Source organism: Mycolicibacterium hodleri, assembly GCF_025822245.1.
Classification (GTDB): Bacteria; Actinomycetota; Actinomycetes; order Mycobacteriales; family Mycobacteriaceae; genus Mycobacterium; species Mycobacterium hodleri.
Window position 1 is genome coordinate 1 of sequence record NZ_JACKTL010000008.1, and the last position, 56,244, is coordinate 56,244.

The window sequence follows — 56,244 nt, forward strand, 5'->3', positions numbered from 1 at the left end:
GGGTTCGAGGGGTTGATCCCACCGGAGATGGTCGCCGAGCTGGCGAAGGCCGCCCGGCTTCGCCCGTTGGTGCACCCGGTCGACGCTGCTCCGGAGTGCGGCTACGTGCCGTCGCGGGGGTTGGCGGACTACGTGCGGTGCCGGGACCTGACGTGCCGCTTCCCCGGCTGCAACGCCCCGGCCACCCGTGGCGACCTGGACCACACGATCCCCCATGGTCGCGGCGGGCCGACGCAGGCGTCGAACCTGAAGTGCCTGTGCCGTTTTCATCATCTCGTCAAGACGTTCTGGGGCTGGCGCGACGAGCAGCTCGTCGACGGCACGGTCATCTGGACCTCACCGGCCGGGGACCGGTACGTCACCCACCCCGGCAGCGCAGTCGTCTTTCCACGGTTGCGCGCGCCGACGGCCCCGATCGTCCTCGACGCCCGAGACCGTGTGCTGAACGGTTCCGACCGCACGGCGAAGATGCCGCGCCGCCGGCGCACCCGCGCACACCAGCGGGCCCATCACATCGCCGCCGAACGAGCCGCCAACCACCGCCAGCGCACCACTACACCAACACCCGCCGCCGAACACGCCCTCGACGGCGACCCGAGCCCACCACCCTTCTAAACGGGCCCAGACCGGTCGGGCTGGGATCTGATCACGTCGGCTGTGCCACGTGCACACTGACGACCGCAGCGTCGTCGAGGCCATCGCCGCCGACGCGAACCTGCCGCTGAACCGGCCTCGGTTGTCGCCGGTGCGCTTCCAGGCGCGACGACTGACCGTCGCGGCCCGCCGTATTCGCCTCTAGCGGCGGCTCAGGCGACCTGGCCCCGCACCACCGGCAGTCCGGGATTGGTCGCCGCCGACAGCGCCGACGGCGACGCTCCCGCGGCGATGAGGTGCGCGGCGAACGAGGCGATCATCGCGCCGTTGTCGGTGCACAACCTCGGCCGAGGCACCCGCAGCGTCAAACCCGCTGCCGCGCAACGTTCCTCGGCCAGTTCGCGCAGCCGGGAGTTGGCCGCCACGCCGCCGGCGATCAGCAGCGTCGACGTGCCGAGGGCTTCGGCCGCGCGCACGGCCTTCTTGGTGAGCACGTCGGCGACGGCCTCCTGGAACCCGGCGGCGACGTCGGCGGTCGCGGCGTCCGGATGCGACTCCACGTATCTCGCCACCGCCGTCTTGAGCCCCGAGAAGCTGAACGCGTACGGGTCGTCACGGGGACCCGTCATGCCCCGCGGAAAGACGATCGCGTGGCGGTCGCCCGTGCGGGCCAGCTCGTCGAGCACCCGGCCACCCGGGTAGCCCAGGCCCAACAGCCTGGCGATCTTGTCGTAGGCCTCGCCGGCGGCATCGTCCACGGTGCCGCCGATCTCCTCGATCGGCTCACCCAGCGACCGCACGTGCAACAGGTTGGTGTGTCCGCCGGAGACCAGCAGCCCGACGCTCTCGGGCAACGGCCCGTGATCGTAGACGTCGGCGGCGAGGTGTCCGCCGAGGTGGTTGACCGCGTAGAACGGAACCTCCCAGGCAGCCGAATACGCCTTGGCCGCAGCAACACCCACCAGCAGGGCGCCGGCAAGGCCGGGGCCGATCGTGGCGGCGACGGCGTCCGGCTTCGACACGCCGGCGGTCGCCAGGGCCCGGCGCATCGTGGGGCCGAGTGCCTCCAAATGTGCGCGTGACGCGATCTCGGGGACGACGCCGCCGAAGCGGGCGTGCTCGTCGACGCTGGAGGCGACTTCGTCGGCCAGCAGCGTCACGGTGCCGTCGTCGTCGAGTTGGCAGATGCCGACTCCCGTTTCGTCACAAGAGCTTTCGATGGCCAAGACGATCATGGTGCCCCTCCCCCGGCCGACTCCACGGCCGGTCGACGCATCGTGTACGCGTCGGCGCCACTGACCCGGTAGTACCTCTTGCGCAGCCCCACCACAGCGAAGCCGACGCTCTCGTACAGCCCGATCGCCGCGGCGTTGTCGGTCCGCACCTCGAGGAAGACCGTCCCGCCGTCGGCGATGGCGAGCAACTGGTCGAGGAGCAGGCGGCCGATGCCCTTGCCTTGGAAGCGGGAGTCGACGCCGATGGTGTGCACCTCGTACTCGAACGGTGGTCTGCGGCCCAGCCGGCTCACTCCCGCGTACCCGACCAGCTCGCCGTCCAGCCGCGCCGCCACGTAGTGGTTGTGGGCGGACTCCAGCTCCCGGATGAACGCCACCGCGGGCCACGGGTCGTCGCCGGGGAACAACTGGGCCTCCAGGTCGGCGCAGCGGTCGGCGTCGCCGATCGTCAGGGGGCCGTACTCCACGGTCACGGGCGCGCCTGCTGGGGCTTGGCGTCGGGACGCCGAAGGTACAACGGCACCAACGGTTCCGGTGGGTTCGCCCACTCGGCGACGCGCACCAGTCCCGACGCGGTCGGCACGCTGGGCGACAGTGGGGGCAGGCCGAAGAGTACGGCGTGCTCGGGCGATCCGGCGACCGCCGACGCGTCGGCGGGCACGTCGGCGGGTGCGTTCACCGCGGGGCCGTCGACGCGGACACCGTCGCGGTAGCGCGCCCAGTACACCTCTCGACGGCGGGCGTCGGTGACCACCAGTACGTCGCCGGCGGTGTCCACCCCGATGGCGTCGAGGCTGCAGACGCCGTACACCGGGATGTCGAGGGCGTGGCCGTAGGCCGCGGCGGTCGCCATGCCGACGCGCAGCCCGGTGAACGGACCGGGACCACAACCCACGACCACGGCGTCCAGGTCTGCCATCCCCAACCCGGCGTCGGCCAAGGCGCCCAGCACGTTTGGGGTCAGCTGTTCGGCGTGGGCGCGCGGGTCGACCGTCACCCGCTCGCCGAGGACCTCGACGCCCTCCGGCGTGCGGCGGACCACCCCCGCGGTGACGGCGGGAGTGGCGGTGTCGACGGCCAGGACGACGGTCATCTGCCCGCCCACTTCCAGGTCGCGATCCGGACGTCGGTGTCGCCGCCACGCTCGAGTCTGATGTCGAGATGCCGCTCGGACAACCGTTCCACCAAGCCCTCACCCCATTCGACCACCACGACGGCGTCGTCGAGATCGGTGTCCAGATCCAGGGAGTCGAGCTCGGCCAGCAGATCCGCGCCGGCATGGTCGAGCAACCGGTAGACGTCCACGTGCACCATCGCGGGAGCCCCGGCCCGCAGCGCCGGATGCACCCGCGCCAACACGAACGTCGGCGAGGTGACGGCGCCGTCGACGTCCATGGCTCGGGCAATCCCCTTGGCCAGCACGGTCTTTCCGGCACCGAGGGGACCCGACAGGACGACGACGTCGCCGGCGACGAGGTCGGCACCCAACCGGGCACCGAAGGCCAGGGTGTCCTCGGCGGTCGGCAACTCCGCGGTGCCCTCGAGCACCTCAGCCATGGGTGCGAACCCGTTCCCGCAACCGGCGCGTCAACGCGACGAGCTTGGACGGCGTCGCCCGCTCGACGAGACGCACCAACGCGTCGTCGACGATCTCGGGTTGCTCCAGCTGAACGAGATGCCCTGCGCCGCCGACGACGACGAGCTCGGACTTCGGCAGTTCGGCGGCCATGGCCTCGGAGTATTCGTGGGGGGTCAGCAGGTCGTGGTCGCCGCAGACGATCAGCGTCGGCACCTTGGCCAGCACGGGAAGCGCCGCGGTCTCGTCGTGCACCTCGAGTGCGTGCAGGAAGCCGACCAGGGTGGCGATGGGCGTGTCGTGCATCATCCGCTCGGAGAACGCGACGACGCTTCTGCTGACCTTCTCGTCGCCGTAGGACGCCGCCCGCAGCACCGGACCGATCACCGAGCTCGCCGCGCCGCGGGTGCGGTGCACGGTCTTCGGCGCGTACCGCACGGCGAAGCGAGCGGCCTCGAGGACGGGATTCTTCAGCACCTCGCCCAACGGTGACCGCGAAACCCCTTCGGCTGCCGTGGAAATCAGGGCGACGCCGACGACGCGGCTCGGGTAGCGCTGCGGATGCTGGCGGGCGTGGGACAACACCGTCATCCCGCCCATCGAGTGACCGACGAGGACCACCGGTCCGCGGGGAACCATCACCGACAACACGGTCTCGAGGTCCTGCCCCAACTGGGGAACGGTGTAGGAGTCGGGCGACGCCTCACCAGACTGGCCGTGCCCGCGCTGGTCGTAGAAGACCATCCGGACCTGCGATCCCCACTGTTCGGTCAGGCGGGCGCGCTGAAAGTAGAACGCCCCCATGCGCAGACTGAAGCCGTGGGCGAACACCACCGTCAGCGGTGCGTCCTCCGGGCCGACCTCCCGGACCGCGAGGGGGACGCCGTCCGACGTCGTCACCACGCATCCCCGGTCGGCGTCGAGGAGTTCGAAGTCCTCGTCCTGGTGGGGGTCGACGTCGGTGACGCGGCGCGTGAGGGAGCGCGCGACGGTGGCGCCCGCGAGTCCACCGACCGCGGAGAGGCCGGCAAGACCGGCCAGCCACTGCCCTCTTCGCTTGCGGCTCAACGGCTTCCGCCTGGCGAGTCGACGTAGACGCGGGAGACCCGACCGCGTGGGCTGGTGACGACCTCGTAGTTGATGGTGTCCAGCGTCGTCGCCCAGTCCTGCGTCGTGGGTTCGCCGAGGTCGCCGGGGCCGAAGAGGACGGCGTCGTCGCCCTCGCTCACGTCGACCGGTCCCGGTCCGAGGTCCACCACGAATTGGTCCATGCAGATGCGGCCGACGTTCGGCCGGAGTCGCCCGTTGATCAAGACGGACATCCGGCCGCTCAACCCGCGGAAGACGCCGTCGGCGTACCCCAGCGGGATGAGCGCAACGGTGGTGTCCGCCTTGGCGACCCACGTGTGACCGTAGGAGACCCCGTCGCCCGCCTTCAGCCGACGCACGTAGGCGACCGGGCACCTCAGCGTCATGGCGGGTCGCAGCCCCATGTCGCCCCTGGCGGGGATCGGCGTCTGCCCGTACACCGCGATGCCGGGCCGCACCAGGTCGAAGGCCAGGTCCGGCCGCGTCATGGCCGCCGGCGAATTGGACAGGTGGTGCACCTCGAACTCGACGCCGGCCTCGCGCGCCTGGGTTCGCATCTCCGTGAACCGCCGGGCCTGTCGGTCGTTGACGGGGCTCGTCGGATCGTCACCGCAGGCCAGGTGCGACATCAGACCGCGAAGCCTGATCGCCCCGTCGGAGACCGCGTGGCGCAGCGCCGTCAGCAGGGCCGGGAACTCGGCGGCTCCGACGCCGTTGCGGCTCAGACCGGTGTCGACCTTGACGGTGACGGTCGCCGGGCGGCCGGTCCGGCGGGCGGCGTCGAGGACCTCGTCGAGTTGCCGAGCCGACGACACGCCGATCTGCACGTCGGCGGCGAGCGCGGGCCCGAAGTCGGTGCCCGGCGCGTGCAGCCAGCACAGCACCGGGGCGGTCACGCCGTCCCGACGCAGGTCGAGCGCCTCACCGAGGGTCGCGACGCCGAGTTCCGAGGCGCCCGCCTCGAGGGCGGCCCGGCCGACGCGTGAGGCGCCGTGGCCATATCCGTCGGCCTTCACCACGGCCATCACCTCGGCCGACCCGGCGAGCTCGCGGAGCAGGGCCACGTTGTGCCGGATCGCGCCGAGATCGACCACCGCGGTCGGCGTGGCGGTCGAGGTCGGCAATTCGGTCGGATGCACGGTCATGTCGCCACGATTGTCTCAGAACGCCCGGGCAGCGTCGCCCGACACCGGCTCCCCGCCCTAGTGGGCGAAGGGTTGCACCCCGTCGAAGTGGCCGTCCGGCTTGAGCTCGTCGAGCGACTTGAGCACGGTCAGGGCGTCGTCCCGCAGCGCCCTCGCCAGGTCGGTGGAGAATCCCTCGCGGACCACGACCCGCAGCACGGTGACGTCGGTGGCGTCGGCCGGCATCGTGTAGGCGGGCACCTGCCAGCCGTAGGCCCGCAGCGCGTGCGAGACGTCGAACTCGGTGTAGCCGCGGGTGCCCTTGAGCTTGAAGCTCACCACCGGGATCGCCGAGCCGTCGGAGATCAGCTCGAAGTGCTCGCTGTCGCGCAGCTGATCGCCCAGCCACCGCGCCGTCTGCGACAGGCACGTCATGACTTGGCCGTAGCCGGCTCGGCCGAGGCGCAGGAAGTTGTAGTACTGGCCGATCACCTGGTTGCCGCCCTTGGAGAAGTTCAGCGTGAAGGTGGGCATGTCGCCACCGAGGTAGTTGACGCGGAACACCAGCTCCTCCGGGAGGTGGTCGGCGTTGCGCCAGACGACGAAACCGATGCCCGGGTAGGTCAGACCGTACTTGTGGCCGCTGACGTTGATCGACACCACGCGGGGCAGGCGGAAGTCCCAGATCACGTCCGGGTGCAGGAACGGCACCACGAAGCCGCCGCTGGCGGCGTCGACGTGCACCGGAACGTCCACTCCCCCTTGCGAAGCCAGCTCGTCGAGGGCCGCGCAGATCTCCGCGACCGGCTCGAGCTCTCCGGTGTAGGTGGTGCCGAGGATGGCGACGACGCCGATGGTGTCCTCGTTGACCGCGCCGAGCACCTGCTCCGGGGTGATGACGTAGCGCCCCTCCTCCATCGGGAGGTATACCGGCTCGACGTCGAAGTAGCGACAGAACTTCTCCCACACCACCTGCACGTTGGAACCCATCACCAGATTGGGCCTGCGGGTGCGCCAGCCGTTCTTCCCGTCCCCGACCTTCGCCCGCCAGCGCCAGCTCATCGCCAGCCCGGCCAGCATCACCGCTTCACTGGAGCCGACGGTGGAGACGCCGACGGCACTGTTCGGGTCGTCGTCGCGAAGGTTCTCGGCGTGGAAGAGGTCGGCGACCATGCACACGCAGCGCTGCTCGATGGCGGCGGTGGCCGGGTACTCGTCCTTGTCGATCATGTTCTTGTCGAACGTCTCGGCCATCAGCTTCTCGGCCTCGGGGTCCATCCACGTCGTCACGAAGGTCGCGAGGTTCAGTCGCGAACTCCCGTCGAGCATGAGCTCGTCGTGAATGAAGCGGTAGGCGGCCTGCGGGTCCATCGAATCCTCGGGCATGCGCAGCGTCGGCACCGGCGCCGTGGAGAGCCGGCCGGTGTAGGCCGGAGCGATCGAGGCCGACGGTGTGTGCCTGGATGACATCTGGTGTCCCTTCTAGAGATTGGCGATCGACGAACGGATGTGACCGAGGATTCCGGAGGCCGAGGTGGGTGCCGGCCGCGGTCCGGGGCTTTCGGCTGACAGCCCGGCGGCACGGGCGTGGACGAAGGCGGCCATCGCCGCGGCCTCGCCGCTGGGGAGCCCGGCGGCGAGCAGCGCGCCGATGACACCGGAGAGCACGTCCCCCGAGCCGGCGGTGGCCGCCCAGGACTGACCCGCGGGGTTGAGGTAGACCGGCCGGTTGCCCTGTTCGGCGACGACGGTGACGTTGCCCTTCAGCAGGACGGTGGCGCCGAACCGGTCGGCCAGTGCGCGCGTGGCGGCCACCCGGTCGTCGCCGGGTGGATGACCGGCCAGCCGGGCGAACTCGCCGGCGTGCGGCGTCAGCACCGTGGGTGCCGTGCGGCCGCGAAGCATCTCCGGATGTGCGGCCAGGACCGTAAGGGCGTCGGCGTCGACGACGACCGGCAGGTCCGTTCCGAGCGCGAACCGTAGGGCGCCCGCACCGGCGTCGTCGGTGCCGATCCCCGGTCCCACCACCCACGCCTGCACGCGGCCGGCGTCCTCGGCCGAGGACGTCGCGATTACCTCGGGCCAGTGCGAAACCACCTCGGCGTCGGCGGTTCCCGCGTAACGCACCATGCCGGAGGTGGCGGCGACGGCGGCCCCGGTGCAGAGGATCGCCGCGCCGGGGTAGGTGCTCGAGCCGGCCAGCACACCGGTGACGCCCTGGGTGTACTTGTCGTCACGCGGCCCCGGCACCGGCCAGCGGGCGGCGACGTCGGCGGCCTCCAGGCTGACCAGGTCGCCGTCGGGCAGGTCGAGGCCGATGTCGACCAACTCGACCCGGCCGCACTCCCCCAGTGCGTGTACGGGCTTGTAAGCGCCGAACGTCACGGTCAGCGCGGCGTGGACGTGGGGTCCGTCGGCCGCGCCGGTCGCCACGTCGACCCCGCTGGGTAGGTCGACGGCCACGACGGGGACGCCCGCGGCCTCGACGGCGGCGAAGACCGCCGCGGCATCGGGCCTCAGTGAACCGGTGGCGGAGATGCCGACCACCCCGTCGACCACCAGATCCGTTGCCGTCGGAAGGCTTTCGACCACACGTCCGCCGGCGCGCGTGAACGCCGCCAACCCCTGGCGGTGCACGCGTTGCGGGTTGAGCAGTATCGCCGAGGCGCCGACCCCGCGGCGCCTGAGGAACGTCGCCGCCCAGAGTGCGTCGCCGCCGTTGTCACCGGATCCGACGACGGCGCAGACCCGGCGTCCGGCGACCCCGCCGGTGCGCGAGCGCAATTCCGCGGCGACGGCGCCTGCGAGGCCGAACGCCGCCCGACGCATCAGGGCACCGTCGGGAAGGCTGGCCAACAGCGGTGCTTCTGCCTGACGAATGGCGTCCGCGCCGTAGTAGTGCCGCACCCGGCCCACGTTACGTCGTGGGCCACGTCGGCCAGCGGTCAACACGTCGACCGCGTGGACCCGCTCCTACTCCATGCCGGTGCGGCCAGGGGTCCAGAAGGGCTTGGTGACGATCTGGCGCCGATCCCAGCCGCGCTCGTCGGTCAAGATCCGGCGTAGGCGCTGGATGGTGCGGGCCTCACCGGCCAGGTACGCCACGCCCGGCTGGTCCGGCAGGTCGAGGGCGCGCAGCGCGTCGGTCAGCGCCGTGGAGTCGGCCGCCGAACCGGCCCGCTGAACGTGCGTCACCCCGTGGGCCAGGGGTAGCGGGGTGGCGCCCGGCTCGCCCTCGACGACGCCGTGGACCGCGGCCCCGGCGGGCAGTGAACGCAGCATCGCGGCGAACGCGACCGATGCCGTCTCCTCCCCGACGAAGAGGTGATGCGGCGCGTCCGGGCGCACTACGAAGTTGCCTTGCGGGCGGGTGAAGGTCACCTTGTCACCGACGGAAACGGTTGCCGCCCAACGCTTGGCCGGCGTCTCGGCCACACCGTGGTCGAACATCACCAGGTCGAGCGTGCCCGCGTCGGGGTCGGTCTGGTGGATCGAGTAGGTGCGCAGCGTGTCCCGCGGGCGGAGCCGCACCACCGATTCGCGAAACCCCGCCACCTGCAACCGGACGTGCTGACCGGGCGTCCAGGTCAGCCCCTTCAGGCGGGGCCCGCGCAGTTGGATGCGGCGCATGGTGGGAGTGGGTTGGTCCAGCGCGCTGACGGTGCCCGACAGGAACATCGCGTCGCGCACCGCGCTGAACAGCGGGATGGCGCTTACGAGCGTGGCCATCGACTCACGCCGTCCGCACGGAGAGTTCGTTGCCGCGACCCGGCTCGAACGGCAGCGGGACCGAACGGTAGCCGTTGCGGGGATCGCGGACGTAGTTCAGGTAGTCACCCGAGGCGTTCTCGCCGAGCACGAGGGCGCCGGGGCGCAGTCGGGGTTCGAGGAGTTGGAGTACCGGCAGATACAGGCTGAACGCACCGTCGAGCAGCACCAGGTCCACGTCGCCGACGTCGTCGCGCAGCGTCTCGAGGGCGTCTCCGACGCGGACGTCGACGATGTCGGCCAGTCCCGCGGCGGCCAGGTTCTCGGTGGCGCGCCGCGCCTTGGTCGGCTCCAGTTCGGTGCCGACGAGGCGCCCGCCTCCGTTGTCGCGCAGCGCCGCGGCGAGGTGGATGGTCGAGACGCCGAAGGACGTGCCGAACTCCACGACGTTCGTGGCCTGCCGGGCGCGCGCGCAGACGTAGAGGAACTGCCCGAATTCAGCGGACACGTTCAAGAAGTTGTCCGCGAAGTCGTGGTAGAGCCCGCGGTAGTCGGTCGCCTCCCGAGCCAACAACTCGGCGACGGGATCGCCGTCACCCCATTCGTCGGCGATCTGCGCCATCAACGCGCCGTCGGCCGTTGCGGCCTCGTCGAACAATCGGGTGAGTACACCGGCCACCGGGGCCGAATCGAGGGTGTCCATGCCATCGCCTCCTGAAGTTAGGTAACCCTTACTTGAGGGAGGCTACGCGGCCGGGCGGCCCAATCAAGGGCTACGTCTCCTTGCCCACGGCCCTGCCGTAGTGACGGCGCGCCTTCATCCGGTTGCCGCACTCACTCATCGAGCACCACCTGCCGGTGCCGCCGCGACTGCGGTCGAGAAGGAACAGGTGACACTCGCCGTTGGCACAGGGACGCAACCGGCCCGGCATGGCTGACTGCAGCTCACCCCAGGCGAGCACCAGCCGCGCCGGCCAGTCGGCCTCGAGGCGCCACGTCAGGACGTCGCCGACGATCTCCGGCGTTTGCGTGACGCCGCGCAGACGGGCGTCGAGCACGGCACCAGGGGCCTCGCCGCGGACCACGCGCTGCAGGTCGTCGCGCACACCTCGGACGTCGCGGACCCGCTGCCCGGCCGCCCCGTGGGCGCGCAGCCAGGCCGCGTCGAGCGTGTCGGTGGGTGTGCCGTCGACGACCGGCGTGGTGTTCAGCAGGTCGAGGAGCACCTCCGACCATTCGGATTTCATACTAACCACCATAGACCACTTGACAGGTTAGTCGACGGACTGTTCACTGCTAACCATCAAACGAATCCAAAGGGGTTAGTCATGACCACGCACCACCGCTACGCCGAGATCGCCGGCCGCCACACCTTCTACCGCGAAGCGGGGCGTAGGGACGCGCCAGCCGTCGTCCTGCTGCACGGCACCCCGGCCAGTTCGCACATGTACCGCAACCTCATCCCCGCACTGGCTGACCGCTACCACGTCATCGCTCCGGACTACCCGGGGTTCGGCCACTCCGAGCGCCCGGGCGTCGACCAGTTCGACTACACCTTCGACTCACTCGCCGACCACGTCGACGCACTCCTCGACCACCTCGGGCTGACCCGCTACGCGCTGTACGTCCAGGACTACGGCGCACCCGTGGGATGGCGCCTCGCGCTGCGACACCCGGAGCGGATCGCCGCGATCGTCACGCAGAACGGCAACGCCTACGTCGAGGGCTTCGTCGGCGACGCCATGGAGCCGCTGTTCGCCTACGGGCGGGACCGCTCCGAGGCCAACGCCGACGTGCTGCGCGGACTCATCAGCCCCGAGGGTCTGAAATGGCAATACACGCACGGCGTTCCGGATCCGACCGTCGTCGACCCGGATTCCTGGACCAACGCCCACACCGCGGTCGCCGACACCGAGGAGTCGGTGGCGATCCAACTGGAGCTGTTCGCCGACTACATCAGCAACGTCGAGCTCTATCCACAGGTGCACGAGTACTTCCGCACCTCGCAGGTGCCGCTGCTGGCGGTGTGGGGTCGCAACGACGAGATCTTCGGGCCGGCAGGCGCATTGGCCTTCACAGGCGATCTGCCGACGGCCGAGGTCAACCTGCTCGACGGCGGGCACTTCCTGCTGGAGAGCAAGCTCGACGCCGCAGTCGCGCTGATCCGCCCGTTCCTGGCGCAACACCTCGGCTGACGGCTTTTGCGCGTCACCGCAATTCGGAGGCCGCCACCCACTCCGTCGGTCGCAACAGCACGATCTCGGGGATGACGCAGGCCCGCGACAGCCGGGTGGTCAGTCGGACGGTCTCGGCCACGTCGCGTGGGGTGATCATCTCCACGGCGCCGCCCTCGCGGTAGTCGTCGGCCATTGGGGTGTCGGTCAGGCCCGGGCAGATTGCGGTGGCCTTGATGCCCTCCCCGGCGAGTTCGTCGTGCAGGGCTTCGGTGAACCCCACCACCGCGGCCTTGGACGCGGAGTAGGACGACAGCATGGCCTCGCCGCGCTTGCCCGCGTTGGAAGCGGTGTTGACCACCTGAGCCGAACCCCTTTCGCCAACCGCGTTGCGCAGCAAGGGAAGACACTTGGTGGTCAGCAGGATGACCGCCCGGGTGTTGACGGCGAACTGCTCGTCGACGAACTCCGCGGTGAGCTCGCCGACCGCCCTGGTGCCCGCCATGCCGGCATTGTTCACCAGCAGGTCCAGGGAGCCATGGGACTCGCCGACGAGGGCCACCTCGTCGAGGAAGCCCTCGTCGGCGAGTGACCCTGCCAGCCAACGCAAATCGGCACCGTTGGCCGGGGCCAGAAGATCGGCGGCGGTCCGCAACCTGTCGGGATCGCGACCGACCATCGTCACCGCGAACCCCTCCTCGAGGAGCACCTCGGTGATGGCTCGTCCGATGCCTCCGTAGGCGCCGGTGACGATGGCTGTGCGCGTTTCACTGGTCATCGTGCAGGCTTACCAGAGTGCTGCACGACTACTCGACGGTGACCGACTTGGCCAGGTTGCGCGGCTTGTCGACGTCGTAACCACGGGCTTGGGCCACCCCGGCGGCGAACACCTGGAGCGGGATGGTCGACAGCAGCGGCTGGAAGAGCGTCGACACCGCGGGCATCTCGATCAGGTGGTCGGCGTAGGGCCGGACCGTGTCGTCGCCCTCTTCGGCGATGACGATCGTGACCGCCCCACGAGCCTGGATCTCGCGAATGTTGCTCAGCAGCTTGCTGTGCAGCATCGCGGCGTTCTTCGGCGACGGCATCACGACGATGACGGGCAGGCCGTCCTCGATGAGCGCGATCGGCCCGTGTTTGAGCTCACCGGCCGCGAAGCCCTCGGCGTGCATGTACGCCAGCTCCTTGAGCTTCAACGCACCTTCCAGCGCGACCGGGTAGCCGACGTGACGGCCGAGGAACAGCACCGTCTGCGCCCTCGCGAACCGATGGGCCAGCGCGGTCACCGGCTCCATGCACGTCAGCACCCGGGCGATCAGATCGGGCATCGCCTCGAGCTCGGCGAACTCGCGCGCCACCTCGTCGGGGTACTTGGTGCCGCGGGCCTGGGCCAGCGCCAGCCCGACCAGATAGTTGGCGGCGACTTGGGCCAGGAACGTCTTGGTGGACGCGACGCCGATCTCCGGCCCGGCGCGCGTGTAGAGCACCGCGTCGCACTCCCGCGGGATCTGTGACCCGTTGGTGTTGCAGATGGCCAGCACCTTGGCCTTCTGTTCCTTGGCGTGCCGGACCGCCTCGAGCGTGTCGGCGGTCTCGCCGGACTGCGAGATGGCGATCACCAGGGTGCTGCGGTCGAGCACCGGGTCGCGGTAACGGAATTCACTGGCGAGCTCCACCTCGACGGGCAGCCGCGTCCAGTGCTCGATGGCGTACTTGGCCAGCAGCCCGGAGTGGTACGCCGTGCCGCAGGCGACGATGAACACCTTGTCGATCTCGCGGAGTTCCTGGTCGCTGAGGCGCTGCTCGTCGAGCACGATGCGCCCGCCGGCGAAGTGGCCGAGCAGGGTGTCGGCGACGGCGGCGGGTTGCTCGGCGATCTCCTTGAGCATGAAGTACTCGTAGCCGCCCTTTTCGGCGGCCGACAGGTCCCAGTCGATGTGGAACGGCCGGGCAGCGGCGTCGTCCCGGTTGCCGTGGAAGTCGTAGATCGCGTACCCGTCGGCGGTGATCACCACGGCCTGATCCTGGCCGAGTTCGACGGCGTCGCGGGTGTGCTCGATGAAGGCGGCGACGTCGGAGCCGAGGAACATCTCGCCGTCGCCGACGCCGATCACGAGCGGCGTGGAACGCCGCGCGGCGACGATGGTGCCCGGTTCGTCCGCGTTGGCGAACACCAGCGTGAAGTGGCCCTCCAGGCGCGGCAGCACGGCCATCACCGAGCCGACGAAGTCTCCCGCGGACGGGCCGTGGTGGTACTGCCAGGACACCAGGTGGACGGCGACCTCGGTGTCGGTGTCGCTGGCGAACTCGACGCCCTGGGCTTCCAGCTCGGAGCGCAGCGCCGTGAAGTTCTCGATGATGCCGTTGTGGACGACGGCGATCTTGCCGGCGGCGTCGCGGTGCGGGTGGGCGTTGCGGTCGGTCGGCCTGCCGTGGGTGGCCCACCGGGTGTGGCCCATGCCGGTGCTACCGGTCATGTCCTGCGCGTCGGCCTCCGCGAGAGCCGCCTCGAGGTTGGCCAACCGTCCGGCGCGCCGGCGCACGTCCATGCCGCCGTGCCCGTCGAGCAGGGCGACCCCCGAGGAGTCGTAACCCCGATACTCCATCCGACGCAGCGCGTCGACGACGATGTCTCGGGCAGGACGCTGTCCGACGTAGCCGACGATTCCGCACATGACTGTTCAGGGTAGTGCAAGCCGCGCCCCCGGCCCGGTGTGAGCTACGGTCATCGGGTGGCCAAGACGAAGAAGCTCTTCGCTGCGTTGACCCGTCGGGGACCGCATCGCGTACTACGTGGTGACCTGGCCTTTGCCGGCCTGCCCGGGCTCGTCTACACCCCCGAGAAGGGGATGAACCTGCCCGGCGTGGCCTTCGGGCACGACTGGCTGGTCTCCGCCGACCGGTACGCGGGAACACTGGAACACCTGGCGTCGTGGGGCATCGTCGCCGCCGCCCCGAGTACCGAGACCGGCTTCGCCCCCTCCGTGCTGAGCCTGGCGTTCGACCTGGGCACCACGCTGGACGTCATCTCCGGAGTGCGACTGGGCCCGGGCAAGATCAGCGTGCACCCCACCAAGCTGGGGGTCGCCGGTCACGGCTTCGGCGGATCGGCCGCCGTCTTCGCCGCCGCGGGGATGTCGGGCCGCGTGAAGGCCGCCGCCGCGGTGTTCCCCACCGTCACCAAACCGGCCACCACCCAGCCCGCGTCGTCGCTGAGGGTGCCCGGCCTCATCCTGTCCGACCCCGGGGACCCCATGTCACTGCGGTCCAACGCCGTCGAATTGGCCAGGGCGTGGAAGCCGGCGACCCTGCGGGAGGTCAAGAAGGTGACCGCCGGCGGCCTCGTCGAGGGGCGCCGCGTCGCCAGGGCGCTCGAGCTGCCGGGTGCCGACAAGGGCACGCAGAAGATCGTGCGGGCGCTCCTGACGGGCTACCTGCTGCACGAGCTGGCCGGCGACAAGACCTACCGGGACTTCGCCGATCCCGAGGTGGCGTTGCCCAAGGCCGACGTCCTCGATCCGTTCTCCGGCGACCCCGTCGAACTGGAGAACAAGGTGGTTGCGCTCCTCAAGCCGTAGGTGCGCCGACACTCGGCGTGATGACGCCGCCGTCGGCGTGTCGTCGCGACGACCGCAGTCTCGCGGGGCTCAACGACGGCGGACCGACTCGCCGTTTCCCTGCGCGGCGATGGCGGGCGATTCGTCGCCGCCGACCGCGCGGGCGCCCAACGCCGCGGCTGCCACGGCGACCAGTGGCAGCAGCAGGGCGAGGTTCAGCGTCACCAGTTCGGAGAGCCAGCCGATCAACGCGGGGCCGGCGAGCAAGGCGACGTAGCCGCAGCCCACCACCCGGGAGAAGTCGGTGCCGGTCGCACCCGCGACATTGCCCGCCGCGGTGAACACCTGCGGCAGGCTGCCGGACAGCCCGAGACCGAAGATCACCCAGCCGGCCATCGTCAACGGCAGCGCGGGCGACGCCACCACGATGCCCAGCCCGACGACGGCCAGACTGCCGTAGCGCAGCACCCAGACGGGCCCCTTCCTGGCACTGACCATGTCCGCGGTGAACCGTCCGACCGTCATTGCCGTGACGAATCCGCCGAACACGAGGGCACCCAACGAGTTCGAGACTCCGAGACGCTCTTGGGCGTGCAGGCTGCTCCAGTCCATCGCGCAGCCCTCGGCGAGCAGCAGGACGAACGCCAGTGCACCGAGCAGCACCAGGCGGCGGCGCTTGCTGAGGGGTTCGGAAGGCGCTCCCTCCGGCGGCGCACCGACCCCCGTCGTCGGATCGGCTCGCACACTCCGCAGGTTGGGCGCGGTCACCGCGACCAGCAGCAGGCACGAGCCGCACATCACGGCCGTCGTCGCCGGCATGCCCCACGCGGCGGCCAGGGCGGCGGCACCGATCAACGAGCCGATCACGCTGCCGACGGAGAAGATGGCGTGGAACGCGGACATGATCGGCTTGCCCGCCTGCTGCTCGACGGCGACCGCGCGTGCGTTCATCCCGACGTCGGTGATGCCCGTCGCGCCACCGAAGATCAGAAGGGCGCCACCCAACAGCGCGGGCGTCGGCGCGTTGAGGGGAAGGGCCAGCGTCGCGGCCATGGCCGCGGCGCCGACGAGTGCGATGCGCGCGCTGCCCCACCGGTTGATCAGCGGACCGCAGGCCTGCATTCCGATCAACGCTCCGGCGCCGTGCAAGAGCAGCAAGCTCCCCAGTGTCCCCACCGAGACCCCGGTGCGTTCTTGGACCGACGGGATGTGCACCGCCCACGTGGAGATGCACAGCCCGAAGACGGCGAAGACCAGGAACACCGCCGCGCGAGACCACTTGAGTGAATTCACGTGGCTGCCGTTACCCACTCGGCGTTGCGTTCTCCCTCGTGCACGTCGTCCATCATCGTCGTGCCGTAGGCCGCACCTCACACCCCGCCTTCCCAACCAACTGGTTGATCGTGCTATAACACCACCATGCGCACCGGCATCTTCATGAGCTACGCCAGCGGCTTCCGGGAGGCAGCCAATCAAGTCGTCGAACTCGAGAAGTGCGGAGTCGACGTTGCATTGGTCGCCGAGGCCTACTCCTACGACGCCATCAGCCAGCTGGGCTACCTCGCCGCCAAGACCTCCAGCATCGAGCTGGGCTCGGGCGTCGTCCCGATCTACACCCGCACGCCGACGCTGCTGGCGATGACCGCCGCCGGCGTGGACTACGTCTCCGACGGCCGCTTCCGGCTCGGCATCGGCACGTCCGGCCCGCAGGTGGTGGAGGGCTTCCACGGCGTCCCGTTCGACGCACCGCTTGGGCGCACCCGCGAGGTCGTCGAGATCTGCCGCCAGGTCTGGCGCCGCGACAAGGTCGAATTCGACGGCAAGTACTACCAGGTGCCATTGCCCGCCGAGCGGGGCACCGGTCTCGGCAAACCACTAAAGCTCATCAATCACCCTGTCCGCGAACGCATTCCGATCGCCATCGCGGCACTCGGCCCGCAGAACGTCAAGCTCACCGCCGAGATCGCCGAGGGCTGGCAGCCGATCTTCTACTACCCCGAGAAGGCCGACGACGTCTGGGGAGAGGCGCTGCGCGCCGGTGCCGCCAGGCGCGACCCCGCGCTGGGCCCCCTCGACGTCATGGTCTCGACCAGCCTGGCCATCGGCGACGACGTCGAGGACCGGCTCGCGTGGGCGAAACCCCAACTGGCGCTGTACATCGGCGGCATGGGTGCGCGCGGGAAGAACTTCTACCACAACCTGGCCACCCGGTACGGCTTCGGCGAGGTCGCCGACCGCATCCAAGACCTCTACCTGGCCGGCAAGAAGGAAGAGGCCGTCGCGGCGGTACCCGACGACCTGGTGCGCAACATATCCCTCGTCGGGCCAAGGGGTTTCGTCAAGGAGCGGCTGGCCGCCTACGCCGAGGCCGGCGTCACCACCATGCTGGTGCACCCACTCTCCGGCGACGACCGCGAAACGGTGAAGTTCTGCGAGGAACTCGTCGAGCTGGCGCACTGAGTCACACCAGCAGGGTGCCACCCTCGACCGTGAGCACCGTGCCGGTGCTGAACGTCTGCTCCATGCAGTAGACGTAGGCACGCGCGACGTCCGCCACCTCGCCGACGCGGCCGAGTGGAACCCGTTGCGCCTCTTGCTCGTACAGCGCCTGCCGGTCGTCCTCGGGCATGGCGTCCCAGAGCGGGGTGCGGATCAGTCCCGGTGCGACGGCGTTGACCCGGATCGGCGCGAACTCCACCGCGAGAGCGGCGGTCAACCCGTTCATCGCGCCGCACAGACTGGACGGGAGGGCACCGTAACCCGGGTCCCACGCCGCCGTACCACTGGTGAGCGTGATCGAGCCACCGGCGCGCAGCCGCGGACCGAACACTCGCGCCGCGCTCAGGGCACCGACGAAACGGGTCTGGAAGAACGCGTTGACGACCTCCGGCGTCAGCTCGGCCAGCGCCGTCATCTCCAGCGGCTCGCCGGCCGTGTAGACCAGATGGTCGACGTCGCCCACCTCGGCAGCGAGCCGGTCGAGCGCCCCGGGATCGGCGAGGTCGACGGTGGCGCCGCGAGCTCCGGCGGGCAGTTCGGCCAGGGCCCGGTCGACGCTGGTGCGGCGCCGGGACACGACGACCGGAGTGGCACCGCGGTCGGCCACCGCGCGTGCGACACCGAGTCCGATGCCCGAGGTGCCGCCGATGACGAGGACTGTCGCGTTCTTCAAGGTCATGGCTCCACGCTCCCCCGGCCGCCGCCGTCCGTCCAAGACCCTTTGCGTCGCCCGGCGATACCCTGGGGGTATGAGTAGCCCGGATCTCGACATGCGCAAGCTGCGCTACTTCGTCGCCGTCGCCGAGGAGTTGAACTTCGGCCGGGCCGCCAAGCTCCTTCACATCGCCCAGCCGGTGCTGTCGCGCCAGATCCGGGCGTTGGAGGACGAGCTCGGCGTCCGCCTGCTGGTCCGCGACACCCGTGGCGCCGCTCTCACCGACGCGGGGAGCCAGCTGCTGCAGGACGCGCGCTTCCTGCTCGCTGAGTCGAAGGCATTGCGAGAGAGACTTTTTCGGGTTAATACTCCCGCGCGAGTCGTGCGGGTGGGGGTGATGCCGGGGCTGTTGGCGACCGCCGCCGTGCGGACCTTCGAATCGGCGCACCCCGCATACCGCGCGGAGGTAGTCCCGATCGGTGCGACCGAACAACTCGAGGCGGTGCGCACCCGCACTCTCGACGTGGTCTACGCCCGCGAGCCCGTCGACCACCGCGGGCTCGGGACCGCGGCGCTCCTCGAGGAACCACGGGACGCGCTGCTGCCGGCCGACGACCCCCTGGCCCGTCGGCCGTCGGTGCGACTCGCCGAGCTGGCGTCGCACCACCCACTGCAGGACCCGGCCGTCGTGCCGGAGTGGTTCGCCGTCGCGACGCCCGAGCGACGGCGCGCCACCTTCCGCGCCGCGTCGAGCATGGAGGAGAAGCTCGAGCGGGTCGCCGCGCACGAGGGCTTCGCGATTCTGCCGCGGTCGGCGACGGCGTTCTACCGGCGGCCCGACGTGTGCGTCGTGCCGATCGAGGACATCCCGCCCGGTCGCGTCACCCTCATCTGGGATGCGGCCGTCGTCGACCCGGTCCGCGACGCCTTCGTCGCCGCCGCGCTGGACCGTCGCGACCAGACGGTCTGAGCGTCGCGCACCGGCGCCGGCACGAGCGAAGATGGTTTCGTGCCCAGCTCGTTTCCGCCCGCCTTGCCGACGGGCTCGTTCTCGACCTCGGACCACCCTCGCATCGCCGTCGGCGACGCGGTACTGAGACCGTGGATCCTCGACGACTCCGCCGCCCTGGTCGCGGCGTTCGACGACCCGGCGATCCGGCAGTGGCACGTCAGCCGCGCGGACACCGAAGACGAAGCACGCGAACTGATCACGCGCTGGCAGGGCGGCTGGGCCGCCGAGTCCGAGTTCAACTGGGCAATCGTCGGGGCGGATGACGCCCTGCTCGGCCGCATCGCCTTGAAGGGCGTCGACCTGTTCGACGCCACGGCCGAAGTCGCCTACTGGATGTGCCCCGCGTCGCGCGGACGCGGGCTGTGCCCGCGGGCCGTCGTCACGCTGTCGGAGTGGGCCTTCGCGGCCGGCTTTCATCGCCTCCAGTTGCAGCATTCGACCCGCAACCTGCCCTCCTGCCGGGTGGCGACCAAGGCCGGGTTCGCCGAGGAGGGCACCCGACGCGGTGCGGCCTTGCACTCCGACGGGTGGCACGACATGCACGCCCACGCCCGACTGAGCGGCGACGACGGCCGCTGACTGCGCTACTCCCCGACCTGGGGTAGCTCGTCGGCCGCGATCTCGCAGGGCGTCGGCCCGGTGTCCCCGGCGAGGGGTTGTGCGACGACGGCGGGCGGCGGCTCCACCGGTGGCTCGGGCGGCACGGTCGGCGCGGGTTCCGTTACCGGGGGCGGCTCGGCCGCCGCCTCGGCGACGTCGGCGGCGGGCTCCCCAAGTCCCTCGTCGGCCTCGGACACGGCGGGGTCCTCGCCCTCCTCGCCCTCGTCGTCTTCGGCCTTCGCGACCTCCTCGTCGTCGTCGTCCTCGTCGTCCTCCTCGTCCTCCGGCGGGTCGTCCAGTTCCTCGTCGGGATTGTCGGGATCGTCGAGGTCGACGGGCTCGTCGACGCCGGCGGAGTCGGCCAGCTCGCCGCCCGAGCCGACCAACCCGCCGATCAGGTCGGCCAGCTGCTGCCCAAATTCCCCAAACCCCCCGAGGCCGGACCCCGTCGATCCCATGGCACCCATCGGCGCCGTGCCCGCGCCGAACTCTCCTGCCGCCGGCGTCGTCGACGTCGGCGGCGGCGCTCCCACGGGTGCCGCGGGAGGCGGGATCGTCGCCGCCTCCGGACTGGACCACGGCGCGGCCGCCGCCGGTGCGGGGACCGATCCGACGGCGGCCGCGGGGACGGTCTGTACGGACGCGGGCTCCGGCACGGCCGCGGCCACCGGCGCGGGCGTCGGATCCTTCGTCGCGACGAGGTCGCCGCGCGGGCCGAGCACACCGGGCACGCCGAAAGCGGCGACCGGTGCGGTGATACGCGCGATCGCCGCGTCATAGGCGGCGTCGACCGCGGCGGCGGACTCGCGCATCGCCGTCACCCAGTCGGCTCCGACGATCGCGTCGACGAACGGCGTCACCTCCAGGTCGACCAACTCACTGGCGGCGGCGACGTCCCCGGCGCCGGTCGTCACCGTCTTGGCGGCGGCCAGCCAGTGGGCGCGCTGCTCGCCCACGAGGGCCTCGGTGGCCGCCACCTTCGCGTCGACGGCCTGCCACAGCGCGTCTCGCAGGGTGGCCACCGCGTCGGCGGCCGCCCGCACCGCCGAGCTGACGGCGGTCGCGGATTGGCAACTGCGCCAGAGGAATTCGCGAGCTGCCGTCGCACCCCGGCCCGACCAGGCGGCGTCCAGATCAGCCATCACGTCGGCCTGCATGCGGGCCGCGTCCTCGGCGGCCGACGCGGCGGCCGACAGCGCACCGTGGTCGGACTCCAACGCCCGCAGGTCCAGGCCGTCCTCACCGGAGTACCAGTCGCGCACCTGCGCGGGGTGCCCCGTCAGATCGGGGTGCTGATACCCGAGCCGACGACACGCCGCCACGTACTCCTCCACGTCGTCGACGGCAGGTCTGCCCTCGGCGAGTCGGCCCGCGACGTCGACGGTGTCGCCCACCGTCATCCCAGCCGCGCTGCGCCGCGCGCGTCGACCTCGACGTAGCGGTCGCCGGACGCCCGCAACGCGGCGGCGATCTCGCGCATCGCCCTGGCCCACGAGGACGTCTGGCCGACGACGTCGTCGACGGCCCGCCGCACGCCGTCGCCGCCGGCCACGTGATCACGACCGGCGACGGCACCGTCGAACACGAGGCGGTTCAGCCCACCGCGGGCCAACCCGTCGACGATGTCTGCGATCGCGTCGCACCGGCCGGCAGCGTCGAGAAGCGCCCCGACGTCGACGCGTGCGGACTGTATGTCTCCCATGCCCGAATACGACGCAGCGCGGGGCCGTCCGGTTCCCGTCGGTTCAGGCGAGATCCATGTCGAGCCCGGCCAGATGGCCGCGGGCGCGCGCCTGACCGACCGACCCGGCACCGGCGCCGTCGTGCAAGAGCCGCCAGCCGTCGCGGTCGTCGCGACCTTCCGGCAGGTCCAACCAACGCCTCAGGACCGCCAGGTCGCCGGTGGCGATCACAGCCGTTCGCAGACTGGTGCTCAGCTCCGTGCGCAGGCGCGCCACCGCTGGGGACATCGACTGCGGCAGCAGCGCGCCGGTGTAGACGTCCAGCGCGGCGGCGACCCGGCCGGACCGCAGCTCGTCGAAGACCTGGCTGACGTCGCTGACCACGGGCTCGAGCAGCCGGTACGGCCGCGACCCCACCACCACCGGCTTGATGACGCGTCGCAGGCGCGACATCTCGGCGCGGACCGTCACCACGTCGAGGTCCTTGTCGTCGAGCATCATCGCGAGGTGGTCGGCACTGAGACCCTCGGGATGCTGACTGAGCAGGACCAGGATGTCGGCGTGCCGCGGGGTCAAGCTCGACGACCGGCGGTTGCCCCGCTCGTCGGCGGCCTGCCACCGCGGGCGGCTGGCGCCGAGCACCCGCAGCCGGGCACCCACCGGATCCGCGGCCGGGGCCGCCGGCTTGGTGAGCCGCAGCAACGCCAGATGGTTCTCGACGGCGACGGCGGTGGCCCGCACCAGGGCCAGCGCTTGCGCCGAGGCAACCTCGACGCCACCGGTCAGGTCGATCGCGCCGAGGAGGTCGCCGGTGCCGGGGTCGTGGACGGGCGCCGCGGTGCAACTCCACCGCTGCGCCACCCGAGAGAAGTGTTCGGAGCTGCGGATCTGCATCTCCCGGTCGAGGGCGAGCGCGGTGCCCGGCGCGTTGGTCCCGACGCGGCGCTCGCTCCAGTCCGCGCCGGGAACGAAGTTCATCGACTCCGCCTTGCGGAGTGCCTCCGGGTCGCCCTCCACCCACAGCAACGTGCCGTCGGCGGCGGTGATGGCGACCACCACGCCCGAGTCCCTGGCGTCGTCGACGAGCAGCCGCCGGATCACGGGAAGGGCCGACGCCAGCGGATGCGCGTCACGCAACCGGGCGAGTCGCAGGGTCGCGTCGGACGACTCCGCGCCCTCGGTGTCGGGGTCGACGCCCTTGGCCAGGCTGCGGCGCCAACTCTCGGCGACGACGGGCCGGATGGCCGTGGAGTCGAGATAGGTCGAGTCGACTTCCCCCGCCACGAACAGATCGTGCACCGCGCGCAGGGCAGTCGGCGGCGGCCACGACGGCGTACGGCCGTCCAGCGCCTTCGACAGAACCACCCGTGACCACGCTCCTTGCACCGGCGAACACCACGGTCCGAGCCTCGAGGCCAGACCGCCCCCGCTCGTCACCACAGTAGTCCTCCGGCCCGGCTGCGTAGGGGATCTCCCGACAAACGTGCACGCGCCGCTCGTGTGAGCGGCCAGCGGCCTCGGGCCGCTTTCCACCGGGCCGCGACGGGGGTGGTTTATCATCGGTTTGCGCTTGGCGTACAGGAATCTGGTGGAAGCCCAGAACGGACGCGCCGCTGTGAACACGACTGGTGAAAGCCTGTGTGTGAGTCAGATGTTGGGCCAAGAGCATCCTGAATCGAACGGGGTCGCGAGACGCCCCGAAAGGAACCCAGATGACGACGATCCACCCGGGCCCGACCGCCCACCCACCGCTCGTGTCGGTTCCCGCGGCCTTCTGATGGATTTCTCCGCAGTGCCTGCGCCGGATGCCGACGCCGAGCATGCCGCCCGGTCCCGCCAGGACTCCCTGACCAAACCCCGCGGCGCGCTGGGACGACTGGAAGAGCTGTCGATCTGGGTGGCGGCCTGTCAAGGCACGTGTCCCCCACGACAGTTCACCCGCGCCCGCATCGTCGTCTTCGCCGGTGACCACGGCGTGGCCAAGTCCGGCGTCTCGGCCTACCCGCCCGAGGTGACCGCGCAGATGGTCGCCAACATCGACGCCGGCGGTGCCGCCGTCAACGTGCTCGCCGGCAACGCCGGGGCAACGGTCCGCGTCGTCGACGTCGCCGTGGACTGCGACGAGCCGTTGTCCGAACGGATCGGCGCCCACAAGGTGCGCCGCGGCAGCGGTGACATCGCGGTCGAGGACGCCATGACCGCCGAGGAGACGATCGCCGCGGTGACCGCCGGCCGGCGCATCGCCGACGAGGAGGTCGACGCCGGCGCGGACCTCCTGATCGCCGGCGACATGGGCATCGGAAACACCACCCCGGCGACGACGTTGATCGCCGCGCTGACGGGCAAGGAGCCGGTTGCCCTGGTCGGCAGGGGCACCGGCGTGGACGACGCCGGCTGGATGCGCAAGACCGCGGCGGTGCGCGACGCGCTGTACCGCACCCGGGGCGAAACAGCGGATCCCCTTGCGCTGCTTCGTATCTGCGGTGGCGCCGACCTGGCCGCCATGGCCGGCTTCTGCGCCCAGGCCGCCATTCGGCGTACCCCCGTGCTGCTGGACGGCGTCGTCGTGACGGCCGCCGCCCTGGTCGCCGAACGGCTGGCCCCCGGCGCGTCGACGTGGTGGCAGGCGGGTCACCGATCCACCGAACCGGCACACGCGGCCGCGCTCGCACATCTGGGCCTCGACCCCCTCGTCGACCTGGGCATGCGACTCGGCGAGGGTTCCGGCGCCGCGGTCGCGTTGCCACTGGTGCGAGCCGCCGTGGCCATCCTGTCGTCGATGGCGACCTTCGGCGAAGCCGACGTGTCGGATCGCGACGACACCGATGACCGGTCGGCGGCGACCCCTTGAGCGGCACGCACGGCAAGCTGTGGGCGGTCGGCATCGGCCCCGGCGACAGCGAGCTCGTCACGTTGAAGGCCGCCCGGGTCATCGGCTCCGCCGATGTGGTCGCCTTCCACTGCGCCCGCCACGGGCGCAGCGTGGCACTGTCGGTCGCCGAACCGTTTCTGCGCGATGGGCAGATTCACGAACGGCTGACCTACCCGGTCACCACCGAGACCACCGACCATCCGGCGGGCTACCGCGGCGCCCTCGACGACTTCTACACCAGTGCCAGCGAGGTGCTCGCGGACCACCTGCGAGCGGGCCGCAGTGTCGCCCTTCTCGCCGAGGGCGACCCGCTGTTCTACAGCTCGTACATGCACATGCACAAGCGCCTGGCCCACGAGTTCGACACCGAGATCATTCCCGGCGTGACGTCGGTCAGTGCGTCGGCCATGGCGGTCGGCACTCCCCTCGTCGAGGGCGAGGAGACGTTGACGGTGCTCCCCGGCACGATGTCGGCCGACGAACTGGTCCGCCGGCTCCGCGACGGCGACGCGGTCGCCATCATGAAGCTCGGCCGCACCTTCCCCAAGGTTCTCGCGGCGCTGGAAACGGCCGGCGTCGCAGACCGCGCCTGGTACGTGGAACGCGCGTCGACGTCGGCGCAACGCGTGATGCCGGTCCGGGACGTGGATCCCATTACCGTGCCGTACTTCTCGATGGTCATCGTCCCCGGTCCGCTGAACAACCCGGCGCCGGTTCCGAGCGGACCGACGATGGGTGAGGTGGTCGTCGTCGGACTCGGTCCCGGCGCAGACAGGTGGACCACCCCCGAGGTGCACGGCGAACTGGCCAGGGCGACCGACATCGTCGGCTACAAGACCTATCTGGCGCGCGTCTCACCGCGGCCCGGCCAGCGGTTGCACCCCAGCGACAACCGCGTCGAATCCGAACGTGCCTGCATGGCATTGGATCTGGCGAAGAACGGCGCCAGGGTCGTCGTCGTCAGTTCCGGTGATCCCGGCGTGTTCGCGATGGCCGCCGCCGTCGTCGAGGTCGCCACCGAACCCGCGTGGAGCGACGTTCCGGTGCGGGTGGTGCCCGGGATGACCGCCGCCAACGCCGTGGCGGCCGCCGTCGGCGCCCCGCTCGGCCACGACTACGCCGTGATCTCGCTGTCGGACCGGTTGAAGAGCTGGGACGTCATCGAGCGACGTCTGCACGCGGCCGTCGACGCCGACATGGTGATCGCGATCTACAACCCCGGCTCGGAGAGTCGGACGTGGCAGGTCAGCGCGCTGAAGGAGATTCTGACGCAACGCCTTCCGGGCGACCGCCCGATCGTCCTCGGTCGGGACGTCGGCGGTCCGGAGGAGAGCGTGGTGGTGACGACGGTGGCCGCCTTCGACCCCTCGGTCGTCGACATGCGGACCCTGCTGATCATCGGTTCCTCGACCACGACGGTGGCCGAGCGCGCGGCCGGCCGGGCCGTGTTCACCTCGCGACGGTACGAGACTCCACGAGGTTGAGCTCGGCGATTTCGATCAGGTTGCGCCAGAAGCTGTGGCGCTCCAGCCGGGTTTGGCCGATCACCATCGCGCGCCACTGCGCGAGCAGCGGTGTGAAGGACTGATTCTCGTCGAGCAGGGCGACCGTGTCGGAGACCAGGTCGCCGCCCACGGGCTCGGCCGGGTTCAGCGTCCGCCACAGCCGAGCGGTGATCCGCACGCGGCGGCGGTGGTCGACCAGTGCGGACAGCAGCCACCGAATCGCCCGCCGTTCTTCGTCGCCGATCCAGGTGGCGTCCCCGCAGCTGTTGAGGAAGGCCTGTTGGGCCTTGGTCGTCTCGTTGAGCTCGTTCAGGACACGGACCGCCTCGACCCGCATCTGGGGCGCGGGCACCCCATCGAAATTCACGAAAACCGTTCCGTGCGAAGCGGAATGCCCACCACGATGCGGGCGGCGTTGTGGCCGAGGATGCGGGCGGTCGCCGCACCCGCAGGGCCCGGCGAGGACAACTCGGGAAGGGGGTCGGTGAGCTTGTCGTGCTGGACGCACACCCGCCCGTCGGCGTCGATCCCCACTCCGACGGCCAGTGAGGACTGGCCGGCGGCCGTGCGGGCGAGTTCCGTCGCGTCCACGTCGTCGCCTGGGCGTTCGACCACCGACGGCACGCCCTCCTCCTCCATGCCGGCCAGCACCTCGTTCTCAACCCGTCCGGCCACACGACTGAGCACCAGAATGGCCGGTTTCTCCGGCTGACCGCCCTCACGCACGCGCACCGACCTCGGGTTCGGTGGCCGCGTCGCCGAGCGACGCCACGTACGACGCCACCAGACCGGAGGCGACCGCGTTGCGGGGTCCCTCCGTGCCGCGCACGTTTCCGGTGCCGCAGACGATTCCGAAGGGCGCGACGGCGCTGGCGATCAGCTCCGGAATCTCGAAGTCGAGGGCGCACCCACCGAGCAGCACGACGAAGCCGATCCGACGCAGGTCGCCGCCCGGGGCGATGCTGCGAAGCGCCCGAAGTGCGTTCACCACGAACACCCGTTCCTTGGCGGTGCGCCGCACGGTGCGGATCCGCTCGAGCGAATGGCGGGTGGGGATGGGGTTCATCCCGCCCTCGAACTCGCTCAGCGTGACGACGCGGGCGAAGGCGGTGGCGGGCAGCGGCTTCTCGAAGAACTGGACCGTGCCGTTCTCGAGCCGGACGTGAAAGAAGCTCTCCGCCTTGGCCAGCGGGCACCGTTTGATCTCCTCGGCCAGCTCGCGGTTCTCCAAGCCCAGCTCCGCGTCGATCAGCTTGGTGACGAGGTCACCGGCGCCTGCGAGGTGCGTGGCGTCGGTGTGGCCGTCGGTGCCGATCACCGCGGCGTCGGTCGACCCGCCACCGAGGTCCAGCACCACCAGCGGCTTGGCGGTCCCAGGCGTCGTCAGCGCGCCGAGCACCGCCATCTCGGCCTCCACGCCGCCGACGACGACGTCGACCCGCTCGGCCCCCGCGTGGCGCAGATGCTCGGCGACGGCGTCGGCGACGGCTTGCATCCCGCTCTCCTTGGTGCGGACCATCGCCGCGAGGGCGACGGCGTTCTCGAGTGCGACCTCACCGGCGACACCGCCCCGAACCTCCTGCGGCACCAGGGTGTCCACGGCCAGCAGGTCCTTGATCCGCACGTCGGCGAGGTCGTGGGAGGAGAGGTCGGCCATGCTCTGGCGGACGTTGGCGATCATGCCGCCGGTGTTGGTGCCCGCCTCCCCCACCACGTCGACCAGCGGGCTCACCCGCTCCACCTCCGCCATGATCTCGGCGGCGCCGCGCGAGACGTCGACGGTGGCGCGCTTCGTGCTGCCCTCGAGTTCGAGCGAACCCGCCGGGATGGTGCGGTCGGCGACGTCGCCCGAGGGCGTGCGCACCACCACCGCCGAGCGGTTGCCGGTGAGTGCCCGCGCGACCGGCGACACCACCTTGGTCTGATCGGAGTCAAGGTCGAATATCGTTGCGAGGCCATAGGCATTCGACAGGGTGCGGATCGACTGCCCGGGACCGGCCACCTCGACGGCGGCCGTCATCCCGCGCGGTACGGCGTCGATGCGCGACACCTCGTCGACGATCGGAATCTTCGCCTTCAGTCGATTGGCCACCAGGACGGCGTCGTCGTGACACAGGATCGCCCCGGTGATCTCGACGCCGCGGTCGCACGCCGCGTTGATCGCCCGGGCGGCGTCGTCGAAGTCGACGCCGCGTGGCACCAGCACGATGGACGGCGATCCCACCTCCACGTCGTCGAGCGCCGCGAAGTCGACGATGATGCCGACGCCGAGTCCCCGACCTCCCGGGGTCCGCGGGTCGTGACCGATCATCGTCGACTCGGTGATGATCGTCTCGGTGATGGTCTCCATCGCCAGGCCGCTGATCACCGGTGTCGCCTCGTTCAGCAGGATCAGGTCGAGATCCGCCAGGCGGACGCCCGCGCCGTCGAGAGCCCACGTCACGGCCTTCGCCACGCCGTCGACGTTCTTCGGGGTGCCCTTGACGCCCGTCGTGCGGGTCAAGGCTGCCCCGACGTAGGACACGGCGCCGTCGGCGCCGACGGTGGCGACGCTAGCCTCCGTGGTCGAGTTGCCGATGTCCACCCCGACGACCGTGCGGACCACTGGGGTCAACTCCCGATCAATCGACGGTCGCCGCGGCGAACTCCGGCATCACCTCGACCGGCTTGACGCCCTTGCGGACGAGCTCGGTCTCCTTGAGGTGAAGCAGTGCCGCCTTGGCCTGCCAGCGGGGACGGGCCATCTGGTCGTTGAGCGTCGGAACCGGTTGCGGCGACTCACCCTTGGCGTACTGGGCGGCGTTCGAGCCGATGTCGCGGTAGGTCTCCAACGTCAGCAGCGGGCACTGCGGGAACAGCTCCAGGCTGGACAACCGAGGCAGATCCCGCTGGTGGATCATCGACGTGCCACGCCCCAGGATGCCGATGCCGATGCCCGACCCCGACAGCTTCGCGGCCGTGTGAGCCATGTACGCGAGATCGGCGCTGTTCTGCACACGGATGATTCGGGCACTCGCCTCCTGCTCTTCGATGCCCGCCAGGATCTGGCGGATCACCTCCGAGTGGGGCAGGCCGACGATGGTCTGGGTGAACAGGCCGCCGAAGCCCGGCGAGATCGCGATCACCACCTCGTCGGACTTCCTGCCCCGCTCCGCGACGCCGATTTCCTTGAACGACAGCGCTCGTGGGGCGTCCTGATTGGTCGACACGGTTACTCCACCTCCAGCTCGGGGTTCGATGCGCTGGTGACGTGGCGCAAGCGTTTCATTTCCTCCCAGCGGGCACCGGACGGGCGATACCCCGTTCCGGGTCCGGCGTAGTCGTTGGCGTCGTTGACCGCGGAGAGCACCACCAGCGACGGTGTCATGATGGCCGAGGTCTGCAGGAGGTCACCCGAAATGCGTTGGCGGAGAATCACCAGCAGGTTCTCGGCCATGTCCGAGAAGCCCGTCGATTCCAACGCCTTCACCAAGTCCAGCCCGGTGATGTTGCGGTCCATCACCTGCTGGGCGCCCTTGAGGTCCTCGAGCACGTCGCGCGGGAGCAGTTCACGGCTGCCGTTGGCGTAGACCGCGGCGTCGATCTCGGCGTCGCTGATCGGCGGCAGGTCCAGGTAGCGGAACACCGCCTGCAGGGCCTTGCCCGCCCTGGTGCGGACCGCGAGGATGTCGGATTCCTTGACGTGACGCAGCCCACCGTCGATCTGTAGATCTCGCTGGATGGTGTTGAAGTCGTCGAAGTCGTCGCTGTCGAGGTTCGATCCCGCGAACATGTTGTCGTAGTTGGGCACTGCTGAATATCCGGAGCAGACGAAGTCGGTGCCCGGCATCATCTGCGGCATCAGCCGCGCGGTCCGGCGCATCGCCGAATGCGAGAACGACTGGTCGTTGCCGGAGGCGCATTCGAGGTCCACCGCCGAGGCGATGAGATTCTCCGCGGCTACCGCACGGATGCCGGCGGGCACCGCGCCCGGCACGCCGATGCACGAGATGGAGCCGTTCTGCAGACCCTGCACCCCGGCACCCTTGGCGATGAGAATGCAGCGAATCTCGAGGTACAGCATGGACTTTCCCTGCGCGTTGCCCATCTGCACCTCGGATCCGGTGCCGGAGGTGAAGCGCATCTTGATGCCGCGGGAGGCGTACGCCGCGGCGAGGAACGCCTTCGACCACGGGGTGTCGTCGCCGTCGACGAAGACCGGCTCGGTGCCGTAGACGGAGATGGTTTCGGCGTAACCGGTGATGCCCCGCATGCCGAGGTCCAGCTCGGTGGCCTCCTCCAGCGCGCACTGCGTCAGGGGTCCGCCCGGGTTGACCTGGCTGCCGATCTGCAGCGCCATGGCGACCAGCGGTGCATACCGCACGACGCCGAGAGTCGTTTCCACCTCGGAGAATCCGCGGATGGCGGCCTCGGCGGCCTCACATGCCACCTGAACCGGATTGTCCCGGGCGCTGGTGCAGTGCGCCTGGTTCGCCGGCGTGCGGCGTGCACGCATCTTCTGCATGCCCATCATGATTTCCACGATGTTCAGGTTCTTTGCCACCGCCAGCAGCTTGGCCGGGGTCAGCCCGCCGGTGACCGCGATGACCTCCTTGCGGGTGACCCCCGGGTCGACCAGCATCCGGGCGATCTCGTCGGCGGGAAGCGCCATCGACTGCTCGGTGGTCTCGACGTCGAGTGCCTTGTCGGCGATGAACTGGTCGATGAAGTCGAAGTCGGCGCGCTGCACGCCGTCCATCTCGACGATCACGCCGTTCTCGACCCGCACGCTCGGCTCGGGGTCGAAGGCGCTGTCCATGGCGACCATGCCCACCTCGGGCCACTCCTCGACGAAACCGTCCAGGTTGACCGGGCGGTCCTCGAGCAGCTCGGTCCGCGCGGAATGCCGCACGTCGCTTGCAGGTTGGCGAATTGCCTCAGCCGTCATCGTCGTCTCCTATTCGCTCGTCGCCAGGATGTCGCGCCGCTCGTAGACGTCGGCCGCCTCCCGCACCAGTTCCGCGAGGAAGGTCGCGGCGTACTGGCTCTCCAGCTCCTCGGCGATGGCCTGCAGTTCGTCCTTCGTCGACGCGTTGGGGCGCAGGGCGTTGTAGATCTGCAGCACGCGTTCGTCGCTGATCGCCGTCATCTCCGCCGCCCGGTGCAGGTTGGCGCCCAACTGCTTCCTACCGTCCTTCTCCGCGATCTGGGCCTGCAGGCGCAGCGTGTCCGGAGTAATCCGCAGGTCAGTGGCCTGGACGTCGCCCGAGACGACGGCGTCCATGGTGATGTCGTCGATGGATCGGCCGGTCGGGGTGAACAGCAGATCCCGTCGGTTGTCGCTCAGCGGATAGTCGACCGCGGGATCGAGGTTGGGTTGCGTCATGCAGTGCTCCATGAGGTCAGGGGCGCTCGGGTGATCTGAGCCGGTTGCCTGATGCCATTGTGGCTGCCGTCACGTTGCAGCAACGTTGCACTCGACCGACCCGCTAGCTTGGGGACGATGAACGGCACGTACGACGGCGCCGCGCTCCTGGCGGGAACGGCCGCACTCGGCGGCTACTTCGCCATCCCCGCGTTCGGGGACGACGAGGGCGCCGAGTTCGCGACGCTGCTGTCCGACGCGGACGTGGTGCGCGCGTTCGTGGAGCGCACCCGATCGGCGATCGCGGCGTCGACGGACAACGATCCGGCCGACGTTCCGCTGCGGATGGCCGCCTCCTCGTTTCAGTTGAACGTGGTGGCCCGACTCGTCTCCCCCGTCGTCGGCGCGGCCGCCCTCTACGGCGCGGTGCCCGTCCTCACCCCGACGTCGGTGCGGTGGACGACGACCGGTCACCACTCGCCTCGGCTCGGGACGGCCCACCCCGATTGGCTGCCCGCACCAACCCCGTCCCAGGCGGCCGACGTGATCTCGAAATCGTTGCTCACCAACGTCTTCGGCCCACTCGCCGAGATCCTCAGGGCGACGGCGTCGCTGTCGGACCGCGTCAGCCGGGGCAACGCCATCTCCGCCGCGAACGGCGCGGTGACGGTGATGGGACTGTCTCGGCCCGACCTGGCGCCGACGGGTCGGGCGTTGGTCCGAGCGTTGTTGGACACCGGGCCGCTGACGGACACCGGCCACTTCGTGGGCGGCCAGTTCGTCCGCCGGAGTTGCTGCCTGTTCTATCAAGCACCGGGGGCGGGGCTGTGCCAGGACTGCGTGCTCGATGCAACGCAACTGCAACGCACCAGGCGTTAGCATTCGCCCGCTGACCGGCAGGACGGAGTCAATGATGGGTTGGTCACAACCGCACTACGCACCGATTCACCCAGGCAAGCGGGGGCCGCAGATTGTCGCGGCACGCCACATTTCCTATGCGCGAACGGTTTTCGTGATGAACGACGAACTGCTCCTGCACGGCCTGGTGCATCTACTGGGAGAGGCCGACGGTATCCAGATCGTCGGCGATCTGCGGCACGACGACGACCTGGTCGACCGGCTACGGCTGGTGGCCCCGGAGTTGTTGGTCGTCGACGCCGACCACGGCCTGCAATTGGCGACGCTGCGGACGCAGCTCGACCCGGTGCCGAAGATCGTCGTGGTCATGGACGGCGAGGAGTCGCCGGGGCGCGCGCTGGAACTGATTCGCGCCGGGGCCGACGCCCTCGTCGACCGCAGGTCGCCGTCGACCGACCTGTTGAGCGCGGTCGCCCGGGTCCTCGACGGTCAGACCGCACTCGACCCGCACAGCGCCAATACCCTCGTCGACGAACTGCGTTCGCAAGCCATGACGACCGAATTCGACTACGCGGGTCTGCTCACGCGCCGCGAAAAGGAAGTGCTGGCACTGCTGACCGAGGGGTTGGACAACCGGGCGATCGCCACCGACCTGTTCATCTCCGAGGCCACCGTCAAGTTCCACCTCCACAACATCATGGACAAGTTCGGCGTGCACAAGCGCGCCGCGCTGGTGTCGGCGGCGTTGCGCGGTCGCGCACGGGGAGGCGTCGGTGGTCGGCCCGCAGCACGCATCCGCTGACCAGCCGTCGACCGTCCCGGTCGAGCTTCCCGTCCGTGGGATGCCGGTGACCGTCGTCGGCTCCGGGGGTCGGGCGATGACCGCCACCGGCACCCTGGTCGCGGCGGGCGCGGTCGTCACCGTGGTGTCCCCCGACCCTGCGCCGTACCTGTCCGACCTCGCCGACCGGGGGCTGATCACGGTCCACCGGCGAGAGCTCACCACCGCCGACGTCGACTCGGCGGCACTGTTGTTCGCCCACACCGGCGACGCCGACCTCGACGCCTCGATCGCCGCCGACGCGCACCGGCGAGGCGTATTCTGCGTCCTGGACCGCGCTCCACGTCCGACGCCCGCGGCCCGTCGCGTCGGCCGGGTCACCCTGGTCGGCGGCGGACCCGGCGACCCCGGACTGCTGACCGTCGCGGGCCGGGACGCGATCGCCAACGCCGACGTCGTCGTCACCGACCGACTCGCCCCCGTCTCGGTACTCGGCCACCTCGCACCGCACGCCGTCGTGGTGGACGCCGCCAAGATCCCTGGCGGGCGCCGCATGGAGCAGAGCGAGATCAACGCCCATCTGATCAGCCACGCACTGGCGGGCAGGACGGTCGTGAGGCTCAAGGGTGGTGACGGATTCGTGTTCGGCCGCGGCGGCGAGGAACTCGACGAATGCGTGAAGGCCGGCATCACCGTCGACGTGATTCCCGGCGTGAGTTCGGCGATCGCGGCCCCCGCCTCGGCGGGGATTCCCGTCACGCATCGCGGCCTGACCCAGGGCTTCACGGTGGTCTCCGGGCACGTCCCGCCCGATCATCCCGACTCGGCGGTGAACTACGCCGCGCTCGCGCGGACCAACACGACCATCGTCTTGATGATGGCCGTGGCCAACCTCGACGCCATCGCCCGCGCCCTCGTCGACGGGGGCATGAGTGCCACCACACCGGCGGCGGTGATCGCCGACGGCAGCCTCGCCAGCCAGCGGGAGGTCCGCGGCACGCTCGGCACCATCTCCGAGGCGGCCCGTCGCGCCGCCATCGGACCGCCGGCGACCACCGTCATCGGCGCGGTGGCGGGCTTCATCCCCGGCCGGGCGGCATCGCAACGCACCGCGGAACTCAACATCCGCTAGGACGATCGAACACGCTGCAGCGCAACGTGTTCGATCGCACCCGGGCACGGTTTACATCACCAGCAGGCCCAGTCCCGCGGCGAGCGCGGCGCCCAAGAGCGGGCCGAACACCGGCACCCACGAGTAGCTCCAGTCGGGGCCGGCCTTGCCCTTGATGGGCAGGAACCAGTACGCGATCCGCGGTCCCAGATCGCGAGCTGGGTTGATGGCGTAGCCCGTCGGGCCGCCGAGACCGAAACCGATGGTGATGACGACGAACGTGACGGCGCCGTAGCTCAACGCCCCGTTGGCTTGCGGGTTGGTCAGGATGAAGAAGACCAGCACGAAGGTCGCGATCACCTCGGTCGCGACGTTCCACGGCAAACCCTTCACGAACGGCGTCGTGCAGAAGATGCCGCGGGTGCCGGAGTTGTCGTCCATGTTGTCGAACTGCAGCTTGAAGGCAACCCAGCACAGAGACGCGCCGACGATGCCACCGAGCATCTGCGCCGCCCAGTAGACGGGCAGCGACGACCACGGGATGCCTCCCGAAATCGCCAGTGCCAGTGAGACTGCCGGATTGATGTGAGCGCCCGACGGGGCGGCGACACTGGCACCGGCGAAGACGCCGAACCCCCAGCCGAGCACGATGATGATCCAGTCACCGCCGGTGCCGTGGGAGTAGGAGTTCTTCAGCACCACTGCGGCCACCGAACCGTTGCCCAGGAGGCAGAGGATCGTGGTGCCCAAGAACTCCCAGATGAAGATGTCGATGTTCGACACTGACCACAACCTCTCTGAAGGACGGCGTGCACCCACCCTGTCCGACCAGTATTTTCACGAGCGCGCCGTGGGTGGCGGCTTTCGTTTCGTCCCGCCCAACTACTGACCCGACGGTGAGTCTTTGGATAGTCTTTTCGCGTCGGGACCATGGATCGGTCGCGAAACCCGACAATCGCTCATGACACGCCTGTACGGTCGGACGTGATTCCCGTCGTCCAAAAGCCTTGTAGCAACGCTCATTAGAAAGGTCACCCATGAGTGCCATCACCCTGTCCGCTGCCACCAAGGCCGTCGACGCCGCCGTCGCGAAGGCACGCGAGATCGGTCAGCCGATGAACATCGCCGTCGTCGACGACGGCGGGCACCTGGTGGCGTTCGCCCGCATGGATGGCGCCATCAAGGCCAGCGTGGACATCTCGATTCGCAAGGCGCGCACGTCCATTTTGATGAACGCGCCCACCAGCGCCCTCATGCCGCTGGTGCAGCCGGGTGCCGAGCTCTACGGGCTGGAGCAGCTCAGCGGCGGCATGGTCATCTTCGGGGGCGGCATTCTGCTCACCGAGGGTGACGTGGTGATCGGAGCGATCGGCGTCAGCGCAGGCAGCGTCGAGCAGGACGTGTCCGTCGCCGAAGCCGGCGTCGCCGCGCTCGCCTCATAAGGGCGGCGCGGCAACGCCTTCCGGCTAGGAGACGTCGACCCAGTCGAGGGTGCGCTGCACGGCCTTCTGCCAGCCCTCGTACCCCGTGGCGCGCTGGTCGTCGCTCCACGACGGCGTCCAGCGCTTGTCCTCCTGCCAGTTGGCCCGCAGGTCGTCGGGGTTGTCCCAGAACCCGACCGCCAGCCCGGCCGCGTAGGCGGCACCCAGCGCGGTGGTCTCCGCCACGACGGGCTTGACCACGTCGACGCCGAGCACGTCGGACTGGATCTGCATGCAGAGATCGTTGGCGGTGATGCCGCCGTCGACCTTCAGAACCTCAAGGTGCACACCGGAATCGGCCTCCATGGCGTCGACCACGTCGCGGCTCTGATAACAGATTGCCTCCAGGGTGGCCCGCGCGACGTGCGCGTTGGTGTTGAACCGCGACAGCCCGACGATCGCGCCGCGGGCGTCCGAGCGCCAGTACGGGGCGAACAGCCCGGAGAACGCGGGCACGAAGTACACCCCGCCGTTGTCCTCGACCTGCCGGGCCAGCGACTCGCTCTGGGCGGCACCGCTGATGATGCCGAGTTGGTCACGCAACCACTGCACGGCCGACCCCGTCACGGCGATCGAACCCTCCAGTGCGTACACGGGTTTCGCGTCGCCGAACTGGTAGCAGACGGTGGTCAGCAGCCCGTTCTCCGAGCGCACGATCTTCTCACCGGTGTTGAGCAGCAAGAAGTTACCGGTGCCGTAGGTGTTCTTGGCCTCACCGGGGGCCAGGCACACCTGCCCGACCATCGCGGCCTGCTGGTCGCCGAGGATGCCGGTCACCGGTACCTCGCCGCCCAGCGGACCGGTGTCGAGCGTGACGCCATAGGGCTCCGGGGAGGACGACGGCACGATCCGCGGCAGCATCTGCCGCGGGATGTCGAAGAACGACAGGAGCTCGTCGTCCCAGTCGAGGGTCTCCAGGTCCATCAGCATGGTCCGGCTGGCGTTGGTCACGTCGGTGACGTGCACGCCGCCGCGCGGACCGCCGGTCAGGTTCCACACCACCCAGCTGTCACTGGTGCCGAAGATGGCGTCGCCACGCTCCGCGGCCTCGCGGACGCCGTCGACGTTCTCCAGAATCCACTGCACCTTGCCTGCCGAGAAGTAGGTGGCGGGCGGCAATCCGGCCTTGCGCCTGATCACGTCGCCGCGCCCGTCTCGGTCCAGCGCGGTGGCGATCCGGTCGGTGCGGGTGTCCTGCCACACGATCGCGTTGTAGTACGGCCGGCCGGTCTTGCGGTCCCAGACCAGGGCCGTCTCGCGCTGGTTGGTGATGCCGAGCGCGGCGAGGTCGGTGGTCTGCAGCTTGGTCTTGTTGAGCACCGAGGACAGCACCGACGCGGTCCGCTCCCAGATCTCCACGGGATTGTGCTCGACCCAGCCGGCCTGGGGCAGGATCTGGTCGTGTTCGAGCTGGTGCCGGCCCACCTCGGCACCGTCGTGATCGAAGATCATGGCGCGGGTGCTGGTGGTGCCCTGGTCGATCGCAGCGACGAACTTGGTCAACGGTGCTCCTTTGCCTGCCGGCCAACCGCCGACGCACGTGTGTCTGTCGTCACATACGCTAGCCGTTCAGGGTTGCAGCATGGTTGCAATGCGCGATCTGGACCTCAGCGCTGCTGGCTCACCGAATCCGCCACCCGCGCGGCCAACAGGCGCGCGGTGTCCTCGTCGGCAGCCTCCACCATGACCCGGACGACTTGCTCGGTTCCGGAGGGGCGCAACAGGATTCGACCGGTGTCACCGAGTTCGGCTTCGGCCTCGGCCACCGCGGACCGCACCGACGGCGCCTCGGCGACGGTGGCCTTGTCGGCGACCTGGACGTTGATGAGGACCTGCGGCAGCGTGTGCATCGGCGCGGACAGTTCGGCCAGCGTCGAGCGGGTCTGCGCCATCCGCGCCATCAGGCGCAACCCGGTGGCGACCCCGTCACCCGTGGTGCCCAGCGCGGGCATCACGACGTGGCCGGACTGCTCGCCGCCGAGGGCGTAGCCGCCGGCGCGCAGTTCCTCGAGCACGTAGCGGTCGCCGACGGCGGTGGTGCGCACCTCGATGCCCTCCGCGCGCATCGCGATGTGCAGCCCGAGGTTGCTCATCACCGTGGCGACCAAGGTGTTCGACGTCAGCTCGCCGGCGTCGCGCATGGCCATCGCCAGGATCACCATGATGGCGTCCCCGTCGACCACCTCGCCCGAGGCGTCGACGGCAAGACACCTGTCGGCGTCCCCGTCGTGAGCCAGACCGAGGTCGGCGCCGTGGGCGCGAACCGCCCGCTGCAGCACGTCCATGTGCGTCGACCCGCAGCCCTCGTTGATGTTGAGCCCGTTGGGTTCTGCGTTGATGGCGATCACGGTGGCACCCGCGGCGCGGTAGGCCAGCGGGGCGGCAGCGGAGGCGGCGCCGTGGGCGCAGTCGACGACGACGGTGATGCCGTGCAGCGGGGTGGAGGCGGCCGTCGCGAGGTGCCGCAGATAGCGGTCCAGCGCGTCGTCGGCGTCGAGCACGCGACCGATGGCCGCGCCGACCGGGCGTTCGCCGGGTCCGGCGCCGAGGAGTTCTTCGATGCGGTCCTCGGCGTCGTCGTCGAGCTTGTGGCCGCCGGGGCCGAAGATCTTGATGCCGTTGTCGGGCATCGGGTTGTGCGACGCCGAGATCATCACGCCGAATTCGGCGCCGTAGACACCGGTCAGATGGGCGACGGCCGGGGTGGGCAGCACGCCGACCCGCAACACGTCGACGCCCTCGCTGGTGATCCCGGCGATGACGGCGGCTTCGAGCATCTCGCCACTGGCGCGCGGGTCGCGGCCGACGACGGCGACACGCCGCCGACTGCCGGAGGTGCCCAGTCGGCGAGCGGCGGCCGACCCCAGGGCCAGCGCCAACTCGGCGGTCAGATCGGTGTTCGCGACGCCGCGGACTCCGTCGGTGCCAAACAGGCGACCCATGCTCCTCCTAGAAAAACCGAGAGCGTGCGCGCCTTGGACAGACGCGCACGCTCGCGGGGTACACCGTGCTGAGGATCAGCGCTTCGAGTACTGAGGCGCCTTACGGGCCTTCTTGAGGCCGTACTTCTTGCGCTCGATCGCACGCGGGTCACGCGTGAGGAAGCCGGCCTTCTTCAGCGGCGGCCGGTCTTCGGGCTGGACGATGATGAGCGCACGGGCGATGGCCAGACGCAGGGCGCCGGCCTGTCCGGACGGTCCGCCACCGTCGAGGTGAGCGAAGACGTCGACGGTGTCGAGCCGGTCGACGAGCACCAGCGGCGCCTTGATGAGCTGCTGGTGCACCTTGTTCGGGAAGTACTCCTCCAGGCTGCGGCCGTCGAGGATGAACTTGCCGGTGCCGGGGGTCAGGCGAACCCGAACCACGGCCTCTTTGCGACGGCCGACGGTCTGCACCGGGCGGTCGAAGATCAAGGGCTCGCGGGCCGGGGCCTCGTCGGCGGCTTCGGGCTCGGCGGACTCGGAGACGTAGTTGCCTTCCGGCACCTCGTCGACCTCGGTCGGGTCGGTCACGTCTGTCGTTTCGGTCACTGGGCCACCTGCTTGATCTCGAACGGAACCGGCTGCTGCGCGATGTGCGGATGCTCGGCGCCCGCGTACACCTTCAGCTTCTTCTGAACCTGACGGCTCAGCTTGTTGTGCGGCAGCATCCCGACGATCGCGTTCTCCACGACCCGCTCCGGGTGCTTGGCCATCATTTCGCCGATCGTGCGCTTGCGCAGGCCGCCGGGGTAACCCGAGTGGCGGTAGGCGTACTTGTTGGCGAGCTTGTCGCCACTGATGGCGACCTTGTCTGCATTGATGACGATGACGAAGTCGCCACCGTCGACATTCGGCGTGAACGTCGGCTTGTGCTTGCCGCGCAGCAGTGTTGCCACTGCGACGGCGAGCCGGCCGAGGACCACGTCGGTGGCGTCGATGACGTACCACGTGCGCGTGGTGTCACCAGCCTTCGGCGTGTACGTAGGCACAGCGCTACCTTCTTCTCTCTCGGGTTTCCCGGGTGACCGGGGTGTCGGTCAGGCGCAGGGTGGGCGTCCTCGGCGACCGACGTAGACCCGAGGACCCGCAGAGTCTTGCGACTCACCGCGCGCCAACCGAGCAGCCTACCGGGGACCGTCGTCGCAGGTCAAAACGCCCGTTCGGGCCACCGCCGGCACGCGCCCGGATCACTCCCCCCATCGAGTGTGCGGCCAGATCGCGATTCGGCCGCGAAGGGCGATCTCACCGCACACTCGACGCACTCCCGGACTGACCCCGGACACGACTGTGCGGTCCCTTCCGGGCCTCTCCACCCGGTTGGGACCGCACAGGGTCTCGTGTGCCTGCGGCCTAGAAGCCCCAGGCTCCCGCCGCACGGCGGTCGGTGTCGGCGACGTCGTCGGAACCCTCGCGGACCGCGTTGCCGAGGGACACCAGCATGTCGTTCAGTGCGGCCGCCGACCGGTCCCATCTGGCCTGCTCGACGCGGTAGGCCTCCGCCGCCTCCCGCGTCCAGACCGCCTGAAGGGGCGCTATCTGGGCGCGCAATTCGTCCAGCGCAGCGTTGAACCGCGCGGAGGTGTGGTGAATCTCTTGACGGACCGTGTACTCGATCTCGTTGAAGTCGTATGACAGAACCGGTTCCATGGCTGCTCCATTCGGGTGGGTGGACGGGTACTCAGCGGACGTCGACCGACGCGATCCGGTGGGAGTGCTGATCGGCGGCCTCGCGGAGCGTTCGCTCGTTGAACCGGATGGTCTCGGCGATCCGTTGCAGCGACTGGTGCAAGGCGAGGGACTCGGTGTTCCACCGGTCGACGACGTCGCGGAACCGCGCCGCCGCGGACCCACCCCACACCGACGGCGGGACCGTGCTCATCTGCCCGATGAACGTCCGGAGCATCGCCCCGGTCTCCTCGTTGCAGCCGTCGATCTTCCCGGCGACGGTCGACATCAGACCGAAGTCGGTGTTCAGCGCTCCACTGGTCATCGGATTCCCTTCCACGTGTGGTCCCATGTTTGATTGGACGCACCGGCTGGCGCTTCGGTTCCCTTGTGCATGAATCACTTTCGCTCGACCGCATGCGCCGAACGGATCGCCCGGTCACAGGCGTCCTGGGGAGCGGGTCCGGTGCCCTGACAACCGATCGCGATCCGCACTCCCCCGTCGAGCAGCACCGTCCAGTCGACCCGCCGATCGGGGCGCACCTCCCGGTAGGTGACGACGCTGCGCTCCGCGCGCTCGTCGGCCGCCGTGAAGTCGACGAAGGTCCCCTGCGGCTGACCGACGAGAACGGCGGCCAACGCCGCGGCGGTCGAGTCCAGCGTCTCGGTGTCGGGCACTCGCGACTGCGTCACGTGGATCACCTCGGAACGGTCGCCGGGCGAGCTCACCTGCACGCGAGCTGAACCCGGCCCCGTCGTGACCCTCTCGACGGTCCAGGCGGCGGGAACCTCCACGGCGACCCGGCCCTCCACCAACCACCAGGCGTCGGCCGGATCCGCGGGGCGGCCGTCGACGCCCACCGCCGCAGCCGCCAACCCACCGGCCGTCAGGATCGCCGCGGCCACCCCCACCGTGCGCGGCGTCAGATGCCGACGGAGCGCCCTGGCATCGGCTGCGCCACCAACGGCGGCGACGAGCGACCGGTCGTCCTCGAGCGTCACGTCGGCGCCACGCAATCGAAGCGCGCGAACGAGATCGGCGCCCAGGAGCTTGACGCCCGACGGCGCGTCGACCGTCACCGCGGGCCGCCCGTCGACGTGGGCGACGACGGCCTCGATGATGCCGGCCGGATGGCTCGCGCGCGCGATGGCATGCCGCCGACCGTCGGCGTGGACGATCACGAGCTCGGGTCCGAGCTCCACCACGACCGGCTCGGTGCGCCACACCTCCGAGCGCAGGACCACGACGACGTCGTCGGACCAGTGCCTGGCCGCGGTCGCGACGCGCGCGAGCCGCCGCGTGCCCCACCACGACGGGCAGATCAGCAGCAGCCGCTTGCAGGGACCGTCCGAAGCCGACCCGACCAGGTCTCGCCATAAATCGTCGACGCCGACCACGCAGTCGTCGACGAGCGCGTGGGCGTCGTCGAGGGACTCCAGCGCGGTCGTCGCCAGCTCGAGATCCACCGCGCCGCGGCCGACGACCTCCTTGGGCCCCACCACCACGACCACGCCGCTCACGGCGGCTCGGTCCACGACACCTGGACGAGGTGGTCGGCGTGGCCCCGGCGGATCAGCGTGCCCCTGCCGGGCGGCAACGGTCCGGGACGCACCGAGCCGAGCAGCACCCCCTCGTCCGGGCTGGCGCTCATCATCAAGCCCGCGGCACCCAAATCCTTGGTGCGGGCCAGGATTGGATCGAACATCGCCCGCGCGGCACCGCCGGAGCGGCGGGCGATCACCAGATGCAGACCAAGGTCCTTGGCGTGCGGCAGCAGGTCGAGCAGCGGCGACAACGGGTTGCCTGACGCGCCCGCCACCAGGTCGTAGTCGTCGACGACCACGAACACCTCCGGCCCCGACCACCACGACCGGTCCCGGAGCTGCTGCTGCGTCACCCGCTCGTCGGGCAGTCTGTCGGTCAGCATGCGCGTGGCCGTGGCCACGTGGGCCTCCGCCGACGCCGTGGACATCGCATATCCGAGCAGGTGGTCGGATTCGACGACGCCCAGCAGGGTGCGGCGGAAGTCGACGACGAGCAGGCGGGCAGCGTCGGGTCCGTTGGTGCGCACGATTTCCCGGCACAGGGTGCGCAGCGTGGCGGTCTTGCCGCATTCGCTGGCACCGAGGATCAGCAGATGCGGATGCGTCGCGAAGTCCATGGGCATCGGCCGCAGGTCGTCCTCGCCGAGACCGACGGCCATCCGGGCACCGGCCTGCCCGACGACGTCGGCATGGGCCACCCGCGCCGGAAGGAGGCGGACGGCCGGTGCCGCCCGATCCGGGAACCGGGCGGCCACCGCGGCCACGTCGGTGCCGTCGGCGCACGGCACGGCGGTGACGAATTCCAGTCCAGCACGGGTGATTCCGTGTCCCGGCGGGCGGGTGCCCAGGAGGCGGGCCTGCTTGCGGTCCATCTCCGAGTCGGCGGGGTCGCCGAGACACAGTTCGACGCGGGTGCCGAGCTGATCCTTCAGGGCCGGCCGAATGTCGGCCCATCGCGACGCGGTGACGACGACGTGCACCCCGAGCGAAAGACCCTGCGTGGCGATCGCGGTGACGGCCTCCTCCATCCCGTCGAATTCCTGCCGGGCCACCGCCCAGCCGTCGACCACGAGGAACGCCGCACTGCAATCCGACGCGTCGCCACGTCCCTCGCGAAGCCGGGTCTCCCGCTGCCGCACCAGCGCCTGCACGTGCGAGACGATCCTGCGGGCGAGGTCGCGCTCGAGCCTGCCGGCGATCGCGCCCACGTGGGGCAGCGACCGCAGTGACGACAACGACCCGCCGCCGAAGTCGAGCCCGTACACGTGTACCGCCTCGGGATCGTGGGTCGCCGCCAGACCGACGACGACGCCGCGCAGCGCGGTCGTCTTGCCCGACCGTGGGCCGCCGACGATGGCCACGTTGCCCCCGGCGGCCCGCAAGTCGATCGTCAGCGTGTCGCGACGTTGCTCGAACGGGTTGTCCACCAACCCGATCGGCAGCACCAGGGGCGCCAACCCATCCGCTTTGCCGAGGAGGTCGCGCAATCTCGGCGAGGCGTCGAGCGGCGGAAGCCAGACCCGGTGGGCCGGCTCTCCACGATCGGCGAGCCCGTCGACCACGACGTCGAGCAGCGCTCGCGACGTGCGCGCCGGCTCGTGGCGAGTGGGTGCGTGCTCGGCGTCGCGGGCCGTGAAGCGCCTGGCCGTCTGGTCGTTACGCGAGACGGCCCCGGCAACCGGCCCGGACACGTAGGCACTGCGGAACCGGACGAGGTCACCGGCGGCGGTCTTGAGAATCGCCGCACCCGGCGTGCCGGGGAGCTCGTAGGCGTCGGCGGTCCCAAGTACCGCGCGGGATTCGCTGGCGGAGAACGTCTTCAGACAGATGCGGTAGGACAGGTGGGTCTCGAGCCCGCGGAGCCGGCCTTCGTCGAGCCGCTGACTGGCCAGCAGCAGGTGCATGCCCAGGGACCTGCCGAGACGACCGACGGCGACGAACAGTTCGGCGAAGTCGGGGTGCTGGCTGAGCAGTTCGGAGAACTCGTCGACGACGATGAACAGCGCGGGCAACGGCGGGAGCTCGGCCCCGCGGGCGCGGGCGTCGTCGTAGTCGGTGATGCCAGGGAAGCCCCCGGCGGCCCGCAGCACCCGTTGGCGCCGCGTCATCTCCCCGGCGAGCGCGTCCCTCATGCGCGAAACCAGGTGAGCCTCCTCGGACAGATTCGTCACCACGGCCGCCACGTGCCGGAGGCGTTCGAGCCCGAGGAACGTGGCTCCGCCCTTGAAGTCGACGAGGACCAGGTTGAGAGCGTCGGGTCCGTGCGTCGCGACCAGACCGAGGACCAGCGTCCGGAGGAACTCGGACTTGCCGGAACCGGTGGCGCCCACGCACAGGCCGTGCGGGCCCATGCCGCCGCGGGCGGCCTCCTTGAGGTCCACCTGCACCCGCTGCCCCGTCTCGGTCAGGCCGATCGCCACCCGAAGGCGGGCGGCCACCGGTCGCGGTCGCCACGTCCGCTCGACGTCGAGGCGGTCGGCGTCGCCAACGCCGACCAGGTCGGCCCAGTCCGCACCGTCGGCCACGGCGGCGGACGCCGCCTGAAACGGCGCAAGCCCTCTGGCGCAGACCACCGCCTGCGCGGTCGTCACCGCGTCGGGGTGCTCCACCGCCGAGGTGCCGTCCACCCTGAGGTGCACACACTCGCCGGCCAGCGGGCCGACGGCGATCGTCGTGGTGTCGGCGCCGGGTGTCTCCTCCGCCTGGCCGTCGAATATCAGTACGTGACGAGCCCGCGGCCGGGACTCCGGCGAAACACCGTGATGGGGAAGCCACTTCAGCCAGTCCCAGTGCGCATCCGCGCGGTCACCGACCGCCGTGACCCGAACCACGTCGGGGCCGTGCAGGACGGTCAGTTGGCAGACCAGCGCCCGGACCACGCCCCGGGCGGCGTTCGTCTCCCCCTCCACGGCGATGCGCGAATGCGCGGTCAGGTCGAGGGTGACGGGGAGACCGGGCACCGTCGACCGGTCGGCGAGCACGCGGTCGACGGCGTCGTCCACCACGGGATCCCGCGCGTCGGACCCCGCGGCGTCCGGCACCACCACCCTGGTGGCGAGCGGACGGGGGCCGGTGCCGACGCGCACGTGGCAGAAGTCCTCGTCGCCGGGGCGGCGCTCCCACATGCGGGCACCGCCGATCAGCGTCCACACCGCACCTGGGTCGGGGTGGCTCCAGTGCAGTGACTCGTGTTGCGCCGCGGCGGTTCTCGCCAGGGACTCGTCGAGCTCGTCCAGGTAGCGAAGGTAGGCGCGCCGGTCGGCGTCGAGCTCCCCACCCCGGCGTGCTCCCCTGGACTGGTAGGCGACCGAGCCGAGCACCGACACCAGCATCATGACGGGGAGGAACAGGAACACCGGACTGCGTGCCGACGCCGCGCCCGAGGTGAAGTACAGCACCGTCATCCCACCCATCGCGAGCAGCATCACCACCGGGAGCAGTCTGCCGACGAGATTGACAGGTGGATCCTTCGGCACCGCGGGTGGTTGCTCCACGACGACCTCGCCGTCGTCGAACGGCGGGGGACGCAGGCGGCGCTGGCATGAAGATCCCATCGTTGAATGGACGCTGCCGGCGGCAATTTGGTTCCCTTCGCGGGAACGCCAAATTGCCGCCGCGAGCGGCCCTCCCGTGCCGCTACCGTCAGTGAGATGTCGGTGTCCAAGGTCTGCGTTCAGTCCGACCGCGACGGTGATCCGGTGGCGGTCGACCTCGTGCTGCCGTCGCGAACGCTCGTGGCCGAGCTGCTGCCCACGATCGTCGAGCTCGTCGGCGTCTCGGCCCCGCCGGAGGGGGTCGCCCGTCGCTGGCGCCTGCAGCGCGCCTGCGGCGCCCGCGTGGACGACTCGACGTCGCTGGAGGACAACGACATTCGGGACGGCGAGCTGCTCATCCTGGACTCCGACACCGCGCCGGCACTCGGACCGGTACGGCGCGCGGCTCCTCAGCAGGTCGCCGAGTCGCCGCCGGTTGGCCCGAGGGGCGACGGCTGGCTTCCCGGCGCGGTGGCAGTACTCGCGACGACCCTGGCGGCCCTGGCGCTCGCCAGTACCGCGGGCTCCGACGGGTCCACCACCCACGCGGTCATCTGCGCGGCCGCGGCGGTGGCCACAGCCGTCGCGGCGGTCGTCACCGGATACTCCACGACGTCGTGTCTCGGCGTGGTGACACTGGCCGGCGCCACGGGTTTCCTCGTCGTACCGTCGGGCCCGGCGGCGCCCAACGTCTTCCTGGCGGCGGCCGCCGCGTCGTCGACCGCCCTGCTGATGCTGCGTCTCTCGGGTCGCCAATCCGCGGCTTTGATTGCGGTCGCGGCACTTTCGTCCCTGGTGGCCGCCGTCACCGTCGCCGCAATGCCCCTGACCGTGGTCGGAGCGGCACTCTCGACGTCGGCGATCGCCCTGCTGACCCTCGCGCCCCGGTTGGCGCTCCTGGCCGCGCGGCTCGGACCGGACCACTGGCACGGCGACCTGGCGGCCTCCGCCGCGGCGGGCCACGCCGTTCTGAGCGGGCTGGTGGCGGGTTCCGCCGCGGGAGCCGCGGCGGGTGCGGTGGTGACGGTCGTCGCGGGCCGCGCGGGCGCCGCTCCCTTCGCGGGCCTGGTGGGAGTGGTGCTGGTGCTGCGCGGCCGGACCCACGTCGACGCCGATCGCAGAATCGCCTTGGCAGCAGGCGGATTCGTCGCCATGGTCGCCGGCGGGTGGGCTCTTCTGAACACCCGGCCGGAAGGTTTGGGGTTAGTCTCGTGCCTGCTGGTCGCCATCGGACTGGCGGCCGTGCGGCGCCCCAGCCGTGGTCCCACGGTGTGCCGGATGCTCGACCGACTGGAGTACGGCGCCCTGGTCGCGGTGGTCCCCGTCGCGTGCTGGGTCGGTGGCGCGTACGCCTCGCTCGGGGTGTCGTGAGGACCGCCCGGACCGCCGCCGTGGTGGCGGTCCTCACCGCGGTGTGGACGGCTCCGTCGGCCGCCGCGATACCGCCACCGCCGGTCGACGACGCCCTGCTGCCACCGGCGCGACCGCCGGCGCCGCGTACCCCGACCGAGCAGACCGACGCGTGTCGGGTGAGTCCACCCGCCGACGAGACCGCCCCGACCGAGTCGAACCTTGCCGAACTCCAACCGGTGTGGCGGCTGACGAAGGGGGCCGGCCAGACGGTTGCGGTGATCGACACCGGCGTCGCCCGACATCGCCTGCTGCCCCACCTCCTTCCCGGCGGCGACTATGTCTCGACGGGTGACGGCACCCAGGATTGCGACGGGCACGGGACGATCGTCGCCGGCATCATCGGCGCGGCGCCGGGAAAAGCCTTCAGCGGTGTGGCGCCGGACGCCTCCATCCTGGCAATCCGTCAGTCCAGCAACCTGTTCCGGCCGGCCGACGGCGCCGGCGGGTCGGGGGTAGGCGACGTCGAGACCCTGGCTGCGGCAATCCGGACCGCCGCGGATGCGGGAGCGACGGTCGTCAACGTCTCCTCGGTCGCGTGTGCGTCCGCCGATCGGGAACTCGACGACCGGACCCTCGGCGCCGCGCTCGCCTACGCGGTCGACGTCAAGAACGTCGTCGTCGTGACCGCGGCGGGCAACGTCGGCGGCTCGGGCCAATGCCCGCGGCAGAATCCGCCGCCCGACCCGGCCCGTCCCGGTCGACCGGATTGGGACGCCGTGGACGTCGTGGTGAGTCCGGCGTGGTACGACGACTACGTGCTGACCGTGGGGTCGGTGGACCGCGCGGGCCGGCCGTCGGCGTTCACGCTGTCGGGGCCGTGGGTGGACGTCGCCGCGATCGGCGAGGGCGTCGTCTCGCTGAGCCCGGACGGCGACGGCGTCACCGACTCGGTCACGAATTCGACGGGAGCCGAGCCGATCTCGGGAACGAGCTATTCGACGCCGGTGGTCGCGGGTGTCGTCGCGCTGGTGCGGTCGGCGGCTCCGCAGCTGACGGCGCGACAGGTGATGCGCCGGATCACCGACACCGCACGCCATCCGGCCGCCGGGTGGGATCCCTGGGTGGGCCGGGGCGTCGTCGACGCGTTGGCCGCCGTCACCGCCGACGGTGCCTCACCGCCGCGGTCGACGTCACCCGAATTCAGCACGCAGTCAACAGATCTCGACAATGCGGCCGATTCCTCGCCCCGCCGCGTCTCGCTGATCGGCGCGGCGGCCTGCGTCGCGGCGGCCACGGCCGCGATGAGCCTGTCCGTGGGTCGGCTACGACGGCGCCGGGAGTCCGTCGCGAACGACTGAGGCGGCGTCGACGCTGAGTTCGGGTCCCCGCGGCAGGTGCGCCAGCACGGGCCACGGCGCCGCCTCGGGATCGCCGCTCAGCCCGAGGAACGTCGCGGTGTCGTCGTCGTGCACGCCGAACACCACGCCCGCGTCGCTGACCAGGAACCGGGCGCCCGTCGAGCCGTCGTCGCCGACGATGCGCGCCGACCGGACGTCGGCACTGGCGCCACCCGGCATCGCGACCGCGTCGACGTCGGGTCCCGTCCCGTCTGCCTGCGCGAGAGCCGTGACGGAGACAGCGTCTCGATAGGGCGAATCACCGCTGGCGACAACGGTGTTCGACGAGGTCCGAGCCGTGCCACCCGGTTGCCAGCGTGCGCAGACGGCGTATCCGTCGGCGGCGCCGACGGGCGTGCGGGCCTGCCAGGGGAAGGAGCCGATGGGCAGTTGGTCGGCGACGGGCAGCGCCGCGACGGCGGCCGGCGCGACGCTCGTCGGCGGTCGGCCGGCGGTGTCGTAGGCGTATCCGATGAGATCGGCCGCGACCTCGCCGACCCGTTGGAGCCCGTCACGTAGGACGACGTATCGCTCGACGGCGTCGGTGCGCCGGACCGTCACGACGGATCCGATGGTCGCACCCGGGAGCGAGACGGGGCCCGGCGCTCCATGGTCGGCAATCGGCGGCGGGGCGATCGCCGGCACCTCCGGCACCAGGTCGAGCAGGGTCCGCGACACCGGCACGGGGGCGACGCCGTCCAGGCGCAGTGCGCGCACCACCGCGAGGTTTCGCAGGTCGACCGCGGCGCGCCGACCCTCGTACAGAAGGTAGGTGGTGGCCGCACCCTCGCCGTGCGGGGTCACCAGGACGGGTCGGGTCGAGTCGAGGTGGTCGACGTCGGATCGGCCGACGGCGACCACGGTGCGGTCGTCGTCGCACACGGTCCAGGCCGGATCGCGCAGGGGTTGACCGATGGACGACGGGGCCCCGGGAATGCCCATCGACGGCCCTCGCTTGAGGCGGGCGATCGCCGCCTCCGCCGCCGCGACCGGGGTGGCGGCCGATCGTGCGACGAGCCGGGCCGAGGCGAGGTTGAGGACGGGGTGCAGGGTGTCGCCGACGCGCACGTAGAGCGCGCCGGTGTCGCGGGCCATCACGATCGGCGCGGCGTCGGGTACGCCACTGCCGCGCACCAACCCGACGACGGCCCCCGCCACGACGACCAGCGTTGCGACGACGCCACCCGCGGCGAGCGAGATCGATTGCGCGCGTAGCGGATCGTCGAACATCGCGACGTCCCTGCGCACCAGTGCGTGCATCATGCGGCGCGCGAGAAAGCGCCGTCCGCTTAGCTGCAATCGTGTTGCCGGTTGCCGAACCATGTGCCCCCCACATTCGAGGGTAACGGCGTTGCGGCGGCCACCGGATCACCGATTCCGCGTCAGTCGTGCTCCTCGTGGGCGCGGCGCTCTCGGTAGGCCGCGACGTGCTGACGGTTGCCGCAGTTGCCGGTGTCGCAGAACATGCGGGACCGGTTGCGGGAGAGGTCGACCAGGACGGCCGCGCAGTCCGGCGCCGCGCAGATCTTGAGCCTGCGCAATTCCCCGGCGCGGATGAGGTCGGCTAGCGACATCGCCATCTCCGCGCCCATGCGCTGCCACAGCGGGTCGTGGATGGACGCCAGGTGCAGATGCCACTCCGGCATCTCGGCGTGGCGCGTCAGCCACGGTGCGGCCCGGGTGTCGCTCAGCAGGGCGTTGACCTGACCGACGACGCGTTCCTCGTCGTCGGCGTGATCCCAGATCTTGCCGACCCGCGCGCGCAGCTTCCGGACGGAGTCCAGTTCGGCGTCGTCCCTGTCCCGGCGTCCCGTCCAGCCGAATCCGTCCAGGTAGTCGTCGAGCGTTGCCATGTCGTCGAGCCGCTCGCCGTCCACCCGATCGGTGTTGACGAGGACGCACGCGGCACGAAGAGTGAGTTCCGTGTCATGACTGAAATTCAATTGACTCATGACTCCTCTCGACGGTAGCGTCACGACCAACAATCATTTTACTCATTACATGCCAGGAGGTGGCGCGTGACTGCCACGACGGACGTACGACCCACCGCCGATCACTTTCGGACGGGCCTGCTGCTCGCCATCGGTTCGGCCTTTGCGTTCGGCATGTCGGGCCCCCTCGGCAAGTCGCTCATGGAAGCCGGCTGGAGCCCGACTGCCGCAGTGACCGCGCGACTGGCCGGCGGCGCCGTCGCCATGGCGATGTTCGCCACCGCGATCAACCCGAGCTGGGTTCGCGAAGCGCTCGCGCATTGGAAGACGGTCGTCGCGTACGGCGTCATCCCCATCGCCGGCGCCCAACTCTGCTACTACAACGCCGTCTCGCATCTCTCCGTCGGGGTGGCGCTCCTGCTCGAATACACCGCGCCGGTACTCGTCGTGGGATGGCTGTGGACCACCACCCGCCGCAGGCCGGGCAACCTGACGCTGGCCGGGGTTGCGCTTGCCATCGCCGGAATCATGTTGGTGCTCAACGTATTCTCCGACGCCCACATCAACCTCGTCGGCGTCGGGTGGGGACTGGTCGCCGCCGTCTGCGCGGCGTGCTACTTCATGATGTCCGACCAGGTGAGCTCGGACCCCAGCGACGAGGGCGGCCTGAACCCCGTCACGCTCGCCGCAGCGGGCCTGATCGTCGGGGCCGTCGCCGTCGCGCTGCTCGGAGCGTCGCACCTGCTGCCGATGACCTTCACCGCGCGCGACACCGTGGTCGCCGGATTCACCACGCCGTGGTTCGTACCGGTCGTGGCGATGGCGTTGATCCCCACCGCGATCGCGTACACGCTGGGCATCATGGGCGTTGCCCGCCTGCGCCCGAGGTTCGCCTCGCTCGTCGGCCTCTCCGAGGTGTTGTTCGCCGTGCTGACGGCGTGGGTGGTACTCGGGGAAGCCCTCGCGGTGATTCAGGTCGTCGGGGGCGTCGTGGTCCTCGCCGGCTTGGTGCTGGCCCGCCAGGGCGACCGGACCGAACGGTTGGCCCCGGTCAACGCGAATATGTGAAGATGAGCTAGTGACCTTGCTCAGGATGTCGGCCCGCATCGCCGCAATCGCATCGGCCGTCGCCTGCACCGTGGCGACGTTGCTCGCCGCCCCGTCGGCGTCCGCGGAGCCCTGCCCCGACGTCCAGCTCGTCTTCGCGCGCGGCACCAGCGAACCGCCCGGCATCGGCCGCGTCGGCCAGGCCCTGCTCGACGCCCTGACCCCACAGCTCGGCGGCCGCACGATCGCGGCCTACGGCGTCGACTACCCCGCCACCTACGACTTCCTCGCCGCGGCCAACGGCGCCACCGACGCCACCAACTTCATCGCCACGACGGTCGCCCAGTGCCCGAGCACGCGCTTCGTGCTCGGCGGATACTCCCAGGGTGCGGCCGTCATGGACATGCTCGCGGGCATCCCGCCGCTGGGCAACAAGATCGGCGAGGTCGGGTCGGCGCCGCCCCTGCCCGTGGCCCTCGACGGCAACGTTGCCGCGGTCGCCGTGTTCGGAAACCCGTCGGCGAAGTTCTCCATTCCGATCACCAACTCCACCTTCAGCGGCCGCGCCATCGACCTGTGCGCCGACGGCGACCCCATCTGCTCGGACGGCCGCAACCCGTTCGCCCACACCCACTACGAGTCGTCGGCCTTCATCCCGCAAGCCGCGAGTTTCGTGGCCGGACTCGTTTAGCTGATTTACGCGTTACCATTCGGCGTGGCCTTCGATCTTGTTAGACGAACGACTCTCGCCGTTGCTGCGGCTTGCCTCGCCGTCGTCGCTCCCGTCATGTCGACCATTCCGACGACGGGTCTGGGCCTCGCTCCGGCGTCCGCCGACGGCTGCCCCGACATCGAGGTCGTCTTCGCGCGCGGCACCAGCGAGGCACCGGGCTTGGGGCTGCCAGGCGGATCCTTCGTCGACGCGCTGCGGTCCAAGGTCGGCGGTCGATCGGTCGGAACCTACGCCGTGGTCTATCCGGCCGACTACGACTTCCTTGCCGCGGCGACGGGCGCCAACGACGCCAGCGCCCACATTCAGTACATGATGGGCGCCTGCCCCAACACCAAGCTGGTACTCGGCGGCTACTCGCAGGGCGCGGCCGTCATGGACGTCATCGCCGCGGTGCCGTTCCCCGCCATCGGGTTCAACAATCCCTTGCCGCCCAACACCCCCGACTTCGTCCCCGCGCTCGTCGCCTTCGGCAACCCGTCGGCGAAGCTGGGGTTGCCGCTGACCTCGAGCCCCATCTGGGGTGGCCGGTCCATCGACCTCTGCAACGCCGGTGACCCCGTCTGCCAAACCGACGGTGAAGACGTTGCGGCCCACCGGGCCTACGCCGGCGGTCCGGCAAACGCCGCCGCAAACTTCGTCGCCGGTTTGCTCTAACCGACCACCACGGGGGGTCGACGACGTCGGCTAGCATCGCGCAGGTGACCCCTCAGCTGATTCGCAGGTTCGCCGCCGTCGCGCTGTCGACGGTCGCCGCCGCCGCAGCCTTGGTGGTGACCCCCGCGGTCACCGCGATCGGCATCCCGACCGCCTCCGCGGCGTGTCCCGCGGTCGAGGTGATCTTCGCGCGGGGCCGCCTGGAACCCGCGGGCCCCGGACAGATCGGCAACACCTTCGTCAGCGCCCTGCGCAAGAAGAGCGGCAAGAACGTCAACCTGTACGCGGTGCAGTACCCGGCCGACAACCAGATCGACGTCGGCGCCAACGACATGAGCGCGCGCGTGCAGAGCACGATGGCGAGCTGCCCCGACACCCGCATCGTGCTCGGCGGGTACTCCCTCGGCGCCGCCGTGACCGACGTCGCGCTCGCCGTGCCGTTCGCCTTCTTCGGCTTCGACAACCCGCTGCCACCGGACGCCGAGCAGCACATCGCCGCCGTCGCGTTGTTCGGCAACGGCAGCGCGTGGGCTGGACCCATCGGCGCATTCAGCCCGGTGTACCGGGAGCGGACCATCGAGATGTGCCACGGCGCCGACCCGATCTGCAATCCGGCCGACCCGAACACGTGGGAGAAGAACTGGACCGACCACGCGGCCAAGGCGTACATCGATGCGGGCATGGTGAACGAGGCGGCCGACTTCGCCGCGGCGCGAGTCTAGTTCGCGCGACCGCGACCCACCTCGTCGGCCGTTCGCTTGTCGCGGGTCACCGCGATCCGCGCTTCGAGCTCCTCGTCGGCGGGGTAGTCCACGCCGACCAGCGTCAGGCCGCGGGCGGGCGCGGTCGCGAAGTCGCTGGACCGCCGGGTCGACGTCAAGAGCTCGGCGCACCACCGGGGTTCGCGTCGCCCCTCCCCCACGGCCAGCAGCGCACCCACCAGCGACCGCACCATGGACCAGCAGAACGCGTCGGCGGTGACGTGACCGGTGATGGAGTCGCCGTCGCACACCCAGTCGAGCCGCTGTAGATCGCGAATCGTCGTCGCGCCGTCGCGATGACGGCAGAACGCCGCAAAGTCGTTCAGGCCGAACAGTTCCCGTGATGCCGCCCGCATCGCGTCGACGTCGAGTCGGCGGGGCCACGGCGTCACGAACCTCGCGTCCCGTGGCTGCACACCATAGGTGGCGGTGGACAACCGGTACTCGTAGTGCCGCCGCAGCGCAGAGAATCTCGCGTCGAAACCGGCGGGTGCGCGCACCACGTCGAGCACCCGCACGTCCTCGGGCAGCAGCCGGGACAGGCGCCGCACCAGGGGCTGGAATTCGGGTTCGTCGCGAGGGGTGCGCGGATGGGCCAGCGGGATCGCGTCGGCGGGGACGTCCACGTGGGCCACCTGACCGGTGGCGTGCACACCGGTGTCGGTGCGGCCCGCCGCTCGGGTGATCACCGGCGTGCGGAACACCGTCGTGAGTTTGTCGTCGACGGTGCCGGCCACCGTGCGCTGGTTGGTCTGCGTCGCCCAGCCGGCGAAATCGGTTCCGTCGTAAGCGATGTCGAGGCGCAGACGAACGAGCCCGCCACCGGAATCGATGGCGGGCTCGTTCACGAGTCGACTACTTGGCGTCGTCGGCCTTCTCGTCCTCGGCGACCTCGTCGGCAGCCTCGGTGGTGTCGGCGTCCTCCACCACGGCGTCTTCGGCGGGGGCGTCCTCGACGACCTCGTCGGTGGGGCCGACGGCAGCCTCGGGCTCGACCGCGGCCTGCGGCGCAGCGGCGGCCGCGACGGGGGCCGTGGCGGAACCGCTACGGCGGGCCCGGTTGGCCTCCGAGGTCACCGTCTTCTCCTGCACCAGCTCGATGACGGCCATGGGGGCGTTGTCGCCCTTGCGTGCCTCCACCTTGATGATGCGGGTGTAGCCACCCTCGCGCTCGGCGAAGTGCGGCCCGATCTCGGCGAACAGCGTGTGCACGACGTCCTTGTCGCGGATCTTCTTCATCACTTCACGCCGGTTGTGCAGCGTGCCCTTCTTGGCGTGGGTGATGAGCTTCTCCGCGTAGGGCCGCAGCGCCCGCGCCTTGGGCTCGGTCGTCTTGATCCGACCGTGCTCGAACAACGACGTGGCCAGGTTGGCCAAGAGCGCCTTCTGGTGTGAGGACGACCCGCCGAGGCGAGCACCCTTAGTGGGCTTGGGCATTGCGACTATCTCCTTATGTGGCCGGCCCCCGTATCAGGTAGGGCCGGGACGGTTTCGTGAAACTGGTTAGAGCTGTTCGGTTTCGGCGTAGTCCTGCGTGTCGTCCAGGTCGTAGCTGGCATCGCTGTTCCAGGTACCGGTCGCGACGTCGTAACCGGCAACCTCGGACGGGTCGAACGTGGCCGGGCTGTCCTTGAGCGAGAGACCCAGCTGGTGCAGCTTGATCTTCACCTCGTCGATGGACTTCTGACCGAAGTTGCGGATGTCCAGCAGATCGGACTCCGTCCGCGAGACGAGCTCGCCGACGGTGTGCACACCCTCGCGCTTGAGGCAGTTGTACGACCGGACGGTGAGTTCCAGATCGTCGATCGGCAACGCGAACGAGGCGATGTGATCCGCCTCGGCCGGCGACGGGCCGATCTCGATGCCCTCGGCCTCGACGTTGAGTTCCCGTGCCAGACCGAACAATTCGACCAGCGTCTTGCCGGCCGAGGCCAGGGCGTCACGCGGGGTGATGGAGTTCTTGGTCTCGACGTCGAGGATCAGCTTGTCGAAGTCGGTGCGCTGCTCGACACGCGTGGCCTCCACCTTGTAGGTGACCTTGAGGACCGGCGAGTAGATCGAGTCGACCGGGATGCGGCCGATCTCGGCGCCGGAGGCCTTGTTCTGCACGGCGGGGACGTAACCGCGGCCACGCTCGACGACGAGCTCGACCTCGAGCTTGCCCTTGTCGTTCAGGGTCGCGATGTGCATGTCGGGGTTCTGCACCGTGACGCCCGCGGGCGGGACGATGTCACCGGCGGTGACGGCACCCGGGCCCTGCTTGCGCAGGTACATGGTGACCGGCTCGTCCTCCTCGGACGACACGACCAGGCTCTTGAGGTTCAGGATGATGTCGGTGACGTCTTCCTTCACCCCGGGAACGGTGGTGAACTCGTGCAGCACGCCGTCGATGCGGATGCTGGTGACCGCTGCGCCGGGGATCGACGACAGCAGCGTGCGCCGAAGCGAGTTGCCAAGGGTGTACCCGAATCCGGGCTCCAACGGCTCGATGACGAACTTGGACCGGTTCTCGGCCAAGCTCTCCTCGGACAGGGTGGGGCGCTGAGAAATCAGCATTTCTTATCTCCTTCTCGGCATCCGCTATTTGATGCCGTCTGGCGTCCCAGGCCACCGTGACCTGGGACGGTCACACGATTACTTCGAGTAGAACTCGACGATCAGCTGCTCGGTGAGCGGCACCTGAATCTGGGCGCGCTCGGGCAACTGGTGGACGAGGATGCGCTGGCGTTCGCCGACGACCTGGATCCAGCCCGGGATCGGGCGGTCGCCCGCGGTCTGACGCGACAGCTCGAACGGCAGCGTGTTCAACGACTTCTCGCGGATGTCGATGATGTCGTACTGCGAGACGCGGTAGCTGGGGATGTCGACCTTCACGCCGTTGACGGTGAAGTGACCGTGGCTGACCAGCTGACGGGCCATCCGGCGCGTGCGGGCGAGCCCGGCGCGGTAGATGACGTTGTCGAGCCGGCTCTCCAGGATCTGCAGCAGGTTCTCGCCGGTCTTGCCCGAGTGGCGGTTGGCCTCCTCGTAGTAACGACGGAACTGCTTCTCCATGACGCCGTAGGTGAAGCGGGCCTTCTGCTTCTCCTGCAGCTGCGTGCGGTATTCGCTCTCCTTGATCCGCGCGCGACCATGCTGGCCGGGCGGGTAGGGACGCTTCTCGAAGGACTGATCTCCACCGACGAGG

General features: G+C 70.3%; 58 protein-coding genes (1 of these 58 only partly in view). 19 read left to right on the forward strand and 39 right to left on the reverse strand.

All coding sequences use genetic code 11. From position 1 onward, the window contains the following. Nucleotides 1-615 (forward strand): HNH endonuclease signature motif containing protein (locus H7J06_RS01060; RefSeq protein ID WP_264036204.1); only part of this gene is annotated, 615 nt, incomplete at its 5' end. A gap of 49 nt (nucleotides 616-664) precedes the next feature. Continuing rightward, nucleotides 665-799, forward strand: a complete 135-nt coding sequence (locus tag H7J06_RS01065) for a hypothetical protein (RefSeq protein WP_264036206.1) — start codon at nucleotides 665-667, stop codon at nucleotides 797-799. Between the two features lie 7 nt (nucleotides 800-806). Here H7J06_RS01065 and tsaD read toward each other — a convergent pair whose 3' ends face one another. From tsaD to H7J06_RS01120, 11 genes are all read right to left on the reverse strand, one after another. After that, nucleotides 807-1,829 carry a tRNA (adenosine(37)-N6)-threonylcarbamoyltransferase complex transferase subunit TsaD gene (gene tsaD, locus H7J06_RS01070; protein WP_264036208.1) on the reverse strand — a complete coding sequence of 341 codons (1,023 nt, stop codon included), beginning with the start codon at nucleotides 1,827-1,829 and terminating at the stop codon, nucleotides 807-809. Then, complete coding sequence (rimI, locus tag H7J06_RS01075; RefSeq protein ID WP_264036211.1) at nucleotides 1,826-2,302, reverse strand: ribosomal protein S18-alanine N-acetyltransferase; 477 nt, start codon at nucleotides 2,300-2,302, stop codon at nucleotides 1,826-1,828. Before rimI ends, tsaD begins: the two co-directional genes overlap by 4 nt. Next, on the reverse strand, nucleotides 2,299-2,922 hold the full coding sequence (gene tsaB / locus H7J06_RS01080; RefSeq protein ID WP_264036213.1) for a tRNA (adenosine(37)-N6)-threonylcarbamoyltransferase complex dimerization subunit type 1 TsaB: 624 nt from the start codon (nucleotides 2,920-2,922) through the stop codon (nucleotides 2,299-2,301). The genes rimI and tsaB overlap by 4 nt, the downstream gene beginning before the upstream one ends. Beyond that, entirely contained in the window at nucleotides 2,919-3,386 is a 468-nt protein-coding gene (gene tsaE / locus H7J06_RS01085) for a tRNA (adenosine(37)-N6)-threonylcarbamoyltransferase complex ATPase subunit type 1 TsaE (RefSeq protein ID WP_264036215.1), read from the reverse strand. Before tsaE ends, tsaB begins: the two co-directional genes overlap by 4 nt. Beyond that, nucleotides 3,379-4,473, reverse strand: coding sequence for an alpha/beta fold hydrolase (locus tag H7J06_RS01090; protein WP_264036217.1), 1,095 nt, complete (start codon nucleotides 4,471-4,473; stop codon nucleotides 3,379-3,381). The genes tsaE and H7J06_RS01090 overlap by 8 nt, the downstream gene beginning before the upstream one ends. Then, a complete protein-coding gene (alr, locus tag H7J06_RS01095; RefSeq protein WP_264036220.1) occupies nucleotides 4,470-5,639 on the reverse strand; it encodes an alanine racemase in 1,170 nt (389 codons plus the stop codon). The genes H7J06_RS01090 and alr overlap by 4 nt, the downstream gene beginning before the upstream one ends. Before the next feature lie 57 nt (nucleotides 5,640-5,696). Continuing rightward, nucleotides 5,697-7,088 carry a glutamate decarboxylase gene (gene gad, locus H7J06_RS01100; RefSeq protein ID WP_264036221.1) on the reverse strand — a complete coding sequence of 464 codons (1,392 nt, stop codon included), beginning with the start codon at nucleotides 7,086-7,088 and terminating at the stop codon, nucleotides 5,697-5,699. 12 nt (nucleotides 7,089-7,100) lie between these two features. Next, nucleotides 7,101-8,525, reverse strand: a complete 1,425-nt coding sequence (locus H7J06_RS01105) for an NAD(P)H-hydrate dehydratase (RefSeq protein ID WP_264036222.1) — start codon at nucleotides 8,523-8,525, stop codon at nucleotides 7,101-7,103. Between the two features lie 66 nt (nucleotides 8,526-8,591). Next, nucleotides 8,592-9,347: a siderophore-interacting protein gene (locus tag H7J06_RS01110; protein ID WP_264036223.1), complete on the reverse strand. Its 756-nt coding sequence runs from the start codon at nucleotides 9,345-9,347 to the stop codon at nucleotides 8,592-8,594. 4 nt (nucleotides 9,348-9,351) lie between these two features. Further along, nucleotides 9,352-10,029, reverse strand: a complete 678-nt coding sequence (locus tag H7J06_RS01115; protein ID WP_264036224.1) for an O-methyltransferase — start codon at nucleotides 10,027-10,029, stop codon at nucleotides 9,352-9,354. 70 nt (nucleotides 10,030-10,099) lie between these two features. Further along, a complete protein-coding gene (locus H7J06_RS01120) occupies nucleotides 10,100-10,573 on the reverse strand; it encodes a CGNR zinc finger domain-containing protein (RefSeq protein WP_264036226.1) in 474 nt (157 codons plus the stop codon). An 81-nt stretch (nucleotides 10,574-10,654) separates the two neighbouring features. On the opposite strand from H7J06_RS01120, the gene H7J06_RS01125 reads away from it, so the two are divergent. Continuing rightward, on the forward strand, nucleotides 10,655-11,521 hold the full coding sequence (locus H7J06_RS01125) for an alpha/beta fold hydrolase (protein WP_264036228.1): 867 nt from the start codon (nucleotides 10,655-10,657) through the stop codon (nucleotides 11,519-11,521). 13 nt (nucleotides 11,522-11,534) lie between these two features. Here H7J06_RS01125 and H7J06_RS01130 read toward each other — a convergent pair whose 3' ends face one another. Beyond that, nucleotides 11,535-12,278, reverse strand: a complete 744-nt coding sequence (locus tag H7J06_RS01130) for an SDR family NAD(P)-dependent oxidoreductase (protein WP_264036230.1) — start codon at nucleotides 12,276-12,278, stop codon at nucleotides 11,535-11,537. A 28-nt stretch (nucleotides 12,279-12,306) separates the two neighbouring features. Beyond that, nucleotides 12,307-14,175, reverse strand: coding sequence for a glutamine--fructose-6-phosphate transaminase (isomerizing) (gene glmS, locus H7J06_RS01135; protein WP_264036232.1), 1,869 nt, complete (start codon nucleotides 14,173-14,175; stop codon nucleotides 12,307-12,309). A 57-nt stretch (nucleotides 14,176-14,232) separates the two neighbouring features. Between glmS and H7J06_RS01140 the strand changes: the two genes are divergently transcribed. Beyond that, the gene (locus tag H7J06_RS01140) at nucleotides 14,233-15,078 is read left to right on the forward strand and encodes a dienelactone hydrolase family protein (RefSeq protein WP_264036234.1); all 846 of its coding nucleotides are present in this window, start codon (nucleotides 14,233-14,235) and stop codon (nucleotides 15,076-15,078) included. A 69-nt stretch (nucleotides 15,079-15,147) separates the two neighbouring features. On the opposite strand, the gene H7J06_RS01145 is transcribed toward H7J06_RS01140, so the two are convergent. Then, nucleotides 15,148-16,350, reverse strand: coding sequence for an MFS transporter (locus H7J06_RS01145; RefSeq protein WP_264036236.1), 1,203 nt, complete (start codon nucleotides 16,348-16,350; stop codon nucleotides 15,148-15,150). 126 nt (nucleotides 16,351-16,476) lie between these two features. On the opposite strand from H7J06_RS01145, the gene H7J06_RS01150 reads away from it, so the two are divergent. Beyond that, the gene (locus H7J06_RS01150; protein ID WP_264036237.1) at nucleotides 16,477-17,517 is read left to right on the forward strand and encodes an LLM class F420-dependent oxidoreductase; all 1,041 of its coding nucleotides are present in this window, start codon (nucleotides 16,477-16,479) and stop codon (nucleotides 17,515-17,517) included. 1 nt (nucleotide 17,518) lies between these two features. On the opposite strand, the gene H7J06_RS01155 is transcribed toward H7J06_RS01150, so the two are convergent. Beyond that, complete coding sequence (locus tag H7J06_RS01155; RefSeq protein ID WP_264036238.1) at nucleotides 17,519-18,235, reverse strand: SDR family oxidoreductase; 717 nt, start codon at nucleotides 18,233-18,235, stop codon at nucleotides 17,519-17,521. Nucleotides 18,236-18,305: 70 nt separating this feature from the next. Here H7J06_RS01155 and H7J06_RS01160 point away from each other — a divergent pair, with 70 nt between their 5' ends. Both H7J06_RS01160 and H7J06_RS01165 read left to right on the forward strand, forming a co-directional pair. Next, entirely contained in the window at nucleotides 18,306-19,181 is an 876-nt protein-coding gene (locus tag H7J06_RS01160; RefSeq protein ID WP_264036239.1) for a LysR family transcriptional regulator, read from the forward strand. A gap of 39 nt (nucleotides 19,182-19,220) precedes the next feature. Continuing rightward, entirely contained in the window at nucleotides 19,221-19,802 is a 582-nt protein-coding gene (locus tag H7J06_RS01165) for a GNAT family N-acetyltransferase (RefSeq protein ID WP_264036240.1), read from the forward strand. A gap of 5 nt (nucleotides 19,803-19,807) precedes the next feature. On the opposite strand, the gene H7J06_RS01170 is transcribed toward H7J06_RS01165, so the two are convergent. The 3 genes from H7J06_RS01170 to H7J06_RS01180 are packed head-to-tail and all read right to left on the reverse strand — an operon-like array spanning nucleotide 19,808 to nucleotide 22,870. Beyond that, nucleotides 19,808-21,223, reverse strand: coding sequence for a hypothetical protein (locus H7J06_RS01170; protein WP_264036242.1), 1,416 nt, complete (start codon nucleotides 21,221-21,223; stop codon nucleotides 19,808-19,810). After that, a complete protein-coding gene (locus H7J06_RS01175) occupies nucleotides 21,220-21,525 on the reverse strand; it encodes a type VII secretion target (protein ID WP_264036243.1) in 306 nt (101 codons plus the stop codon). The genes H7J06_RS01170 and H7J06_RS01175 overlap by 4 nt, the downstream gene beginning before the upstream one ends. A gap of 43 nt (nucleotides 21,526-21,568) precedes the next feature. Then, entirely contained in the window at nucleotides 21,569-22,870 is a 1,302-nt protein-coding gene (locus H7J06_RS01180; protein WP_264036245.1) for a helix-turn-helix domain-containing protein, read from the reverse strand. Between the two features lie 412 nt (nucleotides 22,871-23,282). Here H7J06_RS01180 and cobT point away from each other — a divergent pair, with 412 nt between their 5' ends. Both cobT and H7J06_RS01190 read left to right on the forward strand, forming a co-directional pair. Next, nucleotides 23,283-24,356: a nicotinate-nucleotide--dimethylbenzimidazole phosphoribosyltransferase gene (gene cobT, locus H7J06_RS01185; protein ID WP_275078827.1), complete on the forward strand. Its 1,074-nt coding sequence runs from the start codon at nucleotides 23,283-23,285 to the stop codon at nucleotides 24,354-24,356. Further along, entirely contained in the window at nucleotides 24,353-25,861 is a 1,509-nt protein-coding gene (locus H7J06_RS01190) for a precorrin-2 C(20)-methyltransferase (protein WP_264036247.1), read from the forward strand. Before cobT ends, H7J06_RS01190 begins: the two co-directional genes overlap by 4 nt. Here the strand turns inward: H7J06_RS01190 and H7J06_RS01195 are convergent. Genes H7J06_RS01195 through H7J06_RS01220 form a run of 6 tightly spaced genes read right to left on the reverse strand, consistent with a single transcriptional unit; the run spans nucleotide 25,827 to nucleotide 31,247 of the window. Next, a complete protein-coding gene (locus H7J06_RS01195; RefSeq protein WP_264036249.1) occupies nucleotides 25,827-26,249 on the reverse strand; it encodes a hypothetical protein in 423 nt (140 codons plus the stop codon). The two genes, H7J06_RS01190 and H7J06_RS01195, sit on opposite strands and share 35 nt — an antisense overlap. Further along, a complete protein-coding gene (locus H7J06_RS01200) occupies nucleotides 26,246-26,614 on the reverse strand; it encodes a glycerol dehydratase reactivase beta/small subunit family protein (RefSeq protein WP_308205666.1) in 369 nt (122 codons plus the stop codon). The genes H7J06_RS01195 and H7J06_RS01200 overlap by 4 nt, the downstream gene beginning before the upstream one ends. Continuing rightward, the gene (locus H7J06_RS01205; RefSeq protein WP_264036251.1) at nucleotides 26,601-28,487 is read right to left on the reverse strand and encodes a diol dehydratase reactivase subunit alpha; all 1,887 of its coding nucleotides are present in this window, start codon (nucleotides 28,485-28,487) and stop codon (nucleotides 26,601-26,603) included. Before H7J06_RS01205 ends, H7J06_RS01200 begins: the two co-directional genes overlap by 14 nt. 16 nt (nucleotides 28,488-28,503) lie before the next feature. Next, the gene (locus tag H7J06_RS01210) at nucleotides 28,504-29,091 is read right to left on the reverse strand and encodes a propanediol/glycerol family dehydratase medium subunit (RefSeq protein WP_308205667.1); all 588 of its coding nucleotides are present in this window, start codon (nucleotides 29,089-29,091) and stop codon (nucleotides 28,504-28,506) included. Nucleotides 29,092-29,093: 2 nt separating this feature from the next. Beyond that, nucleotides 29,094-30,809: a propanediol/glycerol family dehydratase large subunit gene (locus tag H7J06_RS01215; RefSeq protein ID WP_264036253.1), complete on the reverse strand. Its 1,716-nt coding sequence runs from the start codon at nucleotides 30,807-30,809 to the stop codon at nucleotides 29,094-29,096. Nucleotides 30,810-30,818: 9 nt separating this feature from the next. Next, nucleotides 30,819-31,247: a diol dehydratase small subunit gene (locus H7J06_RS01220; protein ID WP_264036255.1), complete on the reverse strand. Its 429-nt coding sequence runs from the start codon at nucleotides 31,245-31,247 to the stop codon at nucleotides 30,819-30,821. Between the two features lie 117 nt (nucleotides 31,248-31,364). Between H7J06_RS01220 and H7J06_RS01225 the strand changes: the two genes are divergently transcribed. From H7J06_RS01225 to cobA, 3 genes are all read left to right on the forward strand, one after another. Further along, nucleotides 31,365-32,105, forward strand: coding sequence for a (2Fe-2S)-binding protein (locus tag H7J06_RS01225; RefSeq protein ID WP_264036257.1), 741 nt, complete (start codon nucleotides 31,365-31,367; stop codon nucleotides 32,103-32,105). A gap of 136 nt (nucleotides 32,106-32,241) precedes the next feature. After that, nucleotides 32,242-32,886: a response regulator transcription factor gene (locus tag H7J06_RS32055; protein WP_275078829.1), complete on the forward strand. Its 645-nt coding sequence runs from the start codon at nucleotides 32,242-32,244 to the stop codon at nucleotides 32,884-32,886. Then, a complete protein-coding gene (gene cobA, locus H7J06_RS01235) occupies nucleotides 32,858-33,997 on the forward strand; it encodes a uroporphyrinogen-III C-methyltransferase (RefSeq protein WP_264036258.1) in 1,140 nt (379 codons plus the stop codon). The genes H7J06_RS32055 and cobA overlap by 29 nt, the downstream gene beginning before the upstream one ends. Before the next feature lie 51 nt (nucleotides 33,998-34,048). On the opposite strand, the gene H7J06_RS01240 is transcribed toward cobA, so the two are convergent. Then, entirely contained in the window at nucleotides 34,049-34,759 is a 711-nt protein-coding gene (locus tag H7J06_RS01240) for an MIP/aquaporin family protein (protein ID WP_264036260.1), read from the reverse strand. A 254-nt stretch (nucleotides 34,760-35,013) separates the two neighbouring features. On the opposite strand from H7J06_RS01240, the gene H7J06_RS01245 reads away from it, so the two are divergent. Continuing rightward, nucleotides 35,014-35,418 carry a GlcG/HbpS family heme-binding protein gene (locus H7J06_RS01245; RefSeq protein WP_264036262.1) on the forward strand — a complete coding sequence of 135 codons (405 nt, stop codon included), beginning with the start codon at nucleotides 35,014-35,016 and terminating at the stop codon, nucleotides 35,416-35,418. 24 nt (nucleotides 35,419-35,442) lie between these two features. On the opposite strand, the gene glpK is transcribed toward H7J06_RS01245, so the two are convergent. From glpK to eccCa, 8 genes are all read right to left on the reverse strand, one after another. Next, nucleotides 35,443-36,960: a glycerol kinase GlpK gene (gene glpK, locus H7J06_RS01250; protein WP_264036264.1), complete on the reverse strand. Its 1,518-nt coding sequence runs from the start codon at nucleotides 36,958-36,960 to the stop codon at nucleotides 35,443-35,445. Between the two features lie 104 nt (nucleotides 36,961-37,064). Next, the gene (gene glmM / locus H7J06_RS01255; RefSeq protein WP_264036266.1) at nucleotides 37,065-38,399 is read right to left on the reverse strand and encodes a phosphoglucosamine mutase; all 1,335 of its coding nucleotides are present in this window, start codon (nucleotides 38,397-38,399) and stop codon (nucleotides 37,065-37,067) included. A gap of 75 nt (nucleotides 38,400-38,474) precedes the next feature. Then, entirely contained in the window at nucleotides 38,475-38,942 is a 468-nt protein-coding gene (rpsI, locus tag H7J06_RS01260) for a 30S ribosomal protein S9 (protein WP_372515213.1), read from the reverse strand. Between the two features lie 41 nt (nucleotides 38,943-38,983). Continuing rightward, nucleotides 38,984-39,427 carry a 50S ribosomal protein L13 gene (gene rplM, locus H7J06_RS01265; protein ID WP_264036269.1) on the reverse strand — a complete coding sequence of 148 codons (444 nt, stop codon included), beginning with the start codon at nucleotides 39,425-39,427 and terminating at the stop codon, nucleotides 38,984-38,986. 361 nt (nucleotides 39,428-39,788) lie between these two features. Then, entirely contained in the window at nucleotides 39,789-40,085 is a 297-nt protein-coding gene (locus tag H7J06_RS01270; protein WP_264036271.1) for a WXG100 family type VII secretion target, read from the reverse strand. Between the two features lie 31 nt (nucleotides 40,086-40,116). After that, the gene (locus H7J06_RS01275; RefSeq protein ID WP_264036273.1) at nucleotides 40,117-40,428 is read right to left on the reverse strand and encodes a WXG100 family type VII secretion target; all 312 of its coding nucleotides are present in this window, start codon (nucleotides 40,426-40,428) and stop codon (nucleotides 40,117-40,119) included. Nucleotides 40,429-40,502: 74 nt separating this feature from the next. Beyond that, complete coding sequence (locus H7J06_RS32285) at nucleotides 40,503-41,624, reverse strand: type VII secretion-associated protein (RefSeq protein ID WP_264036274.1); 1,122 nt, start codon at nucleotides 41,622-41,624, stop codon at nucleotides 40,503-40,505. Then, nucleotides 41,621-45,202, reverse strand: a complete 3,582-nt coding sequence (gene eccCa / locus H7J06_RS01285; RefSeq protein WP_264036276.1) for a type VII secretion protein EccCa — start codon at nucleotides 45,200-45,202, stop codon at nucleotides 41,621-41,623. Before eccCa ends, H7J06_RS32285 begins: the two co-directional genes overlap by 4 nt. Before the next feature lie 96 nt (nucleotides 45,203-45,298). Here eccCa and eccD point away from each other — a divergent pair, with 96 nt between their 5' ends. Both eccD and mycP read left to right on the forward strand, forming a co-directional pair. Then, nucleotides 45,299-46,552, forward strand: a complete 1,254-nt coding sequence (gene eccD, locus H7J06_RS01290; protein ID WP_264036278.1) for a type VII secretion integral membrane protein EccD — start codon at nucleotides 45,299-45,301, stop codon at nucleotides 46,550-46,552. Then, on the forward strand, nucleotides 46,549-47,892 hold the full coding sequence (mycP, locus tag H7J06_RS01295) for a type VII secretion-associated serine protease mycosin (protein WP_264036280.1): 1,344 nt from the start codon (nucleotides 46,549-46,551) through the stop codon (nucleotides 47,890-47,892). Before eccD ends, mycP begins: the two co-directional genes overlap by 4 nt. Here mycP and eccB read toward each other — a convergent pair. Both eccB and H7J06_RS01305 read right to left on the reverse strand, forming a co-directional pair. Continuing rightward, on the reverse strand, nucleotides 47,857-49,254 hold the full coding sequence (gene eccB / locus H7J06_RS01300) for a type VII secretion protein EccB (RefSeq protein WP_264036282.1): 1,398 nt from the start codon (nucleotides 49,252-49,254) through the stop codon (nucleotides 47,857-47,859). The two genes, mycP and eccB, sit on opposite strands and share 36 nt — an antisense overlap. Before the next feature lie 59 nt (nucleotides 49,255-49,313). Continuing rightward, entirely contained in the window at nucleotides 49,314-49,874 is a 561-nt protein-coding gene (locus tag H7J06_RS01305; RefSeq protein ID WP_264036592.1) for a CGNR zinc finger domain-containing protein, read from the reverse strand. Between the two features lie 75 nt (nucleotides 49,875-49,949). Here H7J06_RS01305 and H7J06_RS01310 point away from each other — a divergent pair, with 75 nt between their 5' ends. The 4 genes from H7J06_RS01310 to H7J06_RS01325 all read left to right on the forward strand — a co-directional run bounded on the left by H7J06_RS01310 (nucleotide 49,950) and on the right by H7J06_RS01325 (nucleotide 53,018). Then, nucleotides 49,950-50,930: an EamA family transporter gene (locus tag H7J06_RS01310; RefSeq protein WP_372515205.1), complete on the forward strand. Its 981-nt coding sequence runs from the start codon at nucleotides 49,950-49,952 to the stop codon at nucleotides 50,928-50,930. Between the two features lie 25 nt (nucleotides 50,931-50,955). Further along, nucleotides 50,956-51,600 (forward strand): cutinase family protein, encoded by a 645-nt coding sequence (locus H7J06_RS01315; RefSeq protein ID WP_264036595.1) that lies wholly within the window; start codon nucleotides 50,956-50,958, stop codon nucleotides 51,598-51,600. 96 nt (nucleotides 51,601-51,696) lie between these two features. Next, nucleotides 51,697-52,296 carry a cutinase family protein gene (locus H7J06_RS01320; protein ID WP_275078831.1) on the forward strand — a complete coding sequence of 200 codons (600 nt, stop codon included), beginning with the start codon at nucleotides 51,697-51,699 and terminating at the stop codon, nucleotides 52,294-52,296. Between the two features lie 44 nt (nucleotides 52,297-52,340). After that, nucleotides 52,341-53,018 carry a cutinase family protein gene (locus tag H7J06_RS01325; protein ID WP_264036286.1) on the forward strand — a complete coding sequence of 226 codons (678 nt, stop codon included), beginning with the start codon at nucleotides 52,341-52,343 and terminating at the stop codon, nucleotides 53,016-53,018. Here the strand turns inward: H7J06_RS01325 and truA are convergent. The 4 genes from truA to rpsD all read right to left on the reverse strand — a co-directional run. After that, nucleotides 53,015-53,905 (reverse strand): tRNA pseudouridine(38-40) synthase TruA, encoded by an 891-nt coding sequence (truA, locus tag H7J06_RS01330; protein WP_264036288.1) that lies wholly within the window; start codon nucleotides 53,903-53,905, stop codon nucleotides 53,015-53,017. The genes H7J06_RS01325 and truA overlap by 4 nt on opposite strands. 7 nt (nucleotides 53,906-53,912) lie before the next feature. Beyond that, the gene (rplQ, locus tag H7J06_RS01335) at nucleotides 53,913-54,494 is read right to left on the reverse strand and encodes a 50S ribosomal protein L17 (RefSeq protein ID WP_264036291.1); all 582 of its coding nucleotides are present in this window, start codon (nucleotides 54,492-54,494) and stop codon (nucleotides 53,913-53,915) included. A gap of 66 nt (nucleotides 54,495-54,560) precedes the next feature. Continuing rightward, on the reverse strand, nucleotides 54,561-55,613 hold the full coding sequence (locus tag H7J06_RS01340; RefSeq protein ID WP_264036293.1) for a DNA-directed RNA polymerase subunit alpha: 1,053 nt from the start codon (nucleotides 55,611-55,613) through the stop codon (nucleotides 54,561-54,563). 78 nt (nucleotides 55,614-55,691) lie between these two features. Beyond that, nucleotides 55,692-56,244, reverse strand: the 3' portion of a protein-coding gene (gene rpsD, locus H7J06_RS01345; protein WP_149480243.1) for a 30S ribosomal protein S4. It continues 53 nt past the right edge of the window; only the last 553 of its 606 coding nucleotides appear in the window; its start codon lies beyond the right edge, outside the window; its stop codon occupies nucleotides 55,692-55,694.

Bases quoted from the DNA above. Each gene is read 5' to 3' on its own strand.
- tsaD (WP_264036208.1), bottom strand. From the start codon at position 1,829: ATGATCGTCTTGGCCATCGAAAGCTCTTGTGACGAAACGGGAGTCGGC.
- tsaB (WP_264036213.1), bottom strand. From the start codon at position 2,922: ATGACCGTCGTCCTGGCCGTCGACACCGCCACTCCCGCCGTCACCGCG.
- tsaE (WP_264036215.1), bottom strand. From the start codon at position 3,386: ATGGCTGAGGTGCTCGAGGGCACCGCGGAGTTGCCGACCGCCGAGGAC.
- alr (WP_264036220.1), bottom strand. From the start codon at position 5,639: ATGACCGTGCATCCGACCGAATTGCCGACCTCGACCGCCACGCCGACC.
- gad (WP_264036221.1), bottom strand. From the start codon at position 7,088: ATGTCATCCAGGCACACACCGTCGGCCTCGATCGCTCCGGCCTACACC.
- H7J06_RS01110 (WP_264036223.1), bottom strand. From the start codon at position 9,347: ATGGCCACGCTCGTAAGCGCCATCCCGCTGTTCAGCGCGGTGCGCGAC.
- H7J06_RS01115 (WP_264036224.1), bottom strand. From the start codon at position 10,029: ATGGACACCCTCGATTCGGCCCCGGTGGCCGGTGTACTCACCCGATTG.
- H7J06_RS01120 (WP_264036226.1), bottom strand. From the start codon at position 10,573: ATGAAATCCGAATGGTCGGAGGTGCTCCTCGACCTGCTGAACACCACG.
- H7J06_RS01125 (WP_264036228.1), top strand. From the start codon at position 10,655: ATGACCACGCACCACCGCTACGCCGAGATCGCCGGCCGCCACACCTTC.
- H7J06_RS01130 (WP_264036230.1), bottom strand. From the start codon at position 12,278: ATGACCAGTGAAACGCGCACAGCCATCGTCACCGGCGCCTACGGAGGC.
- glmS (WP_264036232.1), bottom strand. From the start codon at position 14,175: ATGTGCGGAATCGTCGGCTACGTCGGACAGCGTCCTGCCCGAGACATC.
- H7J06_RS01150 (WP_264036237.1), top strand. From the start codon at position 16,477: ATGCGCACCGGCATCTTCATGAGCTACGCCAGCGGCTTCCGGGAGGCA.
- H7J06_RS01155 (WP_264036238.1), bottom strand. From the start codon at position 18,235: ATGACCTTGAAGAACGCGACAGTCCTCGTCATCGGCGGCACCTCGGGC.
- H7J06_RS01160 (WP_264036239.1), top strand. From the start codon at position 18,306: ATGAGTAGCCCGGATCTCGACATGCGCAAGCTGCGCTACTTCGTCGCC.
- H7J06_RS01170 (WP_264036242.1), bottom strand. From the start codon at position 21,223: ATGACGGTGGGCGACACCGTCGACGTCGCGGGCCGACTCGCCGAGGGC.
- H7J06_RS01175 (WP_264036243.1), bottom strand. From the start codon at position 21,525: ATGGGAGACATACAGTCCGCACGCGTCGACGTCGGGGCGCTTCTCGAC.
- cobT (WP_275078827.1), top strand. From the start codon at position 23,283: ATGGATTTCTCCGCAGTGCCTGCGCCGGATGCCGACGCCGAGCATGCC.
- H7J06_RS01215 (WP_264036253.1), bottom strand. From the start codon at position 30,809: ATGACGGCTGAGGCAATTCGCCAACCTGCAAGCGACGTGCGGCATTCC.
- H7J06_RS01220 (WP_264036255.1), bottom strand. From the start codon at position 31,247: ATGACGCAACCCAACCTCGATCCCGCGGTCGACTATCCGCTGAGCGAC.
- H7J06_RS01225 (WP_264036257.1), top strand. From the start codon at position 31,365: ATGAACGGCACGTACGACGGCGCCGCGCTCCTGGCGGGAACGGCCGCA.
- H7J06_RS32055 (WP_275078829.1), top strand. From the start codon at position 32,242: ATGAACGACGAACTGCTCCTGCACGGCCTGGTGCATCTACTGGGAGAG.
- H7J06_RS01245 (WP_264036262.1), top strand. From the start codon at position 35,014: ATGAGTGCCATCACCCTGTCCGCTGCCACCAAGGCCGTCGACGCCGCC.
- glmM (WP_264036266.1), bottom strand. From the start codon at position 38,399: ATGGGTCGCCTGTTTGGCACCGACGGAGTCCGCGGCGTCGCGAACACC.
- H7J06_RS01270 (WP_264036271.1), bottom strand. From the start codon at position 40,085: ATGGAACCGGTTCTGTCATACGACTTCAACGAGATCGAGTACACGGTC.
- H7J06_RS01275 (WP_264036273.1), bottom strand. From the start codon at position 40,428: ATGACCAGTGGAGCGCTGAACACCGACTTCGGTCTGATGTCGACCGTC.
- eccCa (WP_264036276.1), bottom strand. From the start codon at position 45,202: ATGGGATCTTCATGCCAGCGCCGCCTGCGTCCCCCGCCGTTCGACGAC.
- eccD (WP_264036278.1), top strand. From the start codon at position 45,299: ATGTCGGTGTCCAAGGTCTGCGTTCAGTCCGACCGCGACGGTGATCCG.
- eccB (WP_264036282.1), bottom strand. From the start codon at position 49,254: ATGGTTCGGCAACCGGCAACACGATTGCAGCTAAGCGGACGGCGCTTT.
- H7J06_RS01315 (WP_264036595.1), top strand. From the start codon at position 50,956: ATGTCGGCCCGCATCGCCGCAATCGCATCGGCCGTCGCCTGCACCGTG.
- H7J06_RS01320 (WP_275078831.1), top strand. From the start codon at position 51,697: ATGTCGACCATTCCGACGACGGGTCTGGGCCTCGCTCCGGCGTCCGCC.
- rplQ (WP_264036291.1), bottom strand. From the start codon at position 54,494: ATGCCCAAGCCCACTAAGGGTGCTCGCCTCGGCGGGTCGTCCTCACAC.
- H7J06_RS01340 (WP_264036293.1), bottom strand. From the start codon at position 55,613: ATGCTGATTTCTCAGCGCCCCACCCTGTCCGAGGAGAGCTTGGCCGAG.